The sequence below is a fragment of the Streptomyces sp. 71268 genome, from assembly GCF_029392895.1.
In the GTDB taxonomy this organism is placed as follows: Bacteria; Actinomycetota; Actinomycetes; order Streptomycetales; family Streptomycetaceae; genus Streptomyces.
This window is the reverse complement of record NZ_CP114200.1, coordinates 1,679,156-1,736,826: the sequence shown is the minus strand read 5'-3', so window position 1 is coordinate 1,736,826 and position 57,671 is coordinate 1,679,156. Positions and strand designations below refer to the sequence as shown.

The 57,671-nt window shown below is 74.1% G+C and carries 44 protein-coding genes; 22 read left to right on the top strand and 22 right to left on the bottom strand.

Going from position 1 to position 57,671, the window contains the following annotated elements:
* The first annotated feature begins 122 nt into the window (after positions 1 to 122).
* The 7 genes from OYE22_RS06325 to OYE22_RS06295 all read left to right on the top strand — a co-directional run bounded on the left by OYE22_RS06325 (position 123) and on the right by OYE22_RS06295 (position 10,139).
* Positions 123 to 1,322 carry an ROK family transcriptional regulator gene (locus OYE22_RS06325; RefSeq protein ID WP_277324011.1) on the top strand — a complete coding sequence of 400 codons (1,200 nt, stop codon included), beginning with the start codon at positions 123 to 125 and terminating at the stop codon, positions 1,320 to 1,322.
* A gap of 493 nt (positions 1,323 to 1,815) precedes the next feature.
* Positions 1,816 to 2,916: a sugar ABC transporter substrate-binding protein gene (locus OYE22_RS06320; protein ID WP_277319490.1), complete on the top strand. Its 1,101-nt coding sequence runs from the start codon at positions 1,816 to 1,818 to the stop codon at positions 2,914 to 2,916.
* A 107-nt stretch (positions 2,917 to 3,023) separates the two neighbouring features.
* Positions 3,024 to 3,818 carry an ATP-binding cassette domain-containing protein gene (locus OYE22_RS06315; RefSeq protein ID WP_277319489.1) on the top strand — a complete coding sequence of 265 codons (795 nt, stop codon included), beginning with the start codon at positions 3,024 to 3,026 and terminating at the stop codon, positions 3,816 to 3,818.
* A gap of 86 nt (positions 3,819 to 3,904) precedes the next feature.
* Positions 3,905 to 5,155, top strand: a complete 1,251-nt coding sequence (locus OYE22_RS06310; protein ID WP_277324010.1) for a sugar ABC transporter permease — start codon at positions 3,905 to 3,907, stop codon at positions 5,153 to 5,155.
* A 347-nt stretch (positions 5,156 to 5,502) separates the two neighbouring features.
* Entirely contained in the window at positions 5,503 to 7,446 is a 1,944-nt protein-coding gene (gene dxs, locus OYE22_RS06305) for a 1-deoxy-D-xylulose-5-phosphate synthase (RefSeq protein ID WP_277324009.1), read from the top strand.
* A 324-nt stretch (positions 7,447 to 7,770) separates the two neighbouring features.
* Complete coding sequence (locus OYE22_RS06300) at positions 7,771 to 9,285, top strand: amino acid permease (RefSeq protein WP_277319488.1); 1,515 nt, start codon at positions 7,771 to 7,773, stop codon at positions 9,283 to 9,285.
* Positions 9,286 to 9,566: 281 nt separating this feature from the next.
* Complete coding sequence (locus OYE22_RS06295) at positions 9,567 to 10,139, top strand: hypothetical protein (RefSeq protein WP_277319487.1); 573 nt, start codon at positions 9,567 to 9,569, stop codon at positions 10,137 to 10,139.
* A 75-nt stretch (positions 10,140 to 10,214) separates the two neighbouring features.
* Here the strand turns inward: OYE22_RS06295 and OYE22_RS06290 are convergent, their stop codons facing one another.
* The gene (locus tag OYE22_RS06290) at positions 10,215 to 10,610 is read right to left on the bottom strand and encodes an NTP pyrophosphohydrolase (RefSeq protein WP_277319486.1); all 396 of its coding nucleotides are present in this window, start codon (positions 10,608 to 10,610) and stop codon (positions 10,215 to 10,217) included.
* 120 nt (positions 10,611 to 10,730) lie between these two features.
* Between OYE22_RS06290 and OYE22_RS06285 the strand changes: the two genes are divergently transcribed.
* Complete coding sequence (locus tag OYE22_RS06285; protein WP_277319485.1) at positions 10,731 to 11,771, top strand: hypothetical protein; 1,041 nt, start codon at positions 10,731 to 10,733, stop codon at positions 11,769 to 11,771.
* Positions 11,772 to 12,012: 241 nt separating this feature from the next.
* Here OYE22_RS06285 and OYE22_RS06280 read toward each other — a convergent pair whose 3' ends face one another.
* From OYE22_RS06280 to OYE22_RS06260, 5 genes are all read right to left on the bottom strand, one after another.
* Positions 12,013 to 14,148 (bottom strand): 3-hydroxyacyl-CoA dehydrogenase NAD-binding domain-containing protein, encoded by a 2,136-nt coding sequence (locus OYE22_RS06280; protein ID WP_277319484.1) that lies wholly within the window; start codon positions 14,146 to 14,148, stop codon positions 12,013 to 12,015.
* Positions 14,145 to 15,359 carry an acetyl-CoA C-acyltransferase gene (locus OYE22_RS06275; RefSeq protein ID WP_176164607.1) on the bottom strand — a complete coding sequence of 405 codons (1,215 nt, stop codon included), beginning with the start codon at positions 15,357 to 15,359 and terminating at the stop codon, positions 14,145 to 14,147. The genes OYE22_RS06280 and OYE22_RS06275 overlap by 4 nt, the downstream gene beginning before the upstream one ends.
* A gap of 351 nt (positions 15,360 to 15,710) precedes the next feature.
* Positions 15,711 to 16,982 carry a ribonuclease D gene (locus OYE22_RS06270; protein WP_277319483.1) on the bottom strand — a complete coding sequence of 424 codons (1,272 nt, stop codon included), beginning with the start codon at positions 16,980 to 16,982 and terminating at the stop codon, positions 15,711 to 15,713.
* 355 nt (positions 16,983 to 17,337) lie between these two features.
* A complete protein-coding gene (locus tag OYE22_RS06265; RefSeq protein ID WP_176164609.1) occupies positions 17,338 to 18,000 on the bottom strand; it encodes a response regulator transcription factor in 663 nt (220 codons plus the stop codon).
* A gap of 595 nt (positions 18,001 to 18,595) precedes the next feature.
* Positions 18,596 to 19,261 carry a DUF3000 domain-containing protein gene (locus OYE22_RS06260; RefSeq protein WP_277319482.1) on the bottom strand — a complete coding sequence of 222 codons (666 nt, stop codon included), beginning with the start codon at positions 19,259 to 19,261 and terminating at the stop codon, positions 18,596 to 18,598.
* Positions 19,262 to 19,352: 91 nt separating this feature from the next.
* On the opposite strand from OYE22_RS06260, the gene hemE reads away from it, so the two are divergent.
* Positions 19,353 to 20,429: a uroporphyrinogen decarboxylase gene (gene hemE / locus OYE22_RS06255; RefSeq protein WP_277319481.1), complete on the top strand. Its 1,077-nt coding sequence runs from the start codon at positions 19,353 to 19,355 to the stop codon at positions 20,427 to 20,429.
* Positions 20,430 to 20,522: 93 nt separating this feature from the next.
* On the opposite strand, the gene OYE22_RS06250 is transcribed toward hemE, so the two are convergent.
* The 4 genes from OYE22_RS06250 to OYE22_RS06235 form a co-directional block, all read right to left on the bottom strand.
* Positions 20,523 to 21,935: an FAD-dependent oxidoreductase gene (locus tag OYE22_RS06250; protein WP_277319480.1), complete on the bottom strand. Its 1,413-nt coding sequence runs from the start codon at positions 21,933 to 21,935 to the stop codon at positions 20,523 to 20,525.
* Positions 21,936 to 22,108: 173 nt separating this feature from the next.
* Complete coding sequence (locus OYE22_RS06245) at positions 22,109 to 23,071, bottom strand: hypothetical protein (protein WP_277319479.1); 963 nt, start codon at positions 23,069 to 23,071, stop codon at positions 22,109 to 22,111.
* A 269-nt stretch (positions 23,072 to 23,340) separates the two neighbouring features.
* Positions 23,341 to 24,183 carry a hypothetical protein gene (locus OYE22_RS06240; RefSeq protein ID WP_277319478.1) on the bottom strand — a complete coding sequence of 281 codons (843 nt, stop codon included), beginning with the start codon at positions 24,181 to 24,183 and terminating at the stop codon, positions 23,341 to 23,343.
* Between the two features lie 139 nt (positions 24,184 to 24,322).
* A complete protein-coding gene (locus tag OYE22_RS06235) occupies positions 24,323 to 25,513 on the bottom strand; it encodes a thiolase family protein (RefSeq protein ID WP_187089247.1) in 1,191 nt (396 codons plus the stop codon).
* A gap of 357 nt (positions 25,514 to 25,870) precedes the next feature.
* On the opposite strand from OYE22_RS06235, the gene hemG reads away from it, so the two are divergent.
* Together hemG and hemQ are read left to right on the top strand one after the other, a co-directional pair.
* Entirely contained in the window at positions 25,871 to 27,292 is a 1,422-nt protein-coding gene (gene hemG / locus OYE22_RS06230; protein ID WP_277319477.1) for a protoporphyrinogen oxidase, read from the top strand.
* A 96-nt stretch (positions 27,293 to 27,388) separates the two neighbouring features.
* Positions 27,389 to 28,105 (top strand): hydrogen peroxide-dependent heme synthase, encoded by a 717-nt coding sequence (hemQ, locus tag OYE22_RS06225; protein ID WP_277319476.1) that lies wholly within the window; start codon positions 27,389 to 27,391, stop codon positions 28,103 to 28,105.
* Positions 28,106 to 28,281: 176 nt separating this feature from the next.
* Here hemQ and OYE22_RS33380 read toward each other — a convergent pair whose 3' ends face one another.
* The 3 genes from OYE22_RS33380 to OYE22_RS06210 form a co-directional block, all read right to left on the bottom strand.
* Complete coding sequence (locus tag OYE22_RS33380; RefSeq protein ID WP_348652185.1) at positions 28,282 to 29,319, bottom strand: TIGR04222 domain-containing membrane protein; 1,038 nt, start codon at positions 29,317 to 29,319, stop codon at positions 28,282 to 28,284.
* Between the two features lie 199 nt (positions 29,320 to 29,518).
* Positions 29,519 to 30,544, bottom strand: coding sequence for a TIGR04222 domain-containing membrane protein (locus tag OYE22_RS06215; protein ID WP_277319475.1), 1,026 nt, complete (start codon positions 30,542 to 30,544; stop codon positions 29,519 to 29,521).
* Positions 30,541 to 32,169: a DUF692 family multinuclear iron-containing protein gene (locus OYE22_RS06210; RefSeq protein ID WP_277319474.1), complete on the bottom strand. Its 1,629-nt coding sequence runs from the start codon at positions 32,167 to 32,169 to the stop codon at positions 30,541 to 30,543. Before OYE22_RS06210 ends, OYE22_RS06215 begins: the two co-directional genes overlap by 4 nt.
* Before the next feature lie 457 nt (positions 32,170 to 32,626).
* On the opposite strand from OYE22_RS06210, the gene OYE22_RS06205 reads away from it, so the two are divergent.
* Positions 32,627 to 34,876 carry a transglycosylase domain-containing protein gene (locus tag OYE22_RS06205; RefSeq protein ID WP_277319473.1) on the top strand — a complete coding sequence of 750 codons (2,250 nt, stop codon included), beginning with the start codon at positions 32,627 to 32,629 and terminating at the stop codon, positions 34,874 to 34,876.
* Positions 34,877 to 35,000: 124 nt separating this feature from the next.
* On the opposite strand, the gene OYE22_RS06200 is transcribed toward OYE22_RS06205, so the two are convergent.
* On the bottom strand, positions 35,001 to 36,227 hold the full coding sequence (locus OYE22_RS06200) for a hypothetical protein (protein WP_277319472.1): 1,227 nt from the start codon (positions 36,225 to 36,227) through the stop codon (positions 35,001 to 35,003).
* A gap of 153 nt (positions 36,228 to 36,380) precedes the next feature.
* Complete coding sequence (locus tag OYE22_RS06195; protein WP_277324008.1) at positions 36,381 to 37,040, bottom strand: peptidyl-tRNA hydrolase; 660 nt, start codon at positions 37,038 to 37,040, stop codon at positions 36,381 to 36,383.
* Positions 37,041 to 37,363: 323 nt separating this feature from the next.
* Between OYE22_RS06195 and OYE22_RS06190 the strand changes: the two genes are divergently transcribed.
* Positions 37,364 to 38,338 (top strand): ATP-binding cassette domain-containing protein, encoded by a 975-nt coding sequence (locus tag OYE22_RS06190; protein ID WP_277319471.1) that lies wholly within the window; start codon positions 37,364 to 37,366, stop codon positions 38,336 to 38,338.
* Positions 38,335 to 39,003, top strand: a complete 669-nt coding sequence (locus OYE22_RS06185; protein WP_277319470.1) for an ABC transporter — start codon at positions 38,335 to 38,337, stop codon at positions 39,001 to 39,003. Before OYE22_RS06190 ends, OYE22_RS06185 begins: the two co-directional genes overlap by 4 nt.
* 101 nt (positions 39,004 to 39,104) lie before the next feature.
* Here OYE22_RS06185 and OYE22_RS06180 read toward each other — a convergent pair whose 3' ends face one another.
* On the bottom strand, positions 39,105 to 40,505 hold the full coding sequence (locus tag OYE22_RS06180) for an alkaline phosphatase PhoX (RefSeq protein WP_277319469.1): 1,401 nt from the start codon (positions 40,503 to 40,505) through the stop codon (positions 39,105 to 39,107).
* Between the two features lie 292 nt (positions 40,506 to 40,797).
* Positions 40,798 to 41,871, bottom strand: a complete 1,074-nt coding sequence (gene zapE / locus OYE22_RS06175; RefSeq protein WP_277324007.1) for a cell division protein ZapE — start codon at positions 41,869 to 41,871, stop codon at positions 40,798 to 40,800.
* A 124-nt stretch (positions 41,872 to 41,995) separates the two neighbouring features.
* Here zapE and OYE22_RS06170 point away from each other — a divergent pair, with 124 nt between their 5' ends.
* The 4 genes from OYE22_RS06170 to msrB all read left to right on the top strand — a co-directional run bounded on the left by OYE22_RS06170 (position 41,996) and on the right by msrB (position 45,662).
* Positions 41,996 to 42,799: a pyrimidine reductase family protein gene (locus OYE22_RS06170; protein WP_277319468.1), complete on the top strand. Its 804-nt coding sequence runs from the start codon at positions 41,996 to 41,998 to the stop codon at positions 42,797 to 42,799.
* 146 nt (positions 42,800 to 42,945) lie between these two features.
* Positions 42,946 to 43,422, top strand: a complete 477-nt coding sequence (locus tag OYE22_RS06165; RefSeq protein ID WP_277324006.1) for an indole-3-glycerol phosphate synthase — start codon at positions 42,946 to 42,948, stop codon at positions 43,420 to 43,422.
* 265 nt (positions 43,423 to 43,687) lie between these two features.
* Positions 43,688 to 45,178 (top strand): UDP-N-acetylmuramate--L-alanine ligase, encoded by a 1,491-nt coding sequence (gene murC, locus OYE22_RS06160; RefSeq protein ID WP_277319467.1) that lies wholly within the window; start codon positions 43,688 to 43,690, stop codon positions 45,176 to 45,178.
* A 76-nt stretch (positions 45,179 to 45,254) separates the two neighbouring features.
* Complete coding sequence (gene msrB, locus OYE22_RS06155; RefSeq protein WP_277319466.1) at positions 45,255 to 45,662, top strand: peptide-methionine (R)-S-oxide reductase MsrB; 408 nt, start codon at positions 45,255 to 45,257, stop codon at positions 45,660 to 45,662.
* 174 nt (positions 45,663 to 45,836) lie between these two features.
* Here the strand turns inward: msrB and OYE22_RS06150 are convergent, their stop codons facing one another.
* The 3 genes from OYE22_RS06150 to OYE22_RS06140 all read right to left on the bottom strand — a co-directional run bounded on the left by OYE22_RS06150 (position 45,837) and on the right by OYE22_RS06140 (position 49,247).
* Positions 45,837 to 46,757, bottom strand: coding sequence for a GNAT family N-acetyltransferase (locus OYE22_RS06150; RefSeq protein WP_277319465.1), 921 nt, complete (start codon positions 46,755 to 46,757; stop codon positions 45,837 to 45,839).
* 319 nt (positions 46,758 to 47,076) lie between these two features.
* Complete coding sequence (locus tag OYE22_RS06145; RefSeq protein WP_277319464.1) at positions 47,077 to 47,763, bottom strand: response regulator transcription factor; 687 nt, start codon at positions 47,761 to 47,763, stop codon at positions 47,077 to 47,079.
* On the bottom strand, positions 47,760 to 49,247 hold the full coding sequence (locus OYE22_RS06140) for a histidine kinase (protein ID WP_277319463.1): 1,488 nt from the start codon (positions 49,245 to 49,247) through the stop codon (positions 47,760 to 47,762). The genes OYE22_RS06145 and OYE22_RS06140 overlap by 4 nt, the downstream gene beginning before the upstream one ends.
* Positions 49,248 to 49,372: 125 nt before the next feature.
* Between OYE22_RS06140 and OYE22_RS06135 the strand changes: the two genes are divergently transcribed.
* Positions 49,373 to 49,765 (top strand): hypothetical protein, encoded by a 393-nt coding sequence (locus OYE22_RS06135; protein WP_277319462.1) that lies wholly within the window; start codon positions 49,373 to 49,375, stop codon positions 49,763 to 49,765.
* Here the strand turns inward: OYE22_RS06135 and OYE22_RS06130 are convergent.
* The gene (locus tag OYE22_RS06130) at positions 49,731 to 51,236 is read right to left on the bottom strand and encodes an FAD-dependent oxidoreductase (protein ID WP_277319461.1); all 1,506 of its coding nucleotides are present in this window, start codon (positions 51,234 to 51,236) and stop codon (positions 49,731 to 49,733) included. The two genes, OYE22_RS06135 and OYE22_RS06130, sit on opposite strands and share 35 nt — an antisense overlap.
* Before the next feature lie 285 nt (positions 51,237 to 51,521).
* On the opposite strand from OYE22_RS06130, the gene OYE22_RS06125 reads away from it, so the two are divergent.
* Positions 51,522 to 52,499 carry a LysR family transcriptional regulator gene (locus OYE22_RS06125; RefSeq protein ID WP_277319460.1) on the top strand — a complete coding sequence of 326 codons (978 nt, stop codon included), beginning with the start codon at positions 51,522 to 51,524 and terminating at the stop codon, positions 52,497 to 52,499.
* A 113-nt stretch (positions 52,500 to 52,612) separates the two neighbouring features.
* Here OYE22_RS06125 and glgX read toward each other — a convergent pair whose 3' ends face one another.
* Entirely contained in the window at positions 52,613 to 54,817 is a 2,205-nt protein-coding gene (gene glgX / locus OYE22_RS06120) for a glycogen debranching protein GlgX (protein WP_277319459.1), read from the bottom strand.
* Positions 54,818 to 55,198: 381 nt separating this feature from the next.
* Here glgX and OYE22_RS06115 point away from each other — a divergent pair, with 381 nt between their 5' ends.
* The gene (locus OYE22_RS06115; protein WP_277319458.1) at positions 55,199 to 56,443 is read left to right on the top strand and encodes an SAV2148 family HEPN domain-containing protein; all 1,245 of its coding nucleotides are present in this window, start codon (positions 55,199 to 55,201) and stop codon (positions 56,441 to 56,443) included.
* Between the two features lie 117 nt (positions 56,444 to 56,560).
* On the top strand, positions 56,561 to 57,646 hold the full coding sequence (locus OYE22_RS06110; protein ID WP_277319457.1) for a hypothetical protein: 1,086 nt from the start codon (positions 56,561 to 56,563) through the stop codon (positions 57,644 to 57,646).
* The last annotated feature ends 25 nt before the right edge of the window (positions 57,647 to 57,671 follow it).

The following is a 57,671-nucleotide window of genomic DNA, read 5'->3' as shown; positions in this document are numbered from 1 at the left end:
GACGAGCGGCGACCTGTACGGATCAGCTTAGAGTTCACATGTTGGAGACATCGCCGGACCTCACCTGCGGTCCGGCCGGCGACCGGCCGTCGCGCCGTACGCCGAGGCGGGAGTGGATGGGCGTGGAGACTCCGGGATCGCAGTCATCGCTGCACCGGGCCAACCTTGAGCGGGTCGTACGCGCGGTGCGCATGGCGGGGTCCCTCACGCAGGCGGAGATCGCCCGCACGACGGGGCTCTCGGCCGCCACGGTCTCCAACATCGTCCGCGAGCTGAAGGACGGCGGCACCGTCGAGGTCACCCCGACCTCCGCCGGCGGCCGGCGGGCCCGCAGCGTCGCGCTCAGCGGCGACGCCGGCATCGTCGTCGGCGTCGACTTCGGCCACGCCCACCTGCGGGTCGCCGTCGGCAACCTGGCCCACCGGGTGCTCGCCGAGGAGACCGAGCCGCTGGACGTGGACGCCTCGGCGGCCCAGGGCATGGAGCGCGCCGAGGCCCTGGTGGGACGCCTGATCGAGGCCAGCGGCATCGCCCCGGACAAGGTGGTCGGCGTCGGGCTCGGCGTGCCGGGCCCCATCGACGTGGCCACCGGAACGCTGGGCTCCACCGCGATCCTGCCGGGCTGGGCCGGCGCCAACCCGCGCGACGACCTCGCGGCGCGCCTCGGCGTGCCCGTGTACGTGGACAACGACGCCAACCTGGGCGCGCTCGGCGAACTGGTGTGGGGGAGCGGCCGTGGCGTGGCCGACCTGGCGTACATCAAGGTCGCCAGCGGCGTCGGCGCGGGCCTGGTGATCAGCGGCCAGATCTACCGTGGGCCCGGCGGCACGGCGGGCGAGATCGGCCACATCACGCTGGACGAGTCGGGCCCGGTGTGCCGCTGCGGCAACCGTGGCTGCCTGGAGACCTTCACCGCCGCCCGCTACGTGCTGCCGCTGCTGCACTCCAGTCACGGCCCCGACCTGACCATGGAGCGCATGGTGGCGCTCGCGCGGGAGGGCGACCCCGGCTGCCGCCGGGTGGTCTCCGACGTCGGGCGGCACGTGGGCAGCGGCGTCGCCAACCTGTGCAACCTGCTCAACCCCAGCCGGGTGGTGCTCGGCGGCGACCTGGCCGAGGCCGGCGACCTGGTGCTCGACCCGATCCGCGACTCGGTCGCCCGGTACGCCATCCCGAGCGCCGCCCGGCAGCTCTCGGTGCTGCCGGGCGCCCTCGGCAGCCGGGCCGAGGTGCTGGGCGCGCTGGCCCTGGTGCTCAGCGAGATGGGCGACTCCACGCTCCTCGACGGCGCCGTCACCACCGGCACCCCGGCCCTGACCTGACCCGACCTCACCCAGCGGCGCCAGCCGTCCCCTGCCCCACGCCCACCACGCGCACCCACGGTTGCCCCATGGGCGCCCTGTGCCCGTACCCCGCCACCACCAGGCCCGCGCGCACCCCCGCGCCGTAACGTCCGCCTCCGCCTCCGCCCCCCGCATACGCCACCCCGCCACGAGCCGGCGCCCGTGCCCGCACCCGGCGCCCGCGCCCGGCCCGCCCGCGCCGCTCATCCGCCCGCCCGTGGCGAGGCCCCTCACCCGCCCGCGGCGAACCCCCTCGCCGGCCTCCAGCCGGCCCGCGTCCCCGTCTGCCCGCCGGCGCCGGGTGTGCCGCGGGCCGAGGCGCTCGCATCCCGCCCGACCCTGAGTTCACAGGCGTAATGAATGGCATCGTTGCCATCTCGTTAAGGATTTACTTCTTGACGCTTGTGAGGCCGCCGAGTTGACTTCCAGCCACCTCGGCCGCAGTGACGGCCGCGTCAGGAGGTAACCCCACATGAACGCGACGCTCCGTCGTGTCGTCATCGCCACCGCCGCGGTCAGCCTGACCGTCGGCCTTGCCGCGTGTGGCAAGGCCAAGGAGGCGGACAGCCACGACTCCAAGGACCGGAAGAAGGGCGACCCTCTCACGATCGGGCTCCTGCTGCCGGAAGACCAGACCGCGCGCTACGAGAACTTCGACAAGCCCTTGATCAAGAAACGGGTCAAGGAGCTCTGCTCGGCCTGCGACGTCAAGTACGTGAACGCCAAGTCGGACGCGTCCGTCCAGCAACAACAGGTCGACACGATGATCACCAAGGACGTGGACGTGATCATCCTCGACTCCGTGGACTCGAAGTCCATCGCCAGCTCCGTCGAGAAGGCGCACGACGCCGACATCCCCGTCGTCGCCTACGACCGGCTGGCCGAGGGCCCCATCTCCGCCTACACCTCCTTCGACAACGCGGAGGTCGGCAAGGTCCAGGCCAGGTCGCTGCTGAAGGAGATCGGCGGCAAGGCCAAGAGCGGCCAGATCGTCATGCTCAACGGCTGGGAGGCCGACCCCAACGCCGCCATGTACAAGCAGGGCGCGCTCTCCGTACTCAAGGGCAAGGTCAAGATCGGCAAGTCGTACGACGTGGAGAAGTGGCTGCCGAACCTCGCCAACGACAGCATGAACGGCGCCATCTCCTCGCTCGGCAAGGACAAGATCGTCGGCGTCTACTCGGCCAACGACGGCATGGCGGGCGGCGCCATCACCGCGCTGCGGCACGGCGGTTTCGACAAGCTGCCGCCGGTCACCGGGCAGGACGCGGAACTCGCCGCCGTGCAGCGGATCATCGCCGGCGAGCAGTTCATGAGCGTCTACAAGTCGTACAAGATCGAGGCCAGGACGGCGGCCGAGATGGCGGTGGCCCTCGGCTGGGGCGAGGACGTGCCGGCGAAGACCACCGTGGACAGCCCGACCGAGAAGGACGTGCCGGCCACCCTGATCCCCCCGGTCGCGCTGACCGTGGACAACGTCAAGGACACGGTCGTCAAGGACGGCCTGTACCCGCTGGACAAGATCTGCGCGGCGAAGTTCAGGAGCGCCTGTGAACGGGCCGGCCTGCGGTAGCCGACGTACCGGCCGCAGCCGGTATCCCGCGGCTCACCCGAGTTCCGTACCCGCCCGCCCCGTCCGGGCGCGGCGCATCCCCCGCCCCGGGTAGGGCGGTGAAGGAGATGGTTGACGTGACCGCTACGCCCGTACTGGCGTTGCGCGGGATCTCCAAGCGATTCGGTGCCGTCCAGGCGCTCATCGACGTCGATCTGGAGGTCCGGGCCGGCGAGGTGGTCGCCCTGGTGGGCGACAACGGCGCCGGTAAATCCACCCTGGTCAAGACGATCGCCGGGGTCGGCCCCGCCGACGACGGCGTCATCGAGTGGCGGGGGCGCCCGGTGCGCGTCGACCGCCCGCACGACGCCCAGGCGCTGGGCATCGCGACCGTGTACCAGGACCTGGCGCTGTGCGACAACATCGACGTCGTCGGCAATCTCTTCCTGGGTCGGGAGATCACCCGTGCCGGCATCCTCGACGAGGTCGAGATGGAGCGCCGCTCGCGCGAGCTCCTGGAGACGCTCTCGATCCGCATTCCGAGCGTGCGCATCCCCATCGCCTCGCTCTCCGGCGGCCAGCGGCAGACGGTGGCCATCGCCCGCTCCATGCTGGGCCAGCCCGGCCTGGTGATCCTGGACGAGCCGACCGCGGCGTTGGGCGTCGAGCAGACCGCGCAGGTGCTCGACCTGGTGGAGCGGCTGCGCGAGCGCGGCCTCGCGGTGATCCTCATCAGCCACAACATGGCCGACGTCAAGGCCGTGGCCGACCGGGTCGCGGTGCTCCGGCTGGGCCGTAACAACGGCACCTTCGACGTCGGGACCACCTCACAGGAGGACATCATCTCCGCGATCACCGGCGCCACCGACAACGCTGTCACCCGCCGCAAGGCCCGCACCTCGAACGCGGAGGACCACGCGTGAGCACCGACCTCAACAAGTCAGCCGACGAGCCGCGCGAGGGCGCCGACACCACGGGGACGGACGCCGGTCGGCCGGCCGCGCCCCCCATCGAGGGCGCCCCGGCCGCCGCCGGCGCGGTCACCGCCGTCGATCCCCGCCTCCTCGTGCGCGAGCAGGGCGTGCGGGGGTACGTACGGGAGTTCGGCCGCAAGCTGCGCGGCGGCGAACTCGGCTCGGTGCCCGTCGTGGTCGGCCTGGCCATCATCTGGGCCGTCTTCCAGTGGCGGGACTCGGCCTTCCTGTCCCCGAAGAACCTCTCCGACCTGTCCATCTACATCGTCGGCACCGGGATGATCTCGGTCGGCATCGTGCTCGTCCTGCTCCTGGGCGAGATCGACCTGTCGGTCGGCTCGGTCAGCGGCCTGGCCGCCGCCGTCCTCGCCGTGCTCTACGTCAACGAGGGCCTGGCCGAGTGGCAGGCCATCCTCATCGCCCTCACCTCCGGCGCGGCGGCCGGGGCCGTGCACGGCTTCTTCTTCGCCCGCGTCGGCGTCCCGGCGTTCGTCGTCACCCTCGCCGGGCTGCTGGCGTGGAACGGGCTGATGCTCCAGGTGCTCGGCACCACCGGCACCATCAACCTCGACCGCGACAGCTTCATCGTCCACCTGACCAGCCACTACTTCGTCTACATCGCCGTGGCCTACGGCGTCGCCGGGCTCGCCGTGGCGCTCTTCCTCGGCGCCCAGCTCCTGGACGCCCGACGCCGGCAGGCCGCGGGCGTGCCCTTCCGGCCGCTCGGCGAGATCCTGGCGCGCACCGCCGTGCTGGCCGTGCTGGCCTTCGCGGCGGCCTGGCGGCTCAACGAGTACAAGGGCCTGCCGCTGGCGCTGCTGATCTTCCTGGTGGTGCTGATCGGCTACGACGTCCTGCTGCGCCGCACCCGCTTCGGCCGCCAGGTCTTCGCCGTCGGCGGCGGCGTGGAGGCCGCGCGACGGGCGGGGATCAACGTCACCTTCGTCCGCATCGCCGTCTTCTCGATCTCCGGCCTCATGGCCTCGGTCGGCGGCCTGTTCATCGCCTCCCGGATCGCCGCGGCCAACCAGGGCGCCGGCACCGGAAACCTGCTGATGGAGGCCATCGCCGCGGCGGTCATCGGCGGTACCAGCCTCTTCGGTGGCAGGGGCAGCGTTTGGTCGGCGCTGCTCGGCATGCTCGTGATCGGCTCTATCGCCTCCGGCATGGCACTGCTGGGCATCGAGGCGTCCGTGCAGTACATGATCACGGGTGGCGTACTGCTCGCGGCTGTGGTAATCGACTCGGTCTCGCGTCGCACCCAGCGCTCGGCCGGTCGCGGCTAGCACCCCAGCGGCCCCACGGGGTCCCGCCGCACGCTGGTGGGACCCCGTGGGGCCGTGTTCGGGACCGCCTCGGGGCGCTAGGGGGCCCGCTCGGGGCTCGCGTCCCAGCGCGCCGGGCACCCCCCGCGCCACGACCCGCCGGGCGCGTGGGACCCCCGCGCGGGCGGGCCTTCGGCGACCGAGAACTGGACCACTCGCGTGAGTTACATCGCATCGGCCCAGCATCACCGTCAAGTGCGGAACATTAGACTCGTCAGACCGACAAGGCTCGACAGCTCTACACCAAGGAGGCACAAGTGCCGAAGGAGCCGCGTGCAGCGCGTGCGGAGGCAGCGGACGGGTGGCGACTGCTGAGCCGTGTGAAGCGGCCTCGCGACCTCGACCGACTGAGCCTCACACAACTGGACGAGCTGGCGGCGGAGATCCGCTCCTTCCTCGTCGAGGAGGTCGCCAAGACCGGCGGCCACCTCGGGCCCAACCTCGGTGTGGTCGAGCTGACCATCGCCCTGCACCGGGTCTTCGACTCCCCGAAGGACCGGGTGCTCTGGGACACCGGGCACCAGTCGTACGTGCACAAGCTGCTCACGGGCCGTCAGGACTTCTCCAAGCTCAAGGGCAAGGGCGGCCTGTCCGGCTACCCCTCCCGCGCCGAGTCCGAGCACGACGTCATCGAGAACAGCCACGCCTCCACGGTCCTCGGCTGGGCCGAGGGCATCGCCAAGGCCAACGAGCTGCGCCGCAAGAACGACCACGTGGTCGCCGTCATCGGCGACGGCGCGCTGACCGGCGGCATGGCCTGGGAGGCGCTGAACAACATCGCCGCCGCCAAGGACCGCCCGCTGGTCATCGTCGTCAACGACAACGAGCGCTCGTACGCGCCGACCATCGGTGGCCTCGCCAACCACCTGGCCACGCTGCGCACCACCGACGGCTACGAGCGCTTCCTCGCCCGTGGCAAGGACCTCCTGGAGCGCACCCCGGTCGTCGGCCGCCCGCTGTACGGCACGCTGCACGGCGCCAAGAAGGGCCTGAAGGACTTCATCGCGCCGCAGGGCATGTTCGAGGACCTGGGCCTGAAGTACGTCGGCCCCATCGACGGCCACGACATCGAGGCGCTGGAGTCCGCGCTTGAGCGGGCCAAGCGGTTCGGCGGCCCGGTCATCGTGCACTGCCTGACCGAGAAGGGCCGCGGCTACACGCCGGCCCTCCAGGACGAGGCGGACCGCTTCCACGCCGTCGGCAAGATCCACCCCGACACCGGGCTGCCGATCTCCTCCTCCGGCGCCGACTGGACCTCGGTCTTCGGCGAGGAGATGGTCAAGCTCGGCGAGGAGCGCGACGACATCGTGGCCATCACGGCGGCCATGCTCCAGCCGGTGGGCCTGGAGAAGTTCGCCAAGGCGTTCCCGGACCGGGTCTTCGACGTGGGCATCGCCGAGCAGCACGGGGCCGTCTCCGCCGCTGGCCTGGCCACGGGCGGCCTGCACCCGGTCTTCGCCGTCTACGCCACCTTCCTCAACCGCGCCTTCGACCAGGTGCTGATGGACGTGGCGCTGCACAAGTGCGGGGTGACCTTCGTCCTGGACCGGGCGGGCATCACCGGCACCGACGGCGCCTCGCACAACGGCATGTGGGACATGTCCATCCTCCAGGTCGTCCCGGGGCTGCGACTGGCCGCCCCGCGCGACGCGGACCAGGTCCGCGCCCAGCTCCGGGAGGCGGTCGAGGTCACCGACGCGCCGACCGTGGTGCGCTACTCCAAGGGCGCGGTGGGCCCGGCGGTCAAGGCCGTCAACCGGATCGGCGGCATGGACATCCTGCGCGAGCCGGCCCCCGAGGGCCGGGCCGCCGGCCGGGCCGACGTGCTGCTCGTCTCGATCGGCGCGCTCGCCCCGATGTGCCTCGAGGTCGCCGACCTGCTGGACAGGCAGGGCATCTCGACCACCGTGGTGGACCCGCGGTGGGTCAAGCCGGTGGACGAGGCGATGCCGGTACTGGCCGAGCGGCACCGGGTGGTCATCACGGTCGAGGACAACAGCCGGGTGGGCGGCGTCGGCTCCGCCATCGCGCAGGCCCTGCGCGACGCGGGCGTGGACGTACCGCTGCGCGACTTCGGCATCCCGCCGCGCTTCCTGGACCACGCCTCCCGCAAGGAGATCCTGGCCGAGATCGGCCTCACCGCGCCGGACATCGCGCGCCAGGTGACCGGCCTGGTGGCCAAGCTCGACGGCCGGTACGAGGCGGACCAGGCCGGCGCCCGCTCCGGCTCGGCGCAGCCCGCGCGCGACTAGCCCCCCGACCGGGCCGCCCCACGGCGCGCCCGCCCGCCCGACCACGCCGGGTCGGCCCGCACGGCACGCCACGCCGCGCGTGGCCGGCCCGGCGTCGTGCTGCCGGGGGCCCGCGCGGGTCCGGGCGCGCGCCGTGCGCGACGGGTCGGCCCGGGGGCGCGGCGCCAGCCCCGGGGCGTGGGCCGGGTGGTCCAGCGGGCGCGCCGTACGCCGCGTCCCATCGGGTGAACCGGGGCGGCTGTCGGCGCTGTGCGCGGTCGGCCGGCCCGTGTGGTGCGAGAGCTTGACGCGGACGCGCGATCGAGCCAGGGCGGAGGAGCGCCGATGAGCACGCGGGCACCCAGGAGGGGCCAGGGGGGCTACTTCCGCACCAAGTCCGTCGAGCAGTCCATCCGCGACACCGAGGAGCCCGACCACGCGCTGAACAAGTCCCTGTCCGCCCTCGACCTGACCGTCTTCGGCGTCGGCGTGGTCATCGGCACCGGCATCTTCGTGCTCACCGGACAGATCGCCAGGGACACCGCGGGTCCCTCCGTCGCGCTGGCCTTCCTGGTCTCCGGCCTCGTCTGCGCGCTGGCCGCCCTGTGCTACGCGGAGTTCGCCTCCACCGTGCCGGTCGCGGGCTCCGCGTACACCTTCTCGTACGCCTCGCTCGGCGAGCTGCCCGCCTGGATCATCGGGTGGGACCTGATGCTGGAGCTGGCGCTCGGCTGTGCGGTGGTCGCCGTCGGCTGGTCGGGGTACGTGCGTTCGCTGATGGACAACGTCGGGTGGCACCTGCCGGACTGGCTGTCCGGGGCCGGCCAGGCCGACGGGTTCGGCTTCGACCTGTTCGCCTTCGTCCTGGTCGGGCTGGTGACGGTGGTGCTGGTGGCGGGGATGAAGCTGTCCGCGCGGGTCACCACGCTGGTCGTGGCGATCAAGCTGGGCGTGGTGTTGCTGGTGATCGTGGCCGGCGCGTTCCTCGTCGAGGCCGACAACTACCGGCCGTTCATCCCGCCGGCCCAGGGCACCTCCGACCAGGGCTCGGGGCTGGCCGCCCCGCTCATCCAGGTCATGTTCGGGTACGAGCCGACGACCTTCGGCGTGCAGGGCGTCTTCACGGCGGCGGCCGTCGTCTTCTTCGCGTACATCGGCTTCGACATCGTGGCCACCGCGGCCGAGGAGACCCGCGACCCGCAGCGCGACGTGCCGCGCGGCCTGCTGGGCTCGCTGGCCATCTGCACGCTGCTCTACGTCGCCGTCTCGCTGGTGGTCACCGGCATGCGGAAGTACACCGAACTGACCGCGGACGCCCCGCTCGCCGACGCGTTCAAGGCCAGCGGGCACCCGTTCTACTCCGGCCTCATCAGCTTCGGCGCGGCGGTCGGACTGACGACCGTGTGCCTGATCCTGCTGCTCGGCCAGACCCGGGTGTTCTTCGCCATGAGCCGGGACGGGCTGCTGCCCCGGGCCTTCTCGCAGGTCCATCCGCGCTTCGGCACGCCCTACCGATCCACCGTGCTGCTCGGCGCCGTGGTCGCCGTCATCGCCGGCTTCACCAGCCTGGCCGAACTGGCGGAGCTGGTGAACATCGGCACGCTGTTCGCCTTCGTCGTGGTGGCCGTCGGCGTGGTCATCCTGCGCCGCACCCGCCCCGACCTGCCGCGCGGCTTCCGCGCCCCGCTGGTCCCCGCGCTGCCGGTGGCCTCGGTGCTGGCCTCGCTCTGGCTGATGCTCAACCTGCCGACGGAGACCTGGCTGCGCTTCGCCGCCTGGATGGCGCTCGGCTGCGTCATCTACGTCGTGTACGGCCGCTCCCACAGTCGCATGAGCGCGCCCACGCGCCCGGGGGAGTAGGCCGTTACGCCCCCGTCTGGGCCCACCGAGTGGGCTGGGTGCGTCGGTGCGCGGATCGCCGCCCCGAACGCGCGGTCCGAAATGCGGCACGGCGGCGGGAACTGGTGTCGTGAAGCGTCGATTTCAAGACCGGGAAAAGCGATAGGTGGCCCTGCCACTTCCCGGATCTCGTTGACGTGCTGATCCGCCGCCTGCGAATCTCGGTGCGGCTCGGCGGCTTTCCCGTGGGAGAGCGCGCGTTCGCCAGAAAGCGTTCTGACGGAGCGACAGCGGGAGCGGCGTTGAGATCTCCGGTACGTGCGTCCGCGCTGGCTCTGGCCGGTGCCCAGGCGGTGGCGGGCTGCGTCAGCGACTCCGCGTCAGCCCCGCCGGAGTTCACGTCACAGCGGGGGCAGGCGCTGGGAAAGGCCCAGGAGCGGGCGCGACAGGCCGGCCTGACCTTCTCGTCGCACGACGCCGGCGAGGGCGACCGGGCGCCGCGTGCCGACTGGTCCGTGTGTTTCCAGTCCCAGCGCGAGCGGAGCGTCGAGTTCGCCGTCGTCGGAAAAGCCGAAACGTGCCCCAGCGAGGACGGCCAGCCGATTCCCTGGTTACGCATGCCCGACGTGTCGGAGCGGCCGGTTTCCAGCGCGCGGGCCGAACTCACCGATATAGCGGAGACCCTGATGAAGGGCGTCCGACTGGTGGGCGCCCGCCCCGGCGTCAACCCGTACGCACGGCCGGGCGACGGCGCGTCCGACTCCTGGACGGTCTGCGCCCAACGGCCCGCCCCCGAAACCGCCCTGGACGAGCGCTGGCAGGCCGAGGAGGACATCGAACTCCTCGTCGTGCCACCCGACGCGCGCTGCCCGTAGGGACGCCTGCGGCGGGCCGTAGCCACCGCACCGCTGGACCCGCCCCGACGCGGCGGCCGCCGCGCGGCGCGTCGTTCAGGTGCGCACCGACCGTGGCCCCGCCACGCTCGCCCCCAACGCGCCCACCCGTTCGCGTAGTTCGCGGTCGGCGGTGATCACCAGGCAGGGCCGCTCCGGCGGGCGGGCGGCGACGACGTCCACGATGTGGTCGTCGCCGCTGCCGGGCGCCGCCTCGACCCGTACGCCCGGCGCCGACGCCACCTCGCGGGCCCTGCCCTCCACGACGAGCACGATGTCCACCGGCCGCCCGCACGCCCACGCGGGCACGTCGGTGCGCTCGGGCAGCCCGGTGGCGGAGAATGCGGTCAGTGCGTCGCGCAGTCGCTCGGCCGCACCATGTCGATCCCGCCACCAACCGTCGGGTACGGAGCCGACCACGTTCGCCGCGTCCACCACCACGAGTGCCTTCATGCGCCCAGCCTGGCACGATCTATGGCTCGGGGCCGTATTGCCCACGGGCGGGCACCCGGCGTGCGCGGCCAGGCAAAATACTATGGTCAGTGTTACAAGAGGGAAGGTTGTCTGCGAACCATGGTGTTGCGGTTGCTGCGCGGCAAGGACGGCAGGCTCTCGGCCTACGCCCCGGCGGCAGGCGGCATCGCCCGCTGGACGGAGACCCGTCCCGGAGGTCCGAAATGGACGGGGCCGGTGTGGCTGGACGTGCCGGGGCTGACCGTCTGTTCCATCGGCCAGGGCTCAGACGGCTACGTTCACCTGGTGGGGCTGCGGGAGAGACGCGCCCCCGATGAGCGGGTCGACGTGGACGTGGTGCACGCCACCCAGTACCAGACGGGCCGGCCGACCACGGTCTGGCACTCGCTGGGCACCCCGCACCCGAACGACTGGCACAAGGCCAGCCGCGTCAACGTGGTGACCACCGTCGTCGGCAAGGAGGGCGCCGTGCACGTCGTGGTCCGCAACGCGGGCGGCGGCATCAGCGCGCGCCGCCAGGACGCCAAGGGCAAGTGGAGCGGCTGGGTCGACTTCAAGGGCAGCAACGTCACCGAGGGCGTCTCGGCCGTCGCCACGGCGGAGGGCCGGGTGGAGTTCTTCGCGCCGGCCACGGGCAGCGCCTTGCGTTGGTACATGAACGAGCCCGGCGGCGGCCTCAAGCGCGGCGACAACCTCGACGTGGACCCGCTGCCCGGCACCGCCTCCGGCGTGCAGACCGGCCCCGACACCCTCACGCACTACTGGCGGGACGCGACCAGCAACGAGATCTTCGCCCTGCGGCCCGCCGAGGGCGCCGAACCCGTCTCGCTCGGCGGCGCGGCGGGCGAGGGCCCGGCCGCCGTCATCCAGGCGCCGGTCTACGGGTACGACTGCACGGTCCTCGCCCAGCGCGAGCCGGGCACCGGGCGGCTGGCCGTGGCGGCCTACCCCACGGAGAACGAGGCGGCCGGCGTGTGGTGGACACCCACCGGCGACCCGGGCCTGACCGAGCCCGCGCTGGCGCTCGACGGGTACGGGCGCGTCGTCCTCGCCGCCCTCGCGCCCGACCGCACCCTGCGCGTCGCCCGGCAGAAGACCACGGAGCCCGGGCTCGCGCTGGACGCCTGGACGGCCGTCTAGCCCCGCGCCCGCGGGCCCGGCCCAGGGCGCGCCCGGGACGCCCTGGCGGCCCCGTGCGCGCCCCGCACCCGCCATCCGGCAGCCCGGCCCCGCCCCGCCGTCCCGTGGCCGGCACGCGCCCCCACGCGGCGGCGGGGCGCAGTGGGGCCGGGCCGACGGCGACCCGTCAGCACACGCGACCGGGGGGTGTCACGCGGCGCGCCGCGTGACACCCCCCGGTCAGGTGCGGGGCGGTGGGCCGTCAGGCCGGCACGCTCGCCAGCCCCGGCGCCAGGAACCGCTTGCCGGTGACCCGCTCCGAGACGCCCGCGCGGTCCAGGTACGGCGTGATGCCGCCCAGGTGGAAGGGCCAGCCCGCGCCGGTGATCAGGCACAGGTCGATGTCCTGCGCCTCGGCGACCACGCCCTCCTTCAGCATCAGGTCGATCTCCTGGGCGACGGCGTCCAGGACCCGATCGCGCACCTGCTCCTCGCTCAGCACGCTCTCACCCTGCTTGAGCAGCGCGAGGACCTCCGGGTCCAACTCGGGCTTGCCCGAGTCGTGGACGTAGAAGCCGCGCTTGCCCGCCTCCACGACGGCCTTGAGGTTCGGCGAGACCGTGAACCGGTCCGGGAAGGCCCGGTTCAGCGTCTCGGAGACGTGCAACCCGATGGCCGGGCCCACCAGTTCGAGGAGGACCAGCGGGGACATCGGCAGCCCGAGCGGCTCGATGGCGCGCTCCGCGGTGGCCACCGGGGTGCCCTCGTCGATGACGTTCTGGATCTCGCCCATGAAGCGGGTCAGGATGCGGTTGACGACGAACGCGGGGGCGTCCTTGACCAACACCGCGGTCTTCTTCAGGGACTTGGCGACCGCGAACGCGGTGGCCAGCGACGCGTCGTCGGTCTGCTCGCCGCGCACGATCTCCAGCAGCGGCAGGATCGCCACCGGGTTGAAGAAGTGGAAGCCCACGACCCGCTCGGGGTGGTTGAGCTGGGACGCCATCTCGCTGACCGACAGCGACGAGGTGTTCGTGGCCAGGATGGCGTGCGCCGGCACGACCGCCTCGACCTCGGCGAACACCTTCTGCTTGACGCCCATCTCCTCGAAGACGGCCTCGATGACGAAGTCCGCGTCGCCGAACGCGGCGGCCTTGTCGAGCGAGCCGGTCACCTGGCCCTTGAGCCGGTTGGCCTGGTCCTGGTTGACCCGGCCCTTGAGCAGCAGCTTGTCGATCTCGTCGTGGACGTACGCGACGCCCTTGTCCACGCGCTCCTGGTCGATGTCGGTCAGCACGACCGGCACCTGGAGGCGGCGCACGAACAGCAGCGCGAGCTGCGAGGCCATCAGGCCCGCGCCCACCACGCCGACCTTGGTGACCGGGCGGGCCAGCGACTTGTCCGGGGCGCCGGCGGGGCGCTTGGCGCGCTTCTGCACCAGGTTGAAGGCGTAGATCCCGGACCGCAGCTCGCCGCCCATGATCAGGTCCGCGAGCGCCTGGTCCTCGGCGTCGAAGCCCTGGCGCAGGTCGCCGTTCTTGGCGGCGGCGACGATGTCGAGCGCCCGGTAGGCGGCCGGGGCCGCGCCGTGCACCTTGGCGTCCGCGATGGCCCGGCCGCGCTCGACGGCCGCGTCCCACGCCTCGCCGCGGTCGACCTCGGCCCGTACGACCTCGACCTCGCCGGTCAGCACTGACGCGGTCCACAGCAGCGACCGCTCCAGGAAGTCCGCGCCCTCGAAGAGCGCGTCCGCGATCCCGAGGTCGAACACCTGCTGGCCCTTGAGCTGCCGGTTCTGGTTCAGCGCGTTCTCGATGATCACGCTGACGGCGCGGTCGGCGCCGATCAGGTTCGGCAGCAGCGTGCAGCCGCCCCAGCCGGGCACCAGGCCGAGGAAGACCTCGGGCAGCGCGAAGGCGGGCAGCGCCTTGGAGACGGTGCGGTAGGTGCAGTGCAGGCCGACCTCGACGCCGCCGCCCATCGCCGCGCCGTTGTAGTACGCGAAGGTCGGCACCGCGAGCTGGGACAGCCGCTTGAAGACGTCGTGCCCTCCCTTGCCGATGGCCAGCGCGTCCTCGTGCCGCTTCAGCAGCTCGACGCCCTTGAGGTCGGCGCCGACGGCGAAGATGAACGGCTTGCCGGTGAGGCCGACGCCGACGATCTCGCCGTCCGCGGCCTCCTTCTCCACCTGGTCGATGGCCGCGTTCAGGTTGGCCAGCGACTGCGGCCCGAAGGTGGTCGGCTTGGTGTGGTCGAACCCGTTGTCCAGGGTGATCAGCGCGAACCGCCCGGCGCCGGGCAGGTCGAGGTGGCGCACGTGGGCCTGCGTGACGACCTCGTCCGGGAACAACTCGGCCGCGCCCCGCAGCAGTTCGGTGGTGGCGGTGGTGGTGCTCACTTGCCCTCCCAGTGGGGGTTCTCCCAGATGACCGTGCCGCCCATGCCGAAGCCGACGCACATGGTGGTGATGCCGTACCGCACCTGCGGCTGCTCCTCGAACTGCCGGGCGAGCTGGGTCATCAGCCGCACGCCGGAGGAGGCCAGCGGGTGGCCGTAGGCGATGGCGCCGCCGTACTGGTTCACCCGGGGGTCGTCGTCGGCGATGCCGTAGTGGTCCAGGAGCGAGAGCACCTGCACGGCGAACGCCTCGTTGATCTCGAACAGGCCGATGTCGTCGATCGACAGGCCGGCCTTGGCCAGCGCCTTCTCGGTCGCCGGGACCGGGCCGATGCCCATGACCTCGGGCTCCACGCCCGCGAACGCGTAGGAGACAAGCCGCATCCGCACCGGCAGGCCCAGCTCGCGCGCCACGTCCTCGGCGGCGATCAGCGAGGCGGTGGCACCGTCGTTGAGGCCTGCCGCGTTGCCTGCGGTGACCCGGCCGTGCGGGCGGAAGGGGGTCTTCAGGCCCGCCAGGTTCTCCAGCGTGGTGCCGGGCCGCATCGGCTCGTCGGCGGTGGCCAGGCCCCAGCCGGTCTCGCCGCCCTCCGGGCTGGTGCGCCGGATGGAGATCGGCACCAGGTCCTGCTGGATCTTGCCGTTGGCGTACGCCTTGGCGGCCTTCTCCTGGCTGCGTACGGCGTACTCGTCCGCGCGCTGCTTGGTCAGGTGCGGGAGCCGGTCGTGCAGGTTCTCCGCCGTCATGCCCATGAACAGGGCGGACTCGTCGACCAGCTTCTCGGACACGAACCGCGGGTTGGGGTCCACGCCCTCGCCCATCGGGTGCCGGCCCATGTGCTCGACACCGCCGGCCACGACCACGTCGTAGGCGCCGAAGCTGATGGAGCCCGCGGTCGTGGTGACGGCCGTCATGGCGCCGGCGCACATCCGGTCGATGGAGTAGCCGGGCACGCTCTGCGGCAGGCCCGCCAGGATGCCGGCGGTGCGGCCGAGCGTCAGGCCCTGGTCGCCGATCTGGGTGGTCGCGGCCACGGCCACCTCGTCGATCCGCTCCGGCGGCAGCCCCGGGTTGCGGCGCAGCAGCTCCCGGATGCACTTGACGATCAGGTCGTCGGCACGGGTCTCGTGATAGATGCCCTTCGGGCCCGCCTTGCCGAACGGGGTGCGGACGCCGTCGACGAAGACGACTTCCCTAGCGCTACGAGGCACGTTGGCTCTCCCTCTCGTTGTGTTCGCTCGCCACCGGGTACGGCGCGACCGGTGCCGCCCCCAAAGGGCCGACCCACCCGGGACCCGCGGCCACCGGTCACCAGGCCCGACGCGCGGCCCGGGGCCGACCCGCGGGCCGACTCCGCCGCGACACCGGGCACCCGCTGGCTCGCTCGCCTCACGGGGCTGGCCGGATACGCCGGGCAGGTCACCCGGCAGAGCTCACCGCAGGCGTAGCGGCGGGGCTCACACCGTCATGCTACTTACGGGTAACCAAGCTGCCCACCCCCCACGGGCTAAGCGGCGCAGATCACACCGACCGCTCCCACGCGCGGCGACACGCGCGTCAGCTCACGCCGTCGGCAGCAGCGCGCCGGTGAGCGCGGGCGTGACCAGGTCGACCTGCCAGGGCCTGGCCCCGTACCCCGTGAGCACCTGCGCCACGCTCTCCACCGTGGCCTCGGCCGGCGGCTCCCAGCACAGCCGGCGCACCGTGTCGGGGGTGATCAGGTTCTCCTGCGGCAGGTTCAGCCGCTCCGCGAGCGCGCTCACCGCGGCGCGGGCCGCGGCCAGCCGGGCGGCGGCGGCCGGGTCCTTGTCGGCCCAGGCGCGCGGCGGCGGCGGGCCGTTCAGCGGCGCCCCCGGCTGCGGCAGCTCCGTCTCGGGCAACGCCCGGGCCCGCTCGACGGCCCCGTGCCACTGCTCCAGTTGACGGCGGCTCATCCGCTGCCCGAAGCCGGGCAGGGCGGCCAGCGCGCGGGGGCTGGTCGGCATCGCGAGGGCGGCCTCCACGATCGCGCCGTCGCCGAGCACCTTGCCGGGCGAGACGTCGCGCCGCTGCGCGATCCGGTCCCGGGCCTCCCACAGCTCCCGCACCACGGCCATCTGCCGGCGCTTGCGCACCTTGTGCATGCCCGACGTGCGCCGCCACGGGTCCTTGCGCGGGGCGGCCGGCGGCGCGGCGGCGATGGCCGCGAACTCCTGCTGGGCCCACTCCAGCTTGCCCTGCTCGGTGAGTTCGGCCTCCAGCGCGTCCCGCAGGTCCACCAGGAGCTCCACGTCGAGCGCGGCGTAGCGCAGCCACGGCTCGGGCAGCGGGCGGGTGGACCAATCGACCGCGGAGTGCCCCTTCTCCAGGGCGTAGCCGAGCACGTTCTCGACCATCGCGCCGAGCCCCACCCGGGCGAAACCGGCCAGCCGGCCCGCCAGCTCGGTGTCGAAGAGCCGCTCGGGCACCATGCCTATATCGCGCAGACACGGCAGGTCCTGGGTCGCGGCGTGCAGCACCCATTCGGCGTCGGCGATGGCCGCGCCCAGCGCGGACAGGTCGGGGCAGCCGACCGGGTCGATCAGCGCGGTTCCGGCCCCGGCGCGGCGCAGCTGGACCAGGTACGCGCGCTGTCCGTAGCGGTAGCCGGAGGCGCGCTCGGCGTCCACGGCCACGGGGCCCGAACCGGCCGCGAAGGCCGCGATGACCTCGGCGAGCGCGTCGGCGTCGGCGACGACCGGAGGGATGCCTTCCCGCGGCTCCAGCAACGGGACCGGTGCCGATGGGCTGTCCGGGGGGCCGCCCCCGGTGGTTCGCAGTGTCGTCTTAGCTGCGGCTTCTTGGGCGTCGGTCACTCATCAAGGGTATAGGTCACCTGGGGCGGTGACCTGCCCTGATTCCACTCTATGGGCGCTGACCTGCGCCAACCACGCTCCGTAGTTCCCGCCCCGGCCCGGCGGGCCCACATCTGCCGCCCACGGCCGGCTCTCGGCCTCAGGTACGGGCCGCACAGGATCGTCCTTCGGGCCGTACGCCGCCCGGCGCGCGGGGCCCGGCGACCCCGCTTCGGCGGACACGACACGCGCCCGCCGACGGAACGTCTCCGCAGACGGGCGCGGGGTCACGGGGCGGGCGCGGGGTTGCGAGTGGGCGAGGGTGGGGGCGGGTGGGGGCGGGGGGCCGGACGGGGGATCGGGGCGATCCCCCGGGTCAGTGGATGATCCCCGTACGCAGCGCGACGGCGACCATGCCGGCCCGGTCGCCGGTGCCCAGCTTGCGGGCGATGCGCGCGAGGTGGCTCTTGACGGTGAGCGCGGACAGGCCCATCGAGACGCCGATGGCCTTGTTGGACTGGCCCTCGGCGACCAGCCGCAGCACCTCCACCTCGCGCCCCGACAGTTCCCGGTAGCCACCGGGGTGGCCGGGCGCGCCCGGCGGGCGGCGGTGCAGCCGGGCGGCCGCGGCGCCCACGGGGGTGGCGCCGGGACGGCCGGGGAGGCCGAGGTTGGTCCGGGTGCCGGTGACGACGTACCCCTTGACGCCTCCGGCGAGGGCGTTGCGCACGGCCCCGATGTCGTCGGCGGCCGAGAGGGCCAGACCGTTGGGCCAGCCGGCGGCGCGGGTCTCGGAGAGCAGGGTGAGCCCCGAACCGTCGGGGAGGTGGACGTCGGCGACGCAGATGTCGCGCGGGTTTCCGACTCGGGGGCGGGCCTCCGCGATGGACGACGCCTCGATGACGTCACGCACTCCGAGCGCCCACAGGTGGCGGGTGACGGTGGAACGGACTCGGGGGTCGGCCACGACCACCATGGCGGTCGGCTTGTTCGGGCGGTAGGCGACCAGGCTCGAAGGTTGCTCTAGAAGAACAGACACCAGGCCTCCTGAGGGAGTGGCGAGAACGGACGCCGTGCTCGGGGGCAAGCGAGGCGTTCCGGGTGGGAAGGGTCATGTGATCCTTCGGCAGCTCAGGTGCCCGGCTTTAGGGATTGATCACGAAATCCTGCGTAACAATTCGGGTCATTACGGACCAGGGGAGTGTGGCTCACCGGGTGTCGGGGCGGCCCGAAGCCGGACAGGGCGGGGTACGCGAGGTCGTCCGGGAAGGGCCGCGCGCCCACGCCGATGGCGTACGCCCTCGCCGCGAGACGGGCCCGGGAGACGGCCCGCGACACGGCCCGGAACGCCGCCCTCCGCCGCGCCTCCCGTGGCCCTCGACCGGCCGCCGTCGCCCACGTCGCCGTCGTCCACGTCGTCGTCACCCACGGCCGTACGCGCCCCGCCAGCCGGCCACCGCGCGACCGCGTCATGCCGTGGCACCGGGTGCCAGGAGAAGAGGTGCCCGACCGCCGGGGCCGGGCGCGCCGAAGCCCGTTCGATGGCCGGGCTCGGCGCGGTCACCGAGGGGCGGCCCGGCGGGCGTCGTCCGGGGGCGCGGCTCGGCGGCTGGGGCGTGTCGTCGGGGCCCGGCTCAGCGGGAGAGGGGCCCCCGGCGCTGGGGGAGGGTGACGACGCTCGGGTCGCCGGCGCCCACCGGTGGCAGGCCCGCGACCTGACAGAGCAGGTCACCCCAGGCGGAGAGGTGCGCCGCGGTGTCGGGCACCGGGCTCGGACCGCCCCGCCGGTCCGGGTCGCCGCCCTCCGTCGGGGTCCAGGAGGCGCGAATCTCGATCTTCGTGGACGGGGGGCGGTCGGCGAGCCCGCCGAAGTAGTGCGAGCCGGCCCGGGTGACGGTGCCGCTGGGCTCTGCGTACGCCACGCCGCGCGCCGCCAGCGCCCCGGTCAGCCAGGTCCAGCACACCTCGGGCAGCAGTGGGTCGGCCGCCATCTCGGGCTCCAGGTCGGCGTGGACGAGCGTGACCATGCGGAACGAGCCGTGCCAGGCGTCGTGCCCGGCCGGGTCGTGCAGCAGGATCAGCCGGCCCTCCGCCAGCTCCTCGTCGTCCACGACGACCGCCGCCTCCAGCGCGTAGGAGAACGGCGCGAGGCGCCGGGGTGGGGGCGTCGAGTCGATCTCCAGCTCGGGTCGCAGCCGCGCGTCGCGCAGTCCGGCGACCGCGTGCCGGAACACGAGCGGGGTGCCCTCCCCGTCCGCGTCGTCCGCACCGTCAACGAGGTGTCCGTGAGCCGCAGCCATGCGGGGAAGACTAGGCGGAGAACGGAGCTTGTTCGGGTAGGAACACCCGCATGGGCGGGTCACTCGTTCGGCCCGTGCGAAGATTTGGGACATGAGCGCCAACTCCCAGCCGACGAGCCAGCAGCAGACCGGCCGCACCGCGGCCTACGACTCCGCGTTCCTGCGGGCCTGCCGGAGGGAGCCGGTGCCGCACACGCCGGTGTGGTTCATGCGCCAGGCGGGACGCTCGCTGCCCGAGTACCGGAAGGTCCGCGAGGGCACCGCCATGCTGGAGTCCTGCATGCGGCCCGACCTGGTCACGGAGATCACGATGCAGCCGGTGCGCCGGCACGGGGTGGACGCCGCGATCTACTTCAGCGACATCGTGGTGCCGCTGAAGGCCATCGGCATCGACCTCGACATCAAGCCGGGGGTCGGCCCCGTGGTCGAGAAGCCCATCCGCTCCCGGGCGGATCTCGAACAACTTCGGCCACTCACGCCCGACGATGTGAAGTACGTCACTGAGGCCATGGGGATGCTCGTCGGCGAGCTGGGCAGCACCCCGCTGATCGGCTTCGCGGGCGCCCCGTTCACGCTCGCCAGCTACCTCGTGGAGGGCGGTCCGTCCCGTAACCACGAGCACACCAAGGCGCTCATGTACGGCGACCCCGAGCTGTGGGCCGACCTGCTCGACCGGCTCGCCGACATCACGGCCGCGTTCCTCACCGTGCAGATCGAGGCGGGCGCCAGCGCCGTGCAGCTCTTCGACTCCTGGGTGGGCGCCCTGGCCCCCGCGGACTACCGGCGCTCGGTCATGCCCGCGTCGGCCAAGGTCTTCGACGCGGTGGCCGGCTTCGGCGTGCCCCGCATCCACTTCGGCGTGGGCACCGGTGAGCTGCTGCCGCTGCTCGGCGAGGCGGGCGCGGACGTGGTGGGCGTGGACTGGCGGGTCCCGCTGGACGAGGCGCGCCGCCGGGTCGGCCCGGGCAAGGCGTTGCAGGGCAACCTCGACCCCGCCGTGCTGTTCGCGCCGCGGTCAGCGGTGGAGGCCGCGGCGGACGAGGTGCTGGCGGCGGCCCGTGACCTGGAGGGTCACGTGTTCAACCTGGGCCACGGCGTGCTGCCGACCACCGACCCGGACGCGCTGACCCGCCTGGTGGCCCACGTCCACGAGCGGACCAGCCGCTAGCCGACGTACGGCGCCTGACCCGCCGCGCCTCCGCCCGGCCCGCCGGCCCCGTCCGGGGCGCGGCGAGCCGGGCCGCGCGGCGCGGCGCGGCGGTCAGCGTCCGCCGGCGGCTCGCTCGACGTCCCGGGCCACCGCGGCCGTCGCCTTGCGGGCGGCGACCAGGACGGGGTCCCAGACGGGCGAGAACGGCGGCGCGTAGCCGAGGTCGAGGGCGGTCATCTGCTCGACCGTCATGCCCGCGGTGAGCGCGACCGCCGCGATGTCCACCCGCTTGCCGGCGCCCTCGCGGCCGACGATCTGGACGCCGAGCAGTCGCCCCGTACGCCGCTCGGCGAGCATCTTCACGGTCATCGGGCGGGCGCCCGGGTAGTAGCCGGCCCGGCTGGTGGACTCGATGGTGGCCGTGACGAACTGGAGCCCCACCGATCGCGCCTGCTGTTCGAGGAGCCCGGTACGGGCGATCTCCAGGTCGCAGACCTTGCTCACCGCCGTGCCGACCACGCCCGGGAAGGTGGCGTAGCCGCCGCCGACGCCCGCGCCGATGACCTGGCCGTGCTTGTTGGCGTGGGTACCGAGGGCGATGTGCCGGGTGCGGCCCGACACCAGGTCGAGCACCTCCACGCAGTCACCGCCCGCCCAGACGTTGTCCTGCCCGCGCACCCGCATGGACAGGTCGGTCAGCAGCCCGCCGAACTCGCCGACCGGCAGCCCCGCCTGGCGCGCCAGCGTCGTCTCGGGGCGCACGCCGAGGCCGAGCACGACGATGTCGGCGGGGTACTCGGCGTCGTCGGTGACCACGGCGCAGGCCCGGCCCTCGCCGTCGGTGCGGATCTCGGTCACCCTGGCCTCGCGCACCGTCTCGATGCCCAGGCCGCACATCGCCTCGTACACCAGGCGTCCCATGTCGGGGTCGAGCGTGGACATGGGCTGTTCGGCCTGGTCCACGACCGTCACCCGGTAGCCGCGCTGTACGAGCGCCTCGGCCATCTCCACGCCGATGTACCCCGCGCCGACGACCACCGCCCGTGGCTGCTCGCCGCCCTCCACGGCGCGCAGCGCGTCCAGCAGCGCCTGGCCGTCGTCCAGGTTCTGCACCCCGTACACGCCCGGCGCGTCGATGCCCGGCAGCGGGGGCCGGATCGGCCGCGCGCCGGTCGCGATGACCAGGTCGTCGAAGCCGGTCCAGGCATCGGTGGCACCGGGTGCCGCGAGGTCGCGGGTGCGCACCCGCTGCCGGTCCAGGTCGATCTCGGTGACCTCGGTGCGCATCCGCAGGTCGATGGAGCGCTCACGGTGCTCCTCGGGCGTGCGCGCGATCAACGCGTCGGGCCCCTCCACACTGCCGCCCACCCAGTACGGGATGCCGCAGGCGGAGTACGAGGTGAAGTGCCCCCGCTCGAAGGCGACGATCTCCAACTCGTCGGGCCCCTTGAACCTCCGTGCCTGGGACGCGGCGGACATCCCCGCCGCGTCCCCTCCGATGACCACCAGCCGCCGAGCTGCCATGCCGCGTGCTCCTTACGCCGTTCCCGGGTGTGCCGGCCCCACGGTACGTGGCCTGCGGTGCGGGGCTGGAGTGGCGTGGGGGGCGGGCCGCGGCGCGGCGGCGGAGGCCCTGCCCGGGCGCGGCCGGGCGGGGCCTGGTCGGCCGCGGTGACCTCGACTTCGGGGCGGCTGGACTAGCCAGCGCCCATGCCGAACTCCGCAAGGATGTCGCCGAGTTCGGACCAGTCCCAGTCGGTCCCGTCCTCGATCTGGTCGGCGGGGGGCGGGTCGATGCGGAAATCCTCGGCGACATCCAGGTAGGTCGTGGTGGACTCCACGGGCCCGTCGGCCGTCTCGCCGCGCAGCCTGTACCGCTTGGTGGTCTTGGTGGTGTCGTTCATCCACACGTCCGAGGTGAAGCGCGTGATCCCCTGGGACTCGTACCGCTTCGCGAGGGACAGGAGGCTCAGGCGCTGGGACGGTCTCGTCTCGTCCTTGGCCATGGTGCGCAGCTCGGCGGTGCTCACTCCGTTGTGTAAGCGGTAACGCGTGGTACGCACACCGTCGATGGTCTCCGTGCCGATCTTGGGCGCGTCCTCCAGGCGCTCGGGCATGCGCGTCGTGCCGGCCGCCCCCACCCCCGCCTCCGCAGGGTCGTCAACGGGACGCTCCCGATCCGCGTCGCGTGCCTCCTCCGGTGGTAGCTCGTCGGTCACCTTGACCCATGGTCTGTCTTCCGTTGCCTCCACGATCTCGCCCTTGAGGTAGAGGGTGTTCCCGACGACCCGTAGCTCCATGACGGGTTCCCCGCCCTCGACCTGCATGTGCATCCGCCGGCTCATCGCGCGGGGCTTCACGGTCATCGCTATCTCGGAATGCAGGCGCCCGTACGCGGTGTCCCGGGTGGTCACCCGCATGCGGATCGCGTTGATGTCCTTCGTCCGCCGCGTGGCCTCGCGCGGGGGCTCGGCCTTCGCCGCCCGGTCGACGCTCGCCGTCGGGCTCGGTCGCGCGGTCGGCTTCGCACTGGGCTTCGCACTCGGCTTCGCACTCGGTTCCGCCGTCGCCCGCCGCTGCACGTCGGCGAGGGACGACGACGAACCGCAGCCGGCCGCCCCGCCGCACAGCAGCAGGCTGCCGAGGACGGCGCCGATCATCCGCGTGCGTCTTTGTTCGCGCGTGCGTAAGGCATTGGCCATATATCCCACCCCTGTTCGTTATGGAGCGCTTTGTGCGCAACCTGCGGACTTTAGCGCACGCATAACGGACGGTTGGTGGAGGGTGGCGGTGCCGGCCCCTGGCTCAAATGCCCAGCGCGGGCGGGCACTTGGTGGGGCCGTGTCGGCGGGCCGGGCTCGGGGCGCCGCGCGGGGCCCCGAGCCGTCCTGGTGCTAGCCGCTCGTTCCGCTACGTCGGGCCGACCGGCTCACGATCCGGTCGGTGGCGGGTCGATGCTGAACCCCGAGTTGATGCCGTCGTAGGTCAACACCATCTCCATCGGCCCGGCGGACGACGCGCCCTTGAGCACGTACTGCCTGGCGAAGCCGTCGGCGTCGATCCACAGTTCGGCCGTGAACCGCCGTACGCCCCTCGCCTCGTACTCCGCGACGCGCCGCGCTCGGTGCGCGCGCAGGGTCGGGTCCTTGACGTGGGCGAGTTCGGCGCGGAGCGCGGCGACGGTCAGGGCGCCCCGGTAGCGGGTGGTCTCGGCGCCGTGGAAGGTTTCGGCGCCCACCCGGCGCACGCCGTCGAGTCGCGCGGGCGGCGACGAGGGGCCCATCGGGTTCCGCAGCGCCTGGTCGGCCAGGTGGTCCCAGCCGCCGTTCACGCTCGGCGCGCCACCCCGCCTGACCCAGGGGCCGTCGCTCGACGCCTGCGCGTACGTGACCCCGTCGACGACCCGCTCGCGCGCCCGTACGTCGGGGCTCTCCTCGGGCGCGAAGTCCTCCCGGTCCATGCTGAACGGCTTGAAGGTCAGCGCCGCCGTGCTGGCCCGCATGGTCTCGCCGGGCATCTCGACGCTCAGGGTGACGCGGAGCGAGGTGACCTGTTGGAGCCGGCGGGCGGCCTCGCGTACGGCCTGCGCGGGCGGTACCGGGGCCGGCGACGTGCTCGCGCGCGGGCTGACACCCGCCGGTCGGGGGTCGTCGTCGGCGGTGGACGACGAGTCGCCGCAGCCGGTCGCCGCGCCACACAGCAGCGCGGCGGCGATCACCGCGACCACCGCCCGCTTGGGTCTGTGGTGTCGCGTACGTAAGCCAGTGTTCATGTAACCCACCCCTGTGCGCAGTTGGGCCCCTGTGGCCCGGCGCGCGGACCCTAGCGCGCCCCGGCACAGGCGCCCGGGGTGGGGCCGGGAACGCACACCCGAACCCACCCCGGCCGTGCTCGACTCCGCGCCCCCGGCGTCAGCGCTCCAGGACGAGGGCCTGGCCCTGGCCGACCCCAATGCACAGGGCGGCCAGCCCCACGCCCGAGCCGGCGGCGGCTAGTTGGTGGGCCACCGAGCCGGCCAGTCGGGCGCCGGAGCAGCCGAGGGGGTGGCCGATGGCGATGGCCCCGCCGCGTGGGTTGACGATCTCCGGGTCGAGGTCGGGCCACTCGGCCAGGCAGCCGAGCGCCTGGGCCGCGAACGCCTCGTTCAGCTCGAAGGTGGCCAGGTCGGCGAAGGTGTGGCCGCTGCGCTCCAGGACCTGGCGCACCGCCCGCACCGGGCCGAGGCCGAAGTACTCGGGCTCGATCCCGGTGACCGCCGTCGCCCGCACGCGGGCCAGCGGCTCGCGCCCGCTGGCCCGCAGCCCCTCCTCGTCGCAGAGCATCAGCGCTGCGGCGCCGTCGTTGAGCGGCGAGGAGTTGCCGGCCGTCACCGTGCCGCCCTCGCGGAACGCGGGCCGCAGTCGGGCCAGCGCGTCGAGCGAGGTGTTCTGCCGGATGGTCTCGTCCCGGTCGAGCGAGGCCGCCGGGTAGGCCACCACCTCCGCGTCGTACGCCCCGTCCTTCCAGGCCCGGGCCGCCTTGTCATGGCTGGCGAGCGCGAACGCGTCCTGGGCCTGCCGGCTGATCCCGTGCCGGTCGGCGATGAGTTCGGCGCCCTCGCCGAGCGGGATGGTCCACTGCGGCGGCATCTTCGGGTTGGTCATCCGCCAGCCGAGCGTGGTGTTCAGCAGCGCCTGGTTGCCGGGCGGGAACGGCCGGTCCGGCTTGGGCAGCACGTAGGGCGCGCGGCTCATCGACTCGACGCCGCCCGCGATCACCACCCGCGCGTCGCCGACGGCCACGGCGCGCACCGCCTGCACGACGGCCTCAAGCCCGGAGGCGCACAGCCGGTTGACGGTCGCGCCCGGCACCGACACCGGCAGCCCGGCCAGCAGCACCGCCATCCGGGCCACGTTGCGGTTCTCCTCGCCCGCTCCGTTGGCGTTGCCGAAGTACACGTCGTCGATCCGGGCCGGGTCGAGGGCGGGGGAGCGCTCCACGAGCGCACCGAGAACATGGGCGGCGAGGTCGTCCGGGCGTACGCCGGACAGCGCGCCGCCGTACTTGCCGATCGGCGTGCGAACTGCGTCGACGATGTACACGTCGCGGAGGCGGTCATTCATGCGGTGGTGGTCCCTCGTGTGAAGGTGAGCCGGTGGATGACGGTCGTGCCGAGGACGGTGCGGGATTCCCGGGGCGGCCCTGGTGGGCGGCGGTCCGGTCGAACGGTGGGGTGGTTCAGCCGGTGCGCCGCGGCCGTCCGGCGTCATCGCGCGGCGGCCGGGCGGCGCGCAGCACCCAGCCCACCGACCGATCGTCCGTTCGGCGGGTGGGGATGCTCGTCCGTGCCGCTCACCCTGCGCTGAGTCTCCGCACCCTGGCACGCAGTGTCAATGGGGTCCGCTCGGCTGTCACCCAAGGCCGCCGCCGGGGGGTGGGGGTGCGACAGCCGGGCCGGGGTGCGGTGAGAGAGTGGGGGTATGAGCGAAACGCGCGTTCCCGCCTCCCAGGTGCGTCAGGTGGTCGTCATCGGTGGCGGCATCTCCGGCCTGGCCGCCGCACACCGGCTCACCGGCGGCGGCGCGCGGGTCACCCTCCTGGAGGCGAGCGGGCGGCTCGGCGGCAAGCTGTACGCGGGCGAGATCGCGGGCGTCCCGGTGGACCTCGGCGCCGAGTCCATGCTGGCCCGCCGCCCGGAGGCGGTGGAGCTGGCCCGGGCCGTGGGGCTCGCCGACGACCTGCGCCCGCCCGCGGCCTCGGCCGCCGACCTGTACACGCGCGGCGCGCTGCGCCCCATGCCCACCGGGCACCTGATGGGCGTCCCGGGCGACCTGGCCCCGCTCGCCGCCTCCGGCGTGCTCAGCGAGGCCGGCATCGCCCGGGTCCGCGAGGACGCGACGCCGCCCCCGGTCGAGCTGGGCGACGACGTCGGCATCGGCGACTACATCGCCGCCCGGCTCGGCCGCGAGGTCGTCGACCGGCTGGTGGAGCCGCTGCTCGGTGGCGTGTACGCGGGTGACGCGTACCGGATCTCGATGCGCGCCGCCGTGCCGCAGCTCTACGAGGCGGCGCGCGCCGAGGGCTCGCTCACCGAGGGCGTGCGCGCGCTGTTGCGCCGGTCGGCCGAGGCCGCCCCGCCCGGCCCGGTCTTCATGGGCATCGACGGCGGGATCGGGCGGCTCCCGCTGGCCGTCGCCGACGCGGTGCGCGCCCGGGGCGGCCAGGTGCGCACGCACGCCCCGGTGCGCCGTCTGGCGCGCACCGGCGCCGGCTGGAACGTGATCACCGAGGACGGTACGGCGTACCCGGCCGACGCCGTGCTGCTCGCGCTGCCGGCCCCCGCCGCCGCCCGGCTACTGGCCGCCGACGCGCCGGGCGCCGCCGCCGAGTTGTCCGGCGTCGAGTACGCCTCGGTGGCGCTGGCCACGATGGCCTTCCGGCGCGCGGAGGTGGCCGTGCTCCCGGACAGCCGGGGCTTCCTGGTGCCCTCCGTGGACGGCCTGACGATCAAGGCGTCCACGTTCTCCAGCAACAAGTGGGGCTGGGTCGCCGACGCGGACCCCGACCTGTTCGTGCTGCGCACCTCCGTCGGCCGGCACGGCGACGAGGGGGACCTGGAGCGCGAGGACGCCGAGTTGGTCGAGCGGTCGCTGGCCGACCTGCGCACCGCGACGGGGCTGACCGCTCGCCCCGTGGCCAGCCGCGTCGAGCGCTGGACGGGCGGGCTGCCGCAGTACCCGGTCGGCCACCTCGGCCGGGTCGCCCGGGTGCGCGAGCAGGTGGCCAAGCTGCCGGGGCTGCGGGTGTGCGGCGCGGTCTACGACGGCGTGGGCATCCCGGCGTGCGTGGCCAGCGCGCACGCCGCGGCCGACGAACTCCTGGCGACCACGCCCGCCACCTGAGGACTTCCGACAGAGCCCGCGACCGTGCCCCGCCGCGGGCACCGGGCCCTGCCGTGGGGTACTGCCGGACGCAAGTGAAGAGTGAGAAGAGGAACGATGACTGCTGCTCCAGACAAGACGCCGAACGCCGGCAAGCGGGCCAAGGACCTGAACGAGGTCATCCGCTACACCCTGTGGTCGGTCTTCAAGCTGCGCGACGTGCTGCCCGCCGACCGCGGCGGCTACGCCGAGGAGGTGGAGGAGCTGTACGCCCAGCTCGCCGCCGCCGACGTGACGGTGCGCGGTACGTACGACGTGTCGGGGCTGCGCGCCGACGCGGACCTGATGATCTGGTGGCACGCGGAGACGGCGGAGGCGCTGCAGGACGCGTACAACCGTTTCCGCCGCACTCGGCTCGGCCGCGCCCTTGAGCCCGTCTGGTCGAACATGGCGCTGCACCGCCCGGCGGAGTTCAACAAGTCGCACATCCCCGCGTTCCTCGCCGACGAGGAGCCCCGTGAGTGGGTCAGCGTCTACCCGTTCGTGCGCTCCTACGACTGGTACCTGCTGCCGGACGAGGACCGTCGTCGGATGCTCGCCGACCACGGCAAGATGGCGCGCGGCTTCCCCGACGTGCGGGCCAACACGGTGCCCGCGTTCTCGCTGGGCGACTACGAGTGGCTGTTGGCCTTCGAGGCGGACGAGCTGTACCGGATCGTGGACCTGATGCGCCACCTGCGGGCGTCCGAGGCGCGGTTGCACGTCCGCGAGGAGGTGCCGTTCTTCACCGGCCGTCGCCGCCCCGTGGCCGAACTGGTCGCCGGCCTGGCGTAGTCGCGCGCCGGGCGCGCACCGGCGGCGCGACGGCGACGCGGCCGGGCGGGGGCTCGCGGTCGAGCCCGCGCCGGCGCCGCCGTCCTGTGGGCCCGCCCCGGCGAGTGCGGGCCGCGCCCGTCGGACCGCCCGGGGCCGTCGCGGGCTCCGGGCAGGCGGGTCGCGGGCGGGGCGGGTCAGGGTAGGGCGCGGCGTCGGCCGCCGCGCAGCGCGGCGCGGAGCGCGGGGTCGGACAGGCCGGCGGCGCCGTGGATGGCGAGGACGGTGAGCGCGGCCCGCTCGGCGCGCTCGGCCGGGCCGTTCGGGTCGTACGGTTCGCCCGGCACCGGGCTGCCGGCAGGCACGCCGCGCTCCGCCGGCCCCTCCGCACCGGCGGTCGCCGGCGCCGCGTCGTCGCCCGCGCCGGGACCGGCGGGCGGCTGGTCGTCGGCACGGTCGCCCCGGTCATCCGCGTTCTGCCCAGCGTCCCGGGCGCCCGGGACGCCTCGGTCGCCGGGGTGGGGCGCGGGCCCGTCGGCCGGTCGGGCCGCGCCGCCCGGCAGCCGGTCCTCGCGCGGCGGCACCAGGATCTGGCCGAGCCGCTGTTGACCCGCGGGGGAAGCCCACCGGGTGTACGGGTGGACCTCGACGCGCGCTATGGCCAGGCAGCCGGTGGTGGCCACCAGGGGCAGCGCGAACCACGCCGCGACCGTGCCCGTGCCGGTCTCCGGCGGCACCATCACCAGCGCCGCGACCGCGGTCACCAGGATCAACGCGCAGGCGCCGCGCACGTGGGCGATCGCGGCGGCGACCCCGGCCCGGGCCGCGTCGGGCACCGCGAGGCCGGCCATGACCAGTCGGTCGGCCAGCGCCCGCACCGGTTCGGCGGCGGCCACCGCCGAGCGCACCGGCGGCACGGGCGCCTGCCCGGCCGAGCCGATGGCCTGGATCAGCGAGCGCTCCATCTCGTCCCGGCCCACCGGGTCGACCACGGTGACCCAGCCGGTGTGGGCGAGCAGCAGCCGCCGCTCGCGGTGCATGGCGACGAGGGCCAGATCGCTCACCCGGTACGGGCCGCCGGACAGGAACGCCGCCTCGTACAGCGTGAGAGCACGGTCTCGGCCCGACGGCGCGGCGTCGGGACCTTGCGCGGCGGCGACGGCCGCCTGACAGAGTCGGGCACAGGTGACAAAGGCCGCGACCCAGGCGATCACAAGAAACAGGACCCACAGCATGGCCGATTCTTACTCGGCCAATTCCGGCTCCGCCATGCCTTGTTCACGATACGGGCCAACAATGTGCGACCGGTGACCGTACGTGCGCGCCGCGCCCACGGTTCGGGGAGAGCGCGAGGTACGGGTGGCCGCGGCCCCAGGGCGCGGGGCGGCGGATGGGGCGGCGCCGTGGGCCGTGGCGTTCGCGCCCGGTCGTCGGTCAGCCACCGCAGCCTCCGCAGCCGCCACAACCGCCTCCGCACCCACCGCCTCCGCCTCCGCATCCCCCGCCGCTACCCCCGCACCCAGCGTCGCCCCCGCCCGCCCCCGCCCCGCACGAGCCCGTGCCGCAGCCGGCGCCCCCGCTGGAGCCTCCGCCGCCGGCCGCGCCGGCGCGTGCCGACTCGCCGGGCGCCGAGCCACACCAGGTGACCTCCATGACCGCCGGCACCGCCACCGCCGCCGCGCCACCGGCGACCAGCGGCGCGGCGTAGCCCGTCCGCGCGGCCTTCTGGAGCAGGGTGCGCAGCTTCCCGCTGATCTCGCGCGGCCCCTTGGCCGCGATGCGGTTCATGGTGGCCGGTATCCCGTCCCCGGCCTCGGAGCCCGTCGTCGAGGCGTACGTGAAGAAGGCCGCCTCGCCGGCCGGGGTGAGCCGACCGCCGACCGCCACCACGCAGACCAGCCCGCCGACGAAGCCGACGGCCAGCGAGGGCAGCAGCGCGCCGAGCGTGGAGCCGACGGAGTCACCGAGCCCGCCGAGGCTCAACACGAGCACGAGGAAGGCGAGCGCCAGACACGTGAAGGCCAGCGTGCGCGCCCGCCGTCGCCAGTGCCGGATGACGGCGGGCCGCACCATAAGGCCCCGCTCCGCGAGACGGTCGCCGATGCCCTGCACGGTGGCGCTGCGCATCACCTCGCCGCGCAACCGGCCGAGGCCGCCGTGCGGGGAGCGGGCGTGCGCCGCGAGGACCTCGCTCTCCACCGGGTGCCGCGCGACCGGCTGTTCGACGATGACCACGCCCGGGTCCCCGACGCGTATCCGCCAGTCGGCGTGGAGCGCGTACAGCGCCAGGTCCGCGACCCGGCCGGGACCGCCCGCCAGGAACGCGGCCTCCCACACGTCGTCGGGCCGCTCCGTGCGCACCGTGGAGAGGGTGCGGCGGAAACGCCACACGCCCACGACTAGGGCGAGCAGCGCGCCGCCGACCACGACGGCCAGTGCGATCGCGAGTACGGTGATCATCGCTTTCTCCCCAGGACGAGTCGGGCGGCGCGCAGCAGCCGCGCCACGGGGTGGGTCGACAGCGGGGCGGGCCCCGAGCGCTCCCGCCACCAGGCCGCCAGCCGTCGGTGCACCACGGGGTCGGCGAACTCAGCGGTCGCCAGCAGCCGTTCGACGAAGGCGAGCGCGTCCCGCCGGTAACCGCCGCGCAGCGGCCGGTGCCGGGCGTACGCCACGAACGCGGGCCGGTACGCGGTGCCGAGGATCTCCGGCAGTTCGGGGGCGATCCTGGCCACCACGTCGGCGCGCTTGGCGATCAGCGCCCGGCTCTGCACGCGCAGCCGCCCGCGGTCGAACCCCTCCGGCGCCGGCGTGCCCGCGACCAGCGCGGACAGCAGGGCGGTCTGCGCGAGCGCGAGCCGCTGCCGCTCCGCGGCGTCGGTATCCGGCGCGGCGGTCGGGGCCGTGTCGACGTCCGGCTCGCCCGGCGCGTCCGGCGTGGCGACGGGGTCCACGGCGGACAGGGGGCCGGGCGCGGCGTGGTGGCCCGCGGGTCGGGCTGTCGGGGCGGCGGCGGTCGCGGTGGTGGTTACGGTCGCGGACGCTGCGGCGCGGGCCGCGCCGGCTCCGGGCGCCGGGTGCGGTGTCGCCACGCGCGCCGTGGGCCGCGCCCCGTGTGCCGAGGCGACCGGCTGGCGGGTCGGTCGCGCGGACGGCGCGGGCGAGCGGGGCGCGGGGACGGCCGTCAGGTGCGGCAGGGCGCGCGCCGGGGGAACCGCGCGGCGCGCCGAGGGCGCGGCCGGGGCGGGCGCCGGCACGGCCGGGGTGGTGGCCACGACGGCGCGGATCGCGTCGAGTTCGGCCGCCAGCTCCGCCGTGGGCGGGAACGCCTCGTCGCGCTCCAGGAGCACCCCCGGCGGCGCCGTCCGGGAGCACAGCTCCGCGAGCACGTCCAGCACCGGCTGGGTGACCGGGTGGGCGTGGCTGTCGTGCCACACGCCGTCGCGCTCGACGCCGCCCGCCACGTGCACGTAGGCGATGGCCCAGGTCGGCAGCGCGTCCAGGGTGCGGGCCGGGTCCTCGCTCCGGTTGACGTGGTTGGTGTGCAGGTTGGCGACGTCGATGAGCAACCGGACGCCGGTGCGCTCGACCAGTTCGGTCAGGAACTGGCCCTCGGTCAGCTCCTCGCCCGGCCAGGAGATCAACGCGGCGATGTTCTCCAGGGCCAGCGGCACCGGCAGCGCGTCCTGCGCGATGCGCACGTTCTCGCACAGCACCGCCAGCGCCTCCCGGGTGCGCGGCACCGGCAGCAGGTGTCCGGCCTCGATCTCCGGCGACGCGGTCAGCGGCCCCCCGCCGCGTACGAACGCGATGTGCTCGGTGACCAGCGGCGCGGACAGCGCCTCGGCGCGCTCGGCCAGGGCGGCCAGCCGTCCCGGGTCCGGTCGCGCGGCCCCGCCGAGCCCGAGCGAGACGCCGTGCGGCACCACGGTCGTGCCGCGCTCGCGCAGGGCGGTGAGGGCGTCGGGGACGTGGCCCGGGCAGATGTTCTCGGCCACCACCTCCACCCAGTCGATGTCGGGAAGGCGAGCGATGTCATCGGCGATCTCCGGCCGCCACCCGATTCCGGTCCCCAGTCGTTTCATGGTTGCCCCCCTGGAAGAATGCGCGCGTCCATCCGCGATGGGAAGAGTCTTGGCCCCCCGTAGGGGGGACGAACCCCGTCCGCGTTCGGTTCAGAGCTTCTTCTGAGGTTGCTCCGGGGGCGATCTCCATGCGGTCCCAAGGGGGTTGGGCGCCCGGCGGTGGGGTGGTGCGCCGGCGGGCGTGGGCGCGCTCCCGGGGAGCGCGGCGAGGTGCGTAAAGGGGCTGTGGGCTTGGTTTTCGTGCGGCCCGGGGCGGGTTGAGTGATGATAGGCACGCGAGTTGGGATGCGTAGATTGCGCTCGTGCGGGTCCGCTAATGTCGGCACTGCTACGAACTTGTGCGGTTCTCTTGCGAAAGCTGTTCACAAGGCGCCATAGAGTCGGACGGTTGTGGGGGCGCGGATCGGTGCGGATGCGTGCCGGGTCCGCCGCGTCGCATTCGGGACGTAGGAGAGACGTGCGGATCGGAAAGCTGTTCGCGGCGGCCAAGGCGCGAAAGTCCGGGGGGCCGGACGGCCCGGACGGGCCCGGGCAGTCGGGTGCGCCGACCGCCGCGCCGGGCCCGGCGTACGGGCACGACGACGCCCACACGATCACCCTCGGCATCGTCACCCCCGGCAGGGCAGCGGCCGGCGACAGCCACGTCCCGCCCCGCCCCGGCACCGCCCCCACGACCACCGCCGCCGGGGCGGCGAGCGGGCAGGGCGGCGCGACCGGCAGGGGTCGCAGGCGCAAGGCCCGGCCACGGCGCGGCCCGTCGCTGCGCCGGCCCCGGATCGACTACCCGCGTGCGGGCCGACGCGGCGTGCGCCGGTGGTTGCCCTCCTGGCGGCTGACGCTCGGCACCTTCCTCTTCGTCTTCGGCGCGCTCTCGGGCGTCGTCGGCTACGCGTACTCGCAGACCGAGATCCCCGCCGACCTCAACGACTTCGCCACCCAGCAGGACAATGTCTACTACTGGGCCGACGGCACCGAAATGGGCCGGACGGGCCAGATCAACCGGCAGGCCACGGCGCTGAAACGGGTTCCCGAGGACGTGCGGTGGGCGGTGCTGGCGGCCGAGAACGCCTCGTTCTACTCCGACAGCGGCGTCTCCCCGACCGGCATGTTCCGCGCCGTGACGCGCATGATCACCGGGGGCGACACCCAGGGTGGTTCGACCATCACCCAGCAGTACGTCAAGAACGCCTACCTGAACCAGCGGCAGGACCTTTCCCGCAAGGTCACCGAGATGTTCATCGCCATCAAGCTGGACAACAAGATGAGCAAGGACGAGATCCTGGAGGGATATCTCAACACCAGTTGGTTCGGGCGTGGCACCTATGGAATCCAGCGCGCCGCCTACGCGTACTACCGCAAGGACGTCTCCGAACTGACCGTGAGCGAGGGTGCCTTCCTGGCCACCCTGCTCAAGGGCGCGGGAATGTACGACCCGCACCTCAGCGACGCCAACCACCGGCGCGCCGTGGAGCGCTGGGAATGGGTGCTCGACCGCATGGTGGAGATCGGCAAGCTCTCCCGTTCCGAACGCGAGCAGATCACCGAGTTCCCGGAACCGCGCAAACCCCCCAAGCCGGTCGGCCTCGACGGGCAGACGGGATACCTGGTGGAGACCGCGCGGGCCTACGTCGCCGCCCACACCGACATCGAGCCCGCCGACTTCGACCTCGGCGGCTACCAGATACGCACCACCTTCGAGAAGCCGAAGGTGGAATCGCTGGCCGCCTCGGTGAAGGAGGTCCGCGACGACCTGCGGCCGAAGGAACGCGAGGCCGATCGCGAACTCCACATCGGCGCCGCCTCGGTGGAGGCCGACGGGCGCATCGTCGCCCTCTACGGCGGCCCCGACTACGTCAAACAGGGCTTCAACGACGCCAACGCCTCCAACGTGCCGGCCGGCACCGCCTTCGCCCCCTTCGTCTACGCCGCCGGACTTCAGGAGGGCGTGCTCAAGGAGCGCGGCGAGAGCCGGAAGACGATCACACCCGCCACCGTGTACGACGGCGACGACAAGGCGGCCCTCCAGACGCCGGAAGGCCCGTACTGGGACCGCGCCGGCAAGATCGTGCGGGCCCGCAACGATGATGCCAAGTCCTGGGGTGACATCAGCCTGCACCAGGCGCTGGTCAACTCGGTGAACACGCCGATCATGCAACTCGGCATGGACGTGGGTCTGGACCGGGTGCGCCGCACCGCCACCACGGCGGGCCTGTTGCCCAGCAGCTTCGGCGAACAGGTGCCCGCCCTCTCGCTCGGCACGGCCAAACCCAGCGCGATCCGCATGGCCAGCGCGTACGCCACCTTCGCCGCGCACGGTATGCATACCGAGCCGTACTCGGTGACCCATCTGACCCGCAACGGCGACGCCGTACCGCTCGACGTGCCCAGCGGTAAGCGGGCGCTGCGGGCCGAGGTGGCCGAGGCGGTGGACGGGGCGCTCAAGGACTCGCTGCGCACCGGCGCGGCGAGCGCGGCGGGCGATGTCGGGCCGGGCGCGGCCGGCAAGGCGGGCACTGCCCAGGACCGCACATCGGCCTGGTTCGTCGGCTACCGGGACGTGCTCGCCACGGCCGTGTCGATCAGCAGGCTCGACCCCAAGACGCACGAACTGCTGCCCCTTGACGGGGTGGGCGGCGACCCGTCGGGGAAGACGGGCGCCGGCTACCCGCTCGCCATCTGGCGCGACTACCTGCGCTCCTCGCCCTGACGCCCGGCCGACCGGGCCACCAGCCGCCGCCCGCCGGGCGGGGCCGGTGGCGGGCCGGCCACGGCGGGGGCGCGGGCGGCCCGGCCGGTCGCGCGGCAACGGCCGGGACGCCCGGGGGCGGGCGCTACTTCAGGAACGTCTTCCAGTCCGGGGCCTGCGCCGGGTCGAGGCCGCGGAGCTTGGCGAGCACGTCAGGGTCCTGGGCGTCGAGCCAGTCGGCGAGCTGCTTGAAGGACACGCAGCGCACTTCCTTGCGCGTGCACGCCTCGCGCATCACGTTCTCGATGGCCTGCATGTATATGCCGCCGTTCCAGTTCTCGAAGTGGTTGCCGATGAACAGCGGGGCCCGACTGCCGTTGTAGACGCGCTCGAAGCCGTTCATGTACCCGCCCGTGGTCAGGTCCAGCCACTCGTCGTACTTCGCCGGATCGCCCTCGGTGCTGTCCCCTGACTGGTTGTAGAGGAAGTTGAAGTCCATCGAGAGGACCTGCTTCTCGCTCTTGGGGTACGGCAGGAGTTGGAGCGGGAAGTTCCACACCCCGTCGATCTTCGTCGGCCAGATCTGGAAGTCGCCCGGAGAGCTCGCGTCATAGCGCCAGCCGAACGACTTGATCGCCGGTATCAGCGTCTTCTGCCCCTCCAGGCACGGGGCCCGGCCGCCCACCAGTTCCTTCGTGTAGTCGAAGGGGAGCGGGTCGATGTCCGTGAAACCGGTGTTGGTCTTCCAGTTCTGCACGAACGAGTACTGCTGCTTGATCTCGCTCTTCCACTCGTCGACGCTCCAGTCGTCGCCCCCCTTGGCGCCGCAGAAGTGCCCGTTGAAGTGGCTGCCTATCTCGTGCCCGTCCTGCCACGCGCCACGCAACTGCTCCAGCGTGTCCCGGATGTGCGGATCGGTCGCGAAGGATATCGCCGCGCTGCCCGGCTTGTGCTGCGGCGGGCGGTACAGCTCGCGCTTGGACTTCGGGACCAGGTACATCCCGGTCAGGAAGAACGTCATCTTCGCGTTGCTGTCCCGCGCCACCTGACGGAAGTGCGAGAACAGCCGGTCGTCCCCCTGGAGCGCGCCGTCCCAGGAGAACACGATGAACTGCGGCGGCCGCTGCCCCGGCTTCAGCTTCGCGGGCTTGGGCTGGTGCGGCTGCGGCCCGGTGTAGGACGTGGAACCGTCCCCGAGCACCTTGACCTTGCCGTCCCAGGGCTCCTCCGTCGGCTTCGGCTTGCCGTCCCTGCCCTTGCCGTCGGCGCCGAGCGGGCCCGGGAGCGTGGGCCGGGCGCCGGTGGCGGTGGCGGATTCCTTCTTCCCGTCGTCGGAACCACCACGGGAAAGCCCTATCGCGACGGCGGTCACGGCACACGCCGAGACGATCGCGACCGCCGTGTAGAGGGTCTTCTTCGACGGCTTCGACGATTCACGCGACGAACGCGCTCTACGTGACTTCTTCCGGGACGTGCTCAACTTCGCCCCCCTGGGCACCAGTACAGATGTTCTCGTGCCTAAGTATCACAGTTCCCGGGGGCGTTTCCGAAGGGCCGGGTGGTCTGCGACGATCGTGCACGAACCGGGAGCGATCTCCGTGAACCCGGCGTCCCGCACCACCGGCAGCCCGCTGCCGACCAGGGCCCGCCAGCGCTCCGGTGGGGCCACCCGCACCGCCAGTGCGAACCCCGACCGGCGCCAGGCCGCGCGCTGCTCGTCGGTCAACTCCCACCAGGCGAGCTGCGCCCCGTGCCCGGCCTGGGCCATCGCCTTGCCGGCCGACATCTCCAGCTCCGGGCTGAGCCACAGCACGGGCAGGCCGGGCTCGGGCTCGGCCGGCGCGGTGGGCTCGGCCAACTCGGTGCCCGAGACCTGGAGCTTGGCCAACTCCTTAGGCCAGCCGTCCAGCGGCACCGGCGGGAAGACCCGCACCTCGGCGCTGGCGCCGGTGACCGTGATCCCGGGCAGCTCCGCGGCCCGCCGCCACTCCGCGCCGCGCGCCCGCCGCACCACCTTGCGGATGCGGGCGTCCTCCCAGTCCCGTACGGCCTTCGCCCACGGCCCGTCCGCCGCCGTCGCCCGCTCGTCGGAGAGCAGGGTCAGCACGGCGCGCGCGGCGACCTCGAGGGCGTCGGTACGGGCCGGGGGAGCGGCCTTCTCCACCCGTACCACCAGCGGCAGCACGTACTGCGGAGCGGCGTCGCGGTCGGTGGCGGCGCGCGGCTGCCCGGCCGCGTCCGGGCGGGCGGCGGCGTCGCCTGGCGCCGTGGCGGGCTGGGTGGGGGAGCTGCCGGGGGTGGCGGGGGAGGCGTCACGGCCGGCGTCGGATGCGGAGCTGATCACGCGCTCCAGTCTGCCAGCCCGCCCCGAAGCCCCCGCACGCTCGTGCGCCCGCCGCGCACCCGGCCGGCGCGGTCCCGGAGCCTGTCTGGGACCCGCCCGGGGCTCGTCCGGACCGGCGCTCCCGGCCCGGTCCGTGGCCCAGGGCCTCGGCTAGGGTCGGCGCCATGAGAGCGCTACGACCGCCGCCGGGCGAGCCGCGAACGCCGCTGGCGCTGGAGGGCGTTGGCCGTCGGTACGGGCCGCGCGGCCCGTGGGTGCTGCGCGACGTCGAACTCGCCGTGCCGGCCGGGACGCTGCTGCGGATCGTGGGGACCAACGGCACCGGCAAGTCCACCCTGTTGCGGATCGTCGCGGGCATCGACCAGCCCACCGTCGGCCGCGTGCGGGGCCGGCCGCGCACCGCGTACGTGCCCGAGCGCTTCCCCGCCGAACTGCCCTTCACGGCCGTCGGCTACCTCACCCACCTGGGCCGGGTGCACGGCCTGCGCGGGCGGCGCGCCGCCGACGCGGCGGCGCGGTGGTTGGAGCGCTTCGGCGCGGCCGGGCACGCCCGCACGCCGCTCGCCGAACTCTCCAAGGGCACCAGCCAGAAGGTCGCCGTCGCCCAGGCGCTGCTGGCCGACCCGGAACTGCTGGTTTTCGACGAGGCGTGGACGGGGCTCGACCAGCGGGCGCGCGGCGAACTCGACCGCGCGGTCGCGGAGCGGGTCGCCGACGGCGGCGCGGTGGTCTTCGTCGACCACGACCCACGACGGCTCGCCGGCGTGGCCGACGCCGTCTACCGCGTCCACGGCACCGGCCTCGCCCCGTGGGGCCCGGACGGGCCGCTCACGGCGGATGGTGCGGCCGGACCGGGCGCGGCGGGCCGGCGGGTACGGATCGAGGCCGTGGGCCCGCCGGGCGCCGCGCCCCCGGACGGGCTGCCCGGCGCGCCCGAGGTGGCCGGCGCCCCGGACGGCGGCACGGCGCTGACGGTGTCCGCCGCGTACTCCGACGCGCTGCTCCGCGCCCTGCTCATGGCCCGCCCGCCCTGGCACATCCGGGCCGTGACCGCACCGCCCACGCCCGACGAGCCGCCCGCGTCCGGCGGGTCGGCGGGGCGCGCGTCGCACTCGCCGAAGCCCGAGGGCCGCCCGTGACCGCCCTGTTGCGCTACCAGGCGGAGCTGCTGGTCCGCTCCCACCGACTGCTGCCCCCGCTGCTGCTGTACGGGATCTTCCTGGTGATCGGCGTCCAGTCGGGGCAGCCGATCCTCGACTCGCTCGGCTACACCGCCGCCGGCCTGCTGCCGGTGGCCGCCTGGCTGGTGCGGGTGTGCGTCGCCGGCGACCCGCCGGCCGCCCGGCAGGTCGCGGCCGCCGCGACCAGCCCGGCCCGGGTCCACCTGGCGTGCGTGCTGACCGCGCTGCTGTGCTCGACCGCGCTCGGCGCGCTGGCCACCGTGGTCGTCGCGCGGATCAGCGGCGCGCACAGCGCCGACCACCGGGTGGCGGTCCCGGTGGGCGAGGCGACCGTCGGCGGGCTGCTGGCCGCCGTCGCCTGCGCCATGCTCGGTACGGCGGTCGGCGCGCTGTGCAACTGGCCGCTGCTGCGCCGCCCCGGTTACGCCCTGCTGGCCACGGCGCTGGCCGCGCTCGTGGCCCTGGTCCAAGCCCCGTCGCCGGCCCACGCCGCCGTGCACGACCTGGTCAGCGGTTCGCACAGCGGGGCGGTGCCGATGCCGGTGCCGGCGTGCGCCGCGGCCGCGCTGCTGTGCGCCGCGGCCACCGCCGTGGCCTGCGCCCTCAGCTCGCGAAGGGCCTGAGCGCGCGTACGCGATCCGGGTGCGCGGCCCGGGTGCGCTGGGGCGCGGCCCGGGTGCGCCGCCGGTGCGCGGTTCGCGCGCCGGCGGCGCCCACCCGGCGGCTACCGCCAGGGGCCCGTCACGGCGAACGTCGTCCCCGGCGTGTAGCAGTTGACGTACATCGTGCGGTGGTCGGGTGAGAAGGTGACCCCCGCGAACTCGCCCCACGACGGCTCGTCGGGCGTGCCGAGGTTCTGCCGGCCGCGCGCCATCGGGTAGACCTCGCCGCGTCGGGAGAGGCCGAAGACGTGCTGGGCGCCGTCGCCGTCCTCGCACACCATGAGGCCGCCGCTGGGCGCGAGGGTGATGTTGTCGGGCGACTCGCCGGGCAGGGCCACGTCCGTGTCGGGCCCGAAGACGATCACCAGGGTCAGCCGCTCGCGCCGCGGGTCGTACCGCCACACCTGGCCGAAGTGGTCCCCGGCCGAGCCCTCCTCGCTCCGGGCGTAGCTGGAGACGAAGTAGACGCTTGAGCCGCCCCAGTAGCAGCCTTCGAGCTTCTGCGCGTGGGTGATGCCGCCCTTGCCGAAGTCCTGGAAGCGGATGGGCGTCTCGGTGGCCAGCGGGTCGGGCACCGGCACCCACTCGACGTGGTCGAAGGAGGTGCCGGGCTCCCGGATCGCCGAGAGGTCGGGCACGTCCGGCACCCGCATGGCCTCCAGCACGCCGCCCGCGCGCAGCGAGCCGCGCCCGCCGCGCGGCTTGTGCGGCAGAAAGCGGTAGAAGAGGCCGAAGGGGCGCTCGAAGGCGTCCTCGGTCTCGTAGACGACGCCCTGCCGCGGGTCCACGGCGACGGCCTCGTGCTGGAAGCGCCCCATCGCGGTGAGCGGCACGGCGCCGGTGCGTCGCGGGTTGTACGGGTCCACCTCAAAGACGAAGCCGTGGTCCTTCGTGTAGCCGTTGGTGCCGGCCCGGTCCTCGGTCTCCTCGCAGGTCAGCCAGGTATGCCAGGGCGTTGGGCCGCCCGCGCAGTTGACGGCCGTGCCGGCGATGGCCACCCGCTCGCCGAGCACCCGGTTCCGCTGGTCGAGCGCGAGCGCCGTACAGCCGCCCATGCCCGTCGGGTCGTACGTCAGGCCCTCCACGGCGGGTACCCGGATGGCGGCGTCCGGGCGGTTCTCGTGGTTGCGGACCAGCCGGGTGTGGGCCCGCCCGTAGGCCGCGGGGCCCGGGTGGCCGGGGGAGCCGGGGAAGGCCGCCATGCCGTCGTGGTTGCTGGGCACCTCGCCCTCGCCCGAGCGCAGCGGGTCGCCCTCGCGGGAGAGCACCTGGTAGCGGAAGCCCGCCGGCAGGTCGAGGAGTCCGTCCGGGTCGGGCACCAGCGGGCCGTAGCCGCCCGGCCGGTCGGCCCCGGGCGCGGCGGCGGCCGTGCCGGCGAAGAGTTCGGAAAGCGCTCCGGTGAAGGCGAGGCCGGCGCCCAGTGCCCCGCTGCGGGCCAGAACCTGACGTCGTGTCGTGGACATAAGGTGACTCCCTGTTGGCGGACAGGTGACGTGATTCGCCCGTGTGTACCACGCAACTGACTGAACGGGAACCAGCCGCGCGCACCCGCCACGTCGCCCCCGCGCGCCCCCGCACCCCCACCCAGGCCAACGCCGCCCCCACACCCGGCGGCTGGCACCCGCCCCGCCGGCCCCCGGAACCCGCCCACCGCTCGCGCGTGCGAACACGCCTCGCGTACGAACCCGCCCACGCCCGACGCGTCCGCGAACAAACCCCGCCCGGCGGGCCGCGCCGCCCGGGGGCCGCGCCTCGCTACGCCTCCAGGAGGCCCTTCGCGTCTCGCGCCAGGGCCGTCAGCCGGGATATCGCCCGGAAGTACTTCTTCCGGTAGCCGCCTTCGAGCATCTCCTCGCTGAAGAGCTGGTCGAACGGCACGCCGGAGGCCAGCACCGGGACCTCCCGGTCGTAGAGCCGGTCGGCCAGGACGACCAGGCGCAGCGCGGTCGCCTGGTCGGGTACGGGCGTGACGCCCGTCAGACACACCGCGTGCAGCCCGTCGGTCATCGCCCCGTACCGGCTCGGGTGGACCGTGGCCAGGTGGCCGAGGAGCGCGCCGAAGTCGTCCAGGGAGGCGCCGCGCGTGCGCTGGGCGACCTCGGTGACGGTGGCGTCAGAGTACGGCGGCGGGGCGGAGGGCAGGCCACGGTGCCGGTAGTCCTCGCCGTCGATGCGCAGCGGGCGGAAGTGCGCCGACAGGCCCTGGATCTCGCGCAGGAAGTCGGCCGCGGCGAACCGGCCCTCGCCCAGCTTGCCCGGCAGCGTGTTGGAGGTGGCCGCCAGCGCCACGCCCGCCTCGACCAGCCGGGTGAGCAGGCTGGAGACCAGCACCGTGTCGCCCGGGTCGTCCAGCTCGAACTCGTCGATGCACAGCAGCCGGTGTCCGCTCAGCGTCCGCACCGTCTCCTGGAAGCCCAGCGCGCCGACCAGGTTCGTCAGCTCCACGAAGGTGCCGAACGCCTTGCGCTCGGCGGGTGCGGGCGTCGCGTGCCACAGCGAGGCCAGCAGGTGGGTCTTGCCGACGCCGTACCCGCCGTCCAGGTAGACCCCGCGCGGGGCGGCGGCCGCCGCGGGCCTGGCCTTGCGGAACCAACGCCGGCGCCCGTCCGCCGAGCCGCCGGCCCCCTCGCCCAGGCCCGCGGCGAAGGCGCGCAGCACGCGCACGGCCTCGGCCTGGCTCGGCTGGTTCGGGTCGGGCAGGTAGTTGTCGAAGCTCACGAGGCCGAAGCGGGGCGGCGGCACCATCTCGGCGACGAGCTGGTCGGCGGGGACGCGCGGGGCACGGGAGGTCAGCGCGAGCGGGCCCTCGTGCGTCGCCGCGCTCCCTATTCGGGAGGCGGGCGCAGAGCTGGCGGCGGAGTCGGCGGACGAGGACGAGAAGGACACAGCCGTCCAGCCTAGTCGCTGCCCACCGGGCCACCGCCCGCCGAGGGACCCATGTCACACTGCGGCCATGCGACGCCTGTTCCCCCCGCCATCCGATCCGACGGACACCGAAGCGCGCACCTGGTCGCTGGACGAGCTGGCCGACGCGTACGCCTATCCGGGTGAGGCCGGCGCCGCCGGGCCGCCGGCCACCGCGAGCCCGCGGCCCACGGCCTGGCTGCGGGCCAACATGGTCGCCTCCCTGGACGGCGCCGCCTACCACGACGGCCGCTCGCAGCCACTGTCCTCCGACGCCGACATGCGGATCTTCGGGGTGCTGCGCGGGCTGGCCGACGCGATCGTGGTCGGCGCCCAGACGGTGCGGCAGGAGGGGTACCGGCCGGCCAAGGTCCGCGAGGCGTTCGCGGCGCGCCGGGCCGCCGCGGGCCAGCCGCCGGCACCGGCCATCGCCGTCGTCAGCGCCAGCCTGGACCTGGACTTCTCGCTGCCGCTGTTCACCGCGCCACGGACGCCGACCCTCGTGCTGACCGGGGCCGGGGCGCCCGCCGAGCGGGTGGCGGCGGCCGAGGCGGCGGGGGCCGTGGTGGTGCGCGCGGGTCAGGGCGCCCGGGTCGACCCGGGGTTGGTCAAGGGGGCGCTGGCCGAGCGCGGGCTGACCCGACTGCTCACCGAGGGCGGACCGACGCTGCTGGGCCAGTTCGTGGCCGCCGGCGCCCTGGACGAGCTGTGCCTCTCGGTGGCGCCGCTGCTGGCCTCGGGCGAGGCGGCGCGCGTGGTCAACGGGCCGGCCCTCACCGTGCCGGAACGGTTCTCCATCGCCTCCGTCATGGAGGAGGACGGTTTTCTCTTCACTCGCTACCGTCGGTCCTGACAATCGGCGGAATTTACCGTTCCGGTTAACTGTCGCTGGGCAGACTTGTGTCACGCGGCCCTGTCCGGGAACGCGCAGGATGGTTTCTGTTGGACTTTGTGGGTCCAGGGAGAAGAAGGGCGTCCGTCGTGTTCACGAGCGTATTGATGATCGAGCAGCCCCTGACACCAGCGGATGTGGACTTCGTCGCGTCGCTGCATGGCGACGACGCCGTCTCCTTCGTCGTCCTCATGCAGCCGCGCGGCGACCAGGACCGGCTGCTGCGCGCGATCGACGACGTGGCCCTCGGGGAGCTGGACCGGGTCGTCCAGGAGGCCGAGATGCCCGAGGGCCACACGGACGGGGAGCCCGCCGAGCGCGCCCTGGCCCACTCCCTGGAGGCGCTGCGGGCCACCGGCAGCGAGGCCGTGGGCCAGCTCGTCCAGCGTCACCCGCTGGACCTGCTGCGTTCCGTGGTCGAGGAGACCGGCGCCGACGAGGTCATCGTGCTGACCGCGCCGCACTTCGTCGAGGAGTTCTTCCACCGCGACTGGGCCTCCCGGGCCCGCCACAAGGTGGGCGTCCCCGTCCTCAAGCTGTTCTCGCACGCGGCGGACGAGCCCCCGGAGAGCCAGCGGGGCTGATCCGGCCCGGGCGGCGCGCGGCGGCGGCCCGGCGACCCGTACGCGAACGCCACCCGGCCGCACCGCTCCGCCCGCCCCGCACACCGCCCGGCCCACCGCTCGGCGGGGTGTGCGGCGCGCGGGCCGGCGTGGGGCGCGCGCGGCCGGGGGCGGCGATGTCGGTCCGGGGTGCGAGAATCTTGGCCGGGGTCGGCGGCAGTGGCGGCCCCGTACCAGACCGGCGGCCACCCGGCCGCTCACACCTCTACCACCAGGGAGAACCGCGATGGCACCGGCGGGCCTCGGCTCCGAGAACGCAGCGCGGCGCGAAGCGGCGGCCCCCGCGGCCACGGCCACGGCGCCGACCGGGACAGCCGTGGCGGCGCCCGCGACGGGCGACGCGCTGGCGCGCCCGCACTTCATCGGGATCGGCGGCGCCGGCATGTCCGGCATCGCCAGGATCCTCGCCATGCGCGGCGCCCGGGTCGCGGGCAGCGACGCGCGCGAGTCGGACACCGCGCGGTCGCTGCGCGCGCTCGGCGCGAAGGTGCACGTCGGGCACGCGGCCGAACACCTGGCCGCCGACACCACCAGCGTCGTGGTCTCCAGCGCCATCCGCCAGGACAACCCGGAGCTGCGGGCGGCGGCCGAGCGGGGCATCCCGGTGGTGCACCGCTCGGACGCGCTGGCCGCCCTGATGACCGACCGGCGCGCCATCGCCGTCGCGGGCACCCACGGCAAGACCACCACCACCTCGATGCTGGCCGTCTCCCTCGGCACCCTGGGCGTCGACCCGTCGTACGCGATCGGCGGCGACCTGGACGCGCCCGGCTCCAACGCGCGGCACGGCAGCGGTGAGATCTTCGTGGCCGAGGCGGACGAGAGCGACCGCAGCTTCCACAAGTACGCGCCCGAGGTCGCCGTCATCCTCAACGTGGAGCTGGACCACCACGCCAACTACGCCTCGATGGACGAGATCTACGAGTCCTTCGAGACCTTCGTGACCCGGGTGCGCCCCGGCGGCACGCTCGTCATCGCCGCCGACCAGTCCGGCGCCCGCGAGCTGACCAGCCGCGTCCGTGGCCGGCGGGACCTGACCATCGTCACCTACGGCGAGTCGCCGGAGGCCGACCTGCGCGTCCTCGACGTCACCCCGCACGGCCTCACCAGCGAGGTCACGGTGGCGCTGGCCGACGGGGAGCGGCTCACGTTCACGGTCTCGGTGCCCGGGCGGCACTACGCGCACAACGCGGTCGCGGCCCTGGCCGCCGGCACCGCGATGGGCCTGCCGACCCGCGAGCTGGCCACGGCGCTCGCCTCGTACACCGGCGTCAACCGCCGCCTCCAGCTCCGTGGCACCGCGGGCGGCGTGCAGGTCATCGACTCCTACGCGCACCACCCCACGGAGATCGCCGCCGACCTGGAGGCCATCCGGGGCGGCGCCGGCGACGGGCGGGTGCTCGTGGTCTTCCAGCCGCACCTCTTCAGCCGCACGCAGGAGCTGGGCGTCGAGATGGGCGAGGCGCTGACGCTGGCCGACGCGGCGTTCGTGCTCGACATCTACCCGGCCCGGGAGGACCCGGTCGAGGGCGTCACCAGCGCCCTGGTCATCGACGCGGCCACCGCCCGGGGCGCCGACGTGCGGGCCGTCGCCGACCGGGAGGCGATCCCCGAGCTGATCGCGGGAATGGCGGGGCCCGGCGATCTGGTTCTCACCATGGGCGCGGGCGACGTCACGGACCTCGGTCCGCGGATCGTGGCCCGGCTGAAAGGCTGACCCGTGGCCGGCCCGCGCCGCGCGACGGCAGCGGGCCGGCGACGACGCGTAAGACCGCATCCCCGAAAGGCGCGAGATGGCGTACGAGGTCGAGAAGTCCGACGAGCAGTGGCGTGCTGAGCTGTCGCCGGCGGAGTACCAGGTGCTCCGCCGGGCCGGCACCGAGCCCGCCTTCCGTGGCGAGTACACCGACACCACGACCGAGGGTGTCTACTCCTGCCGGGCGTGTGACGCCGAGTTGTTCCGGTCCACGGAGAAGTTCGAGAGCCACTGCGGCTGGCCGAGCTTCTTCGACCCGAAGGACTCGTCCGCGGTCGAGTTGGTCGAGGACCGCTCGCACGGCATGGTCCGCACCGAGGTGCGCTGCGCCCGCTGCGGCTCCCACCTGGGCCATGTCTTCGCGGGCGAGGGGTATCCGACCCCCACCGACCAGCGGTACTGCATCAACTCCATATCGCTGCGGCTCCAGCCCGCCGAGGACTGAGCCCGCCGCCCAACCCCGGGCCGCGCCCCCACCGACCCAGCCCCACGCCTCGCGCGTACGCCGGCGGGCGTACTCGGCCCGTGACCGCGCCCGCCCCCGTGCCTGGCGGGCACGGGGGCGGGCGCGGGGCGTGCCGTGACGCGCGGGGGCGTACGGCACGCCGTCAGCGTGGGCTCAGTCCCGCGTCTGCGGCCACTGGAAGTAGGCGCGCTCCTGGGAGACCGGGTAACCGGCCTTGGTGAAGTTCGCCGCCATCGGCCGGTTGCCGTGGTCGGTCTCGGCGAAGATCTTCCGCGCGCCCTCCGCCGCGAGCATCCGGGTGCAGTCGGCGAGCAGGTCGTACGCGTAGCCGTGGCCGCGCTGTTCGGGTACGACGCCGATGAAGCCGACGACCGGCGCGCTCTGGTTGCGGGCCGGGATGTGGAGCCCGACGAGTTCGCCCTCGGCCGTCCACGCCGTGCGCCACCACTCGCGCGGGGACGGGCACCAGTGGAAGAAGTCCAGCTCCTCCCGCGCGGCGGCGTCGTGGCCGTCGGTGGCGATGACGCGGCGGGCGTGCGCGTCCAACGTGCCGTGCTGGACCCGGCGCAGCACGGCGAGGATCTCCTCGTCGTCCGGCTCCGGTCGGAACGTCAACCGGCCCGGCTGCTCGGGCACCCCGCACTCGGGCGTCCAGGTGTAGCGGTGGCGGCCGACGAGTTGGTCCATGCCGGCGTCGGTCACGGCGTCGACACGGGCCCGGGCCGCCTCCCGCACCGCCGGGTCGCGCTCCCAGTCGGGCGGCAGCAGCAACGCGTAGTCGGAGCGGAACGGCGCCGTGCGCAGCAACTGCACGGCGGCGTCGGCGTCGGTGAAGTCGAACCAGTCCAGGGCGATCGGCTTGGCGTCGTCCGGGCCGGCCCACCAGGCGGCGCGGGCCACCACGGTGTCCTCGCGCAGGGCGACCCAGGTCCAGTCGGGCCGGTACTCGCCGCCCTGCGCGAAGGTGGCGTACCGCCGCTCGAACGCGCCGTGGCCGACGAGGCCGGGGTCGGGCAGGGTGTGAAAGAGGTGTGCGTCGCTCTCGGAGAGCTGACGGATGACCAGATCGGTCACGGGAGTCCTTCCAGGAATGCGGTGCGCTCCCGGTCAGACGGCGTCAGACGAAGGCAGCCCTGCGGACGGGGCGGGAGCGCGGGAATGAAGTGACGTACATGGCTCCGGCCTCCTTCCGTGATCTAGGGCGTGACCGCACTGTAGGCGGGCCGCCGACCCCCTGTCCACACTTTTGTGCGAGTGCCGTCGGGCGGGGAGCGCCGTACGGGCGGCCGGTCGGCACTCGCCGACCGGCCCGTGCCCACCGTCGCCCCGCTCCCTGTCGTCCCGCCGCCCCGGCACGCGCCCCCCCGCTCGGCTGTCGCGTGCCGCGCGGGCGTCAGGCGGCGTTGCCGTCCAGCAAGCCCGCGTCGTGCGTCAACAGGGCTATCTGCACCCGGTTGTTGAGGTCCAGCTTGGTCAGGATGCGGGAGACGTGGGTCTTGACCGTGGCGACGCTCATGTACAGCGCGTTGCCGATCTCCGCGTTCGACTTGCCCTCCCCGACGGCGAGGGCCACCTCGCGCTCCCGGTCGTTCAACCGGCCCAGCAGGCCGCGTGCCCGGCTGCGGCGCAGATCCTGGCCGGCGCCGGCGACGTGCTCGATGAGCTGTTGGGTGACCGCGGGCGAGAGCACCGGGTCACCGGCGGCGACCCGGTGCACGGCGGCCACGATCTCGGCCGGTGGCGTGTCCTTGAGAAGGAAGCCGGCCGCCCCGGCCCGCAGCGCGCGCAGCACGTGCTCGTCGGCGTGGAACGTCGTCAGCACGATGACCTCGGGCGGGCGTTCCGCGCGCCGCAACTCCTCCGTCGCCGCGAGCCCGTCCAGCGTCGGCATGCGGATGTCCATCAGCACGACGTCGGGGGAGTGCCGCCGCACCAGCGGGCCGACCTCGGTCCCGTCGGCGGCCTCGCCGACGATCTCCACGTCGGCCGAGCCGCCCAGCATCAGCCGCAGCCCGGCGCGTACCAGCGGGTCGTCGTCGACGAGGAGCACGCGCACGCGCTGGTGATCGGAAGTGTTCATGCGGGCCACGGTAGCCAGGCGCGCAGCAGGAAGCCGCCGTCTTCGGTGACCCCGCTCTCCAGGTCGCCACCGGCCAGCGAGGCGCGTTCGGCCAGGCCGATCAGCCCCTGCCCGGAGCCGGGAATCGGCTCCGCCCGCCGCGGCCTGTCGCCACCCTCCTCCGGCCGGTCCCGCACCTCGACCGTCAGACCGCGCTCGGGGGCGCCGGCGACCCGCACCGTGACCGTGGCGTCCGGGGCGTGCTTGCGGGCGTTGGTCAGGCCCTCCTGCACGATCCGGTACGCCGTACGCCCCGTCGCGGCCGGCACCGGGTCGCACGCCTCCCGCTCGTCGTGCAGCACCACCCGCATGGCCGCCTGCCGCACCTCGTCGACCAGCCGTGGCAGGTCGGCCAGCGTGGGCTGAGGCCGGCTCGGCACGGCCCCGTCCCAGGACTCCCGAGCGGCCGGCGGCGCCAGCCGCGCGTGCGGTGCGGAGTCGGCGCGGGCCGCGCCGCCGGCCCGGTCGGTGGCGCGCCCGCGGCGTGGGCGACGGGCCCTGCCCGGCCTCGTCCGGGCTTCCTTTCCCCGCCGGGGCTCCGAGGCCGTGCCCGCTCCCGGCGTCGCCGGCGGCGCGTCGTCCGTGGTCGGCTGGGCGCCGGGCGCGGCCTGGCCGATGGGCGTACGGAGCACGCCGATCACCTCCCGCAGGTCCTCCAGGGCCTGGTGGGCGCTGGCCCGGATCACGCCCGCGGCCTGCGCGATGTCCCGGGGCGGAGCGTCGGGCCGGTACTCCAACGCGCCCGCGTGCACGCTCAGCAGGGACAGCCGGTGCGCGAGCACGTCGTGCATCTCGCGCGCGATGCGCTCCCGGGTGAGCCGTTGGACGCGCTCGGCGCGCAGCGCGGCCTCCGACTCCGCCCGGTGCGCCCGCTCCCGCAGCGAGATGAGGAGTTGGCGCCGGGAGCGGACGAACATGCCCCAGCCGATTGCCGTGCTGTAGAGCAGCGTCCCGGTCAGCACCGAGCCCACGTACCCCAGGTCGGGATCGGTGTGCACCAGCCCGTTGACCAGGCTGCTCGCGAACGCCAGCGCGCCGATGACGGCCACGGGGCGGAACGGGCGGTGCACCGCGACGGTGAACATCACCACCAGGCTGGGCCCGACCACGAAGTGCGAGGCCGTCGACGCCAGCAGCATGGCCGCCGCGAGGTGTACCGGCCACCGCCGGCGGAACCACAGCGCCCCACAGGCCAGCAGCCCGAAGACCTGGTCGACGAAGAGCCACAGCTCCGGCAGGTCGGGGTCCTCCACCACCGACCCGGCGGTCACCAAGGAGAACAGCGCGGCGAGCACGAAGGCGCTGAGGTCCACCACCCAGTCGCGGGGGCGGCGCCGGGTGCGCGCGAGGTGCCCACCGGGCGCGGCCGCGGGCTCACCATCGGGCGAGTCCGCCGCGGCGGGCGCGGGCGACGGTTCGTGCGTACCGTTCAACGTGCCGTTCATGCCGGCGAATCTACGGAACGGCGCCGCGCGCGCGTCCCCCCAGCGCGGTACGGGATACCAAAGTCGCGGGTCCGTAGACCTTCGGCGGACGGGTGGCGGGGCCCCGCGCGCCTAGCGTTCGGACCATGAGAAAGCTGCTTGAGCTGCTGGGCACGGGGTTGCTGCTGATCGGCGGCTCCAGCCTCGTCCACTACTTCACCGGCTGGTTCGGCAAGTGGGCCGTGCTGGACCGGTTGCCCTTCCTCGACGGGTACGAGTTGTACGCCGGCGGGGTCGTGGCCGTGCTGGGCTTCGCCGTGCTGTGCGCCGGCGACCTGGTCCCCGACGACGACGCCCGCGCCTCGGCCCGTACCCCCGCCCGTACCAGCCGGCCCCCCGCCGGTGGCGCCGAACCCGGCGCGGACGGCGGCGAGGAGGGGGCGGTCGACCGCGACGCCGGGGCGAGCGGGGCCGACGCGCGCGACGGCGCCGACCCGGGCGGCGTCAGTGCTGGTGCAGACCCCGACCTGCCAGCGTGAGGAACACCTCGCCGACGGCCTCGGAGAGCGTCGGGTGCGGGTGGACGTGCTGGGCGACGTCGGCCGGGTCGGCCTCCCAGCCGACGATGAGCTGACCCTCGGCGATCATCTCCGAGACGTGCGGGCCCACCAGGTGCACCCCGAGCACCGTGCCCACCCCGCCGGCCGCCCCCACGGCGGACCGCGCCCCGGGGCCGTCCGACTCCGCGCCGGCGGCCGGCCCGCCGACGCCGCGCTCGGCGACGACCTTCACCAGGCCGCCCTGGCCGTGCACCATGCCCTTGGCCGTAGCCGTCAGCGGCAGCGTGTTGGTGACCACGTCGTGGCCCCGCTCCCGGGCCCCCTCCTCGCTGAGCCCGACGGACGCGGTCTGCGGGCTGGAGTACGTCACGCGCGGCACGGCGGCGTAGTCGATGGGGCGCGGGGCGCGCCCGGCCAGCGTCTCGGCCACGAGCAGCCCCTCGGCGAACGAGGCGTGCGCCAGGCCCGGCGACGGCGGCGGCAGCAGGTCGCCCACCACGTGCACGCCCGGGACGGCGGTCTCCAGACGCGACCAGTCGGCCGGCGCCACGAACCCCCGGGCGTCCGGCGCCAGCCCCGCCGCCCCGAGGCCGAGCCCCTCGGTCACCGGCGCCCGCCCCACGGCCACGAGCACCCGCGCCACGTCCAGGTGGCGCGGCTCGCCGCGCGGCGAGCTGACCGTGACGCGCACCCCGTCCTCGTACGGCCGCGCCTCCTCGCACCTGGCCCCGGTCCACACCGTCACGCCCCGCCTCTTCAGGCCGCGCGTCACGTGCCGACCGACGTCCGCGTCCTCCAGCGGAAGCAGCCGGTCCGCCGTCTCCACCAGGGTCACCGAGGCCCCCATCGAGCGGTGCAGCGACGCGTACTCCACGCCGATCGCGCCGCCGCCGATGACCAGCACCGACTCCGGGAGCCCCGGCGCGAAGAGCGCGTCGTCGCTGGTGACCACCCGGCGCCCGTCGGGTACGAGCCCCGGCAGCGTGCGCGGTCTCGAACCGGTCGCCAGCACGAGGCCGCGCCGCGCCCGCCACGTCCCGCCCGGCTCCACGCGCACCGTACGGGGCCCGGTCAACGTCGCCGTCGCACGCACCACGCGCACCCCCGCGTGCGCGAGGTGGCCCTCGACGCCCCGGTGGTTGCGCGCCACGATGTCGTCTCGGGTGGCCGTCAGCGCGGCCCAGTCCACGCCCTCCAACGTCGCCCTGACGCCCCACCGTTCGCGGGCCTCGGTGATGCCGTCGACCAACTCGGCCGCGTGCAGCATCGCCTTGCTGGGCACGCAGCCCCGGTGCAGGCAGGTGCCGCCGACCAGGTCCCGCTCGACCAGCACCACGTCCAGGCCCAGCGCGGCGGCGCGCAGCGCGGTGCTGTAGCCGCCGGTGCCGCCGCCGATCACGATGACGTCCGTGACGTGCGCGTTCTCTGTTTCCCGTGCTTGATCCGCCATGGCCCAAGGCTCCGCCCACAGCGGCCGATCGGTCCAAGGCAATGTTTTGATGGAGCCGATGAAAGCTGTGCATGCCAGGTGGCACCCGCGCGTCAGCGCGGCGCGGGGCGGTCACGGAGGGACGGCGGGTGTGGCACGCGCCACCTCGGCGCGGGCGACGCGGGGGCGGGGGCGACGCGGGCGCGCCGGGGCGCGGGTACGCCGCGCGTCGCGCGCCCCGGCGCGCCCGGAGCAGTGCCCTCGCGATCGGTGTCGGCAGGGCGGACGAGGAAGGTGGGGGCGGCGATGAGCCTGCGGCAGATGGAGTACCTGGTCGCGGTGGTGGAGGAGGGCTCGTTCACGCGCGCCGCCGAGACTCTCAACGTGACCCAGTCGGCCCTCTCCCACCAGGTCAAGGCGCTGGAACGGGAGGTGGGCGGCCCGCTGTTGGAGCGCCTGCCGCGCGGCGTGCGGCTGACCCCGATGGGCCGCGCCTTCCTGCCGCACGCCGAACTGGCCGTGCGCAGCGCGGGCCAGGCGCGCCGCGCGGCCCGGGCCGCCGCCGGGGCGGCCGACGGCGAACTGCACATCGCCAGCGTGCACGCGGTGGCCATGGGGGTGTTGCCGGAGACGTTCGCCCGCTGGCGGCGCGCGCACCCCGGGATGCGGCTGACATTGCGCGAGTACGCGTCGGCCGGCGAACTGGCCGACCACATGGACCGTGGCGTGGCCGACCTCGCCGTCGGGCACCGACCCACGCACTGGCAGGGGCCGGTGGAGCCGGTGGGGTCCGAGGAGATCGTCATCGCCGTGGCCGCCGACGACCCGCTGGCCCGCCGCGACTCGGTACGGCTGGCCGAACTGGCCGACCGCCCCTGGGTGCGCTGCGCCCTGGAGCCGATCGTCGCCGGCCGTCCCGCGATGGACGCGATCTGCGAGCGCGCGGGCTTCACGCCCCGCAACGCCGTCCACACCGAGCACACGTCCACGGCGGTCCGCATGGCGCGCGCCGGCGCGGGCGTGGTGGCCGCCCCGGCGCACGTCATCGCCGGCATCCAGGGCTGCGTCGGCCTGCGCGTCGACCCGCCGATCCGCCGCGAACTGGTCGTCTTCTCGCGCGCCGAGCTGGTCGGCGCGGCCCGGGCGTTCGTCGCCGAGCTGCGCCGGACCCTGCCCGCCGCCACCGCGAGCGGCGCCCCGGCCGGCGTCGCCGACGCCCCCCGTGCCAGGGGCGCGTCCGATCCCACCGCGGCCGCCCCGGGCGCCGCCGCCCCCGCGGCCTGACGCGGCGTTCGGCAGGCACCCCGGACGCGCGGGGCCGACGCGCGGCGCCTACGAGCGGTGCCCACGAGCAACCCCCGCGCGTGATGCCCACGCGAGGTGTCGACGCGCGCCGCCTACGAGGGGCGCCGGAGCACCAGCAGGCTGCGGTCCACCAGCGTGACGCGGTCGCCCGCCGCGACGGTGGGGCCGGCGCCCGGCGGGACGCCGTCCGGGCGGGCGGTATCCACCACCACCTGCCAGCGCTGGCCGTGGCGCGGCGGCACGGTGAAGGCGAGCGGCGAGCTGTGCGCGTTGAACATCAGCAGGAACGAGTCGTCGCGGACGCGCTCCCCGCGCGGGCCCGGCTCCGAGATCGCGTTGCCGTTGAGGAAGACCATCAGCGAGTTGGCGTGCGCCGCCTGCCAGTCGCGCTGGCGCATCGGCTCGCCCTCGGCCGTGAACCAGGCGATGTCCGACAGCGCGTCGTGGGTGCCCGCGACCGGCCGGCCGTGGAAGAAGCGCCGACGGCGGAAGACCGGGTGATCCCGGCGCAGCCACACCAGCGTGCGGGTGAACTCCAGCATCCGCAACGCCTCCCGGTCCGCCTCCCGCTCCGGCACCTGGCCCGCGTCCCGCTCCGGCTCCCGCTCCGACGCCCCGTCCGACTCCTCGTCCGGCGCCCCGCCGGGGCGGCGGGGCCAGCGCACCCAGGTCAGCTCGTTGTCCTGGCAGTAGGCGTTGTTGTTGCCGTGTTGGGTGCGGGCGAACTCGTCGCCATGGCTGAGCATCGGCACGCCCTGCGAGAGCAGCAGCGTGGCGAGGAGGTTGCGCATCTGCCGGGCGCGCAGCTCGCGCACCGCCGGGTCCCGGCTCTCGCCCTCGACGCCGCAGTTCCAGGACCGGTTGTCGTTCTCGCCGTCCCGGTTGTCCTCGCCGTTGGCCTCGTTGTGCTTGCGGTCGTAGGAGACCAGGTCGCGCAGGGTGAAGCCGTCGTGGCAGGTGACGAAGTTGATGGAGGCCAGCGGGCGGCGGCCGTCGCTCTGGTAGAGGTCGGAGGAGCCGGTGAGCCGGGAGCCGAACTCGGCCAGCGTGCGCGGCTGGCCGCGCCACAGGTCACGCACCGTGTCCCGGTACTTGCCGTTCCACTCGGTCCACAGCGGCGGGAAGTTGCCCACCTGGTAGCCGCCCTCGCCCACGTCCCACGGCTCCGCGATCAGCTTCACCCGGCTGACCACCGGGTCCTGCTGCACCAGGTCGAAGAACGAGGAGAGCCGGTCCACCTCGTGGAACTGGCGGGCCAGCGTCGCCGCCAGGTCGAAGCGGAACCCGTCCACCCGCATCTCGGTCACCCAGTAGCGCAGCGAGTCCATGATGAGCTGGAGCACGTGCGGGTGGCGCATCAGCAGCGAGTTGCCGGTGCCGGTGGTATCCGTGTACGTGCGCGGGTCCTCGCCCAGCCGGTAGTACGAGGCGTTGTCCAGGCCGCGGAAGGAGAGCGTCGGCCCCAGGTGGTTGCCCTCGGCGGTGTGGTTGTAGACCACGTCGAGGATGACCTCGATGCCCGCCGCGTGCAGCGCCCGCACCGCCGACTTGAACTCCAGCACCTGCTGGCCCCGGTCGCCCCAGGAGGCGTACGCGTTGTGCGGGGCGAAGAACCCGATCGTGTTGTAGCCCCAGTAGTTGGCGAGCCCCTCGTCCACGAGCCGGTGGTCCTGGACGAACTGGTGCACCGGCATCAGCTCCAGGGTCGTCACCCCCAGCTCCGTCAGGTGCTCGATGACGGCCGGGTGCGCCAGCGCCGCGTACGTCCCGCGCAGCTCGTCCGGGAGCCCCGGGTGGCGCATCGTCAGGCCCTTCACGTGGGCCTCGTAGATGACGGTGCGGTGGTAGTCGGTGCGCGGCGGCCGGTCGTCGCCCCAGTCGAAGTACGGGTTCACCACCACCGACGACATGGTGTGCGGGGCCGAGTCGAGGTCGTTGCGCCGCTCCGGGCGCCCGAAGTGGTAGCCGTAGACCGCCTCGTCCCAGTCGATCTGCCCGCTGACGGCCTTGGCGTACGGGTCGAGCAGCAGCTTGGCCGGGTTGCAGCGGTGGCCCCACTCCGGGGCGTAGGGGCCGTACACCCGAAAGCCGTACCGTTGGCCCGGCATCACGCCCGGCAGGTAGGCGTGTCGCACGAAGGCGTCGGTCTCGCGCAGTTCGACCGTCTCGTGGGAGCCGTCGTCGTGCAGCAGGCACAGCTCGATCCGTTGGGCGACCTCCGAGAACACCGCGAAGTTGGTTCCCGCGCCGTCGTAGGTGGCCCCGAGGGGGTAGGACTGTCCTGGCCAGACCTGCATGAATCGACTCTTCCACTTCTCTCGCCGGGCCGCCCGGCTGGGCGTTCGGCGCATGCGTGACAAGTGTCCATATGGGGCGATGTGGGTGCTGTAGGGGGATGTGCCGCACCATAATGCATCGGCCATCGCCTGGGAGGGCGTCGGGCGCGAGCCTGGGGGCGTGGGAGTCGTGTCCGGGGCGGGCAGGGGGCGGCGGCGGGCGCCGCGCGCCGTGGCGCCGCGTGCGACTATGAATCGCCTCACTCCGCGTGGCCGGGGTGGGGGCAACGCGCGGCGGGCGGTGGCGCGTTGACGCACAGCTGACCTGCTGGGGCTGCACCGGCTCCCCGCGTCGCAGTAGTCTGCCTTGATCGTTGGACGGGGGCGGAAGGCGGTACACAGGTGAGCTCGGGCGGGCTGGAGCTGCCATCTGGGGAGGAGAGCACCCCGCAGGGCGGCGCCACCGACGCACCTCCCGGCGCGGTCTCCCTGGTCAGGCCGGTGGAGATCGGAGCGGAACTGGACTGGGGCGCCGACGCGTGGGCCGAGGTGCACACGCGCGCGCGGCGGGCGGGCCGTGCCTATATCTGGCTCAATCTGGTCGAACAGCGGCTGCGCGCGGTGGTGGCCTCGGTGCTGCAACCGATCTACGAGCCGGTGCACGGCGAGGACTGGGTGGTGGCCGCCGCTGGCCCGGCGGGCCAGGAGTGGGTGCAGCGCGCGGTGGCCGTGCGCGAGGTCAGCCGCCGCAAGGGATACCTCCTCGATCCGGCCGACGACAATGTCGTCAGCTTCCTGACGCTGCCGCAGTTGCGCGAACTCCTGGTGCAGCACTGGCCGTGCTTCGTGCCCTACCTGGACGACCGGCGCGAGCTCGAACTCGCGCTCGACGAGCTGGAGGTCACCCGCAACGTCGTCTCGCGCAACCGCGCCCTGTCCCAGAACGTGCTGGACCAGGCGGAGCGCGCCTCGGCCCGGCTGCTCGACATCCTCGGCGGCGGGACCGGCGGCCCCTCGACCGACCGGCTGCCGATAGACGCGGTCGAGGACCTGGTGGGGGACCGGTACGCGGACGTGGTCAGCGTCCACGCCGACCGGGTCCGGCTCCAGCGCCAGTTGCCCGCGGAGGACCTGTTCGGCAGCGCGCGCCGGCTGGACGCCATGGGCATAGGTCTGAACCTGCTCGTACAGAACTACTCGGGTCGCCGCCTGATCCGGCTCGCGGAGACCGGCTGCCGCACGCGGCTCCTCTTCCTCAACCCGGCCAGCAGCGCGGTCCGCCGCCGGGAGCGGGAACTCGGCATGAGGAAGGGCGAGCTCAGCCGCTCCGTGGAGATGAACATCCTGCACATGCGCCGGGTACGGGCCCGGCTGCGGGACCCCGGCGCGTTCGAGATCCACGTCTTCGACGAGACCCCGCGGGTGACCGCGTACCTCATCAACGGTGACTCGGCCGACGGCGTCGGCGTCGTCCAGTCGTACCTGCGCAGGGCCCGCGGCATGGAGGCCCCGGTGCTGGTGCTGCGCGCCGGTGGCCGCGAGCGTGAGGTGGTGCGCGGGGCGGACACGGGCGCCGACAACAGCCTCTTTGAGGTCTACCGCGAGGAGTTCGAGGGCGCCTGGGCGGACTCACGCCCGGTCTCCTGAGCCCCGCGCCCGGCCGACGGGGGAGGGGACCCCGCCCGGGAACGGGAGCACCCGCCGCGTGGCGTCGGCGGGCGCGATACGCTGCGCGGACCTGACAAGTGGGAGAGGGAACGCGACGTGAGTATGCCCCCGCCGCAGCAGCCCGGGTCCGGAGCTCCGGGAGACGGTTGGCCGGCCGGCCAACCGGGGCCGGGCGGGCCGCCGCAGCCGCCGCAGAACCCCTACGGCTACCCGCAACAGGGCTCCCCCTACGGCGGTCAGCCGAGCCAGCAGTCCCCGTACGGTCAGCCCGGTCAGCAGCCTCCGTACGGTCAGCCGGGTCAGCCGTCGCCGTACGGCCAACCGGGCCAGCAATCCCCGTACGCCCAGCCCGGCCAGCCGTCTCCGTACGCCCAGCCCGGGCCCGGGTACGGCGCGCCGTACGGCGGCGGTCCGGGGATGGGCGGGCCGCCGGGGCCGCCGAGCGGTGGTTCGCGCAGGACCGTGGCGATCGTCGTCGGTGCCGTGCTCGTGGGACTGCTGGCGATCGGCGGCGTGGTGTTCGCGATGAGCGGCGACGACGGCGGTGGCAAGCGGGACGAGTCCAAGGTCAGCGACGACCCCTCGGTCGACACCAGTCAGCGGCCGAGCCCGAGTCAGAGCCCGACACAGCCCACGCCCAGCCCGACGGCCGACGCCGACCGCGACGCGAAGACGAAGTACAAGGTGGTCCTTCCCAAGACGCTGGAGGGCGGCAAGTACACGCTGGAGAAGGACCTCAGCGAGTCGGCCGACGAGCAGGTGCCGGACGACGGCAGCGGGGCGAGCGGCGTCAAGCCCGCCACCGGGCGCTACACCACCGCGCCCCGGGATGCGGAGATGGTGGTCACCGGGCTCAACGGCACCTTCTTCAGCCCCACGTACGCCAAGAACAGCTTCTTCCGCGGGCTGGAGGGCAACGACAACGCCGAGGTGGGGGTCGAGCGCCGGGAGATCACCCCGCCCGGCGCGGACGCCGCGCTGACCTGCGAGGTCGTGATCAAGCGGCAGAGCGGGCAGAAGCTCGTGATGCCCGTGTGCGCCTGGGCCGACACCACCACGCTCGTGGCCGTCATGGAGAACACCCGCGCCGCCGCCGGCAAGGACCCGCACTCCATCGACCTGGACGGCTTCGCAGCCCGGGTGGACGGCATGCGCGACGACCTGCTGGCCCCGATCGGCTGAGCCGGACCCCTCGCCTCCTCCCATC

Bases quoted from the DNA above. Each gene is read 5' to 3' on its own strand.
- OYE22_RS06215 (WP_277319475.1), bottom strand. From the start codon at position 30,544: ATGATCACCGTACTCGCGATCGCACTGGCCGTCGTGGTCGGCGGCGCG.
- OYE22_RS06180 (WP_277319469.1), bottom strand. From the start codon at position 40,505: ATGTCCACGACACGACGTCAGGTTCTGGCCCGCAGCGGGGCACTGGGC.
- murC (WP_277319467.1), top strand. From the start codon at position 43,688: ATGGCACCGGCGGGCCTCGGCTCCGAGAACGCAGCGCGGCGCGAAGCG.
- OYE22_RS06210 (WP_277319474.1), bottom strand. From the start codon at position 32,169: ATGAAACGACTGGGGACCGGAATCGGGTGGCGGCCGGAGATCGCCGAT.
- OYE22_RS06300 (WP_277319488.1), top strand. From the start codon at position 7,771: ATGAGCACGCGGGCACCCAGGAGGGGCCAGGGGGGCTACTTCCGCACC.
- OYE22_RS06320 (WP_277319490.1), top strand. From the start codon at position 1,816: ATGAACGCGACGCTCCGTCGTGTCGTCATCGCCACCGCCGCGGTCAGC.
- OYE22_RS06170 (WP_277319468.1), top strand. From the start codon at position 41,996: ATGCGACGCCTGTTCCCCCCGCCATCCGATCCGACGGACACCGAAGCG.
- OYE22_RS06235 (WP_187089247.1), bottom strand. From the start codon at position 25,513: ATGAATGACCGCCTCCGCGACGTGTACATCGTCGACGCAGTTCGCACG.
- OYE22_RS06125 (WP_277319460.1), top strand. From the start codon at position 51,522: ATGAGCCTGCGGCAGATGGAGTACCTGGTCGCGGTGGTGGAGGAGGGC.
- hemG (WP_277319477.1), top strand. From the start codon at position 25,871: ATGAGCGAAACGCGCGTTCCCGCCTCCCAGGTGCGTCAGGTGGTCGTC.
- OYE22_RS06245 (WP_277319479.1), bottom strand. From the start codon at position 23,071: ATGATCGGCGCCGTCCTCGGCAGCCTGCTGCTGTGCGGCGGGGCGGCC.
- OYE22_RS06285 (WP_277319485.1), top strand. From the start codon at position 10,731: ATGGTGTTGCGGTTGCTGCGCGGCAAGGACGGCAGGCTCTCGGCCTAC.
- OYE22_RS33380 (WP_348652185.1), bottom strand. From the start codon at position 29,319: ATGCTGTGGGTCCTGTTTCTTGTGATCGCCTGGGTCGCGGCCTTTGTC.
- OYE22_RS06145 (WP_277319464.1), bottom strand. From the start codon at position 47,763: ATGAACACTTCCGATCACCAGCGCGTGCGCGTGCTCCTCGTCGACGAC.
- OYE22_RS06315 (WP_277319489.1), top strand. From the start codon at position 3,024: ATGGTTGACGTGACCGCTACGCCCGTACTGGCGTTGCGCGGGATCTCC.
- OYE22_RS06130 (WP_277319461.1), bottom strand. From the start codon at position 51,236: ATGGCGGATCAAGCACGGGAAACAGAGAACGCGCACGTCACGGACGTC.
- hemE (WP_277319481.1), top strand. From the start codon at position 19,353: ATGAGCGCCAACTCCCAGCCGACGAGCCAGCAGCAGACCGGCCGCACC.
- OYE22_RS06290 (WP_277319486.1), bottom strand. From the start codon at position 10,610: ATGAAGGCACTCGTGGTGGTGGACGCGGCGAACGTGGTCGGCTCCGTA.
- OYE22_RS06140 (WP_277319463.1), bottom strand. From the start codon at position 49,247: ATGAACGGCACGTTGAACGGTACGCACGAACCGTCGCCCGCGCCCGCC.
- OYE22_RS06135 (WP_277319462.1), top strand. From the start codon at position 49,373: ATGAGAAAGCTGCTTGAGCTGCTGGGCACGGGGTTGCTGCTGATCGGC.
- OYE22_RS06250 (WP_277319480.1), bottom strand. From the start codon at position 21,935: ATGGCAGCTCGGCGGCTGGTGGTCATCGGAGGGGACGCGGCGGGGATG.
- hemQ (WP_277319476.1), top strand. From the start codon at position 27,389: ATGACTGCTGCTCCAGACAAGACGCCGAACGCCGGCAAGCGGGCCAAG.
- glgX (WP_277319459.1), bottom strand. From the start codon at position 54,817: ATGCAGGTCTGGCCAGGACAGTCCTACCCCCTCGGGGCCACCTACGAC.
- msrB (WP_277319466.1), top strand. From the start codon at position 45,255: ATGGCGTACGAGGTCGAGAAGTCCGACGAGCAGTGGCGTGCTGAGCTG.
- OYE22_RS06190 (WP_277319471.1), top strand. From the start codon at position 37,364: ATGAGAGCGCTACGACCGCCGCCGGGCGAGCCGCGAACGCCGCTGGCG.
- OYE22_RS06240 (WP_277319478.1), bottom strand. From the start codon at position 24,183: ATGAACACTGGCTTACGTACGCGACACCACAGACCCAAGCGGGCGGTG.
- OYE22_RS06260 (WP_277319482.1), bottom strand. From the start codon at position 19,261: ATGGCTGCGGCTCACGGACACCTCGTTGACGGTGCGGACGACGCGGAC.
- OYE22_RS06165 (WP_277324006.1), top strand. From the start codon at position 42,946: ATGATCGAGCAGCCCCTGACACCAGCGGATGTGGACTTCGTCGCGTCG.